We start from the raw sequence: 56,599 nt of genomic DNA, 5'->3' as shown, positions 1-56,599 counted from the left end.
CACTTCATGGCGTAGCTCTTCATTCAGTTGCATACGACGCCAGCGATTACGCAAGGCAATAGCCACGGCGCGTTTGGCGCCTTGTTGGCCGATAATATGGCGGTCCAGCTCGTGGACTATCTCTCTGGGGGTCATTTCCGACATGGATAAACCTTTTTCAATCTAAACATTCTTTACGCCGACAGGCGCGGAGGTATAAAGACCTTTGTTCACACAAGGCCGTTATGCCGGTAAATTAGTAGTCCAATTGCTCAATGGTGTGATTGTGGTTAGTAAATACACAAATATCACCGGCAATGGTCAGACTTTTCTCAGCGATGTCACGGGCACTCAGCTCGGTATTCTGTAGCAATGCCGTTGCCGCAGCTTGTGCAAAGGGGCCACCTGAGCCGATAGCAATCAAGTCCATCTCTGGTTGTAAGACATCACCATTACCCGTGATGATCAACGAAGCGGTTTCATCTGCGACGGCCAACAGGGCTTCAAGTTTGCGCAGCATACGGTCGGTACGCCAGTCTTTGGCCAGCTCCACGGCAGCACGCATCAGATGCCCCTGGTGAAGTTCCAGCTTGGACTCGAAACGTTCAAACAAGGTAAAAGCATCAGCCGTACCACCGGCAAAACCGGCCAGCACTTTATTGTGATAAAGACGACGCACCTTGCGCGCATTGCCCTTCATCACGGTATTACCCAGCGAAACCTGCCCGTCACCAGCGATAACCACCTGATTATTGCGTCTTACTGAAACTATCGTAGTCACTCGGACTCCTTAAGAATTTGTAGCCGCCCCTCGGACGATGCTATGAGATTAGTCCGTATTTGGGGGTGGTCAGGGAATTTTCAAGAGAAAGAAACTCGGCTGCACATATCCTTATGTCTATGGAACTCCTTGACCCTCTATGCCAGCTTGCTTATAAATAGCGTTCGGTTTCCAAACCAACAGAATCATGTCTGCAAAGCACCCTATTATTGCCATTACGGGTTCATCCGGCGCTGGCACCACCACCACCACTAATGCCATACGTCATATATTCCGAAACCTGGGATTGAACGCGGCGTTTGTGGAAGGTGACAGTTTTCACCGTTTTACCCGCCCGGAAATGGAAGTTGAGATTCGCAAAGCGCAAGAACAGGGGCGACATATCAGTTATTTCGGCCCCCGCGCCAACGATTTTGTACTGTTGGAAAGCCTGTTTAAAGAATATGGCGAAACGGGTGCCGGTAAGTACCGTCATTATCTGCACAGCTTTGACGATGCGGTACCTTTTAATCAGATGCCGGGGACTTTCACTCCCTGGCAGGACTTACCTAAGAGTACCGATTTGCTGTTCTATGAAGGACTGCATGGTGGGGTTGTCACCGATGAGGCCGATGCTGCCAAACATGTGGATTTATTGGTAGGCATGGTGCCCATAGTGAATCTGGAGTGGATTCAAAAAATAGTACGGGATACTACTGATCGAGGCCATTCCCGCGAAGCGGTTATGAGCAGCATTGTGCGTAGTATGGACGACTACTTTCAGTACATTACCCCACAGTTTTCACGTACCCACGTGAATTTTCAGCGCGTTCCCACAGTGGATACATCCAACCCATTCAGCGCCAGAGAAATTCCATCCCATGATGAAAGTTATGTCGTGGTGCGGTTCCGTCGCGAGATGAGAAACGTCAATTATCCCTACCTGCTGCAGATGATTGACGGCGCCTTTATGTCAAGAATCAATACTATCGTGGTGCCCGGCGGCAAGATGGGCCTGGCCATGGAATTGATCCTATCCCCGCTGATTGAAGAGCTAATGGATAAAAAACGCCGGGCCAGTTTCCAGATGGACTGGGTGGCAGAAAAGTAAATCAGACAGGCAGATGCGAGGTCTTTGCATCTGCCCGACTTCCTCAGAACTCTGCTTCTACCACTTCGAAGCTGTGACCCACTTCAACAGACTTACCCAGCATAATAGACACTGAGCAGTATTTTTCGGCGGACAAATTCACCGCACGCTCCACATGCTTCTCACTCACGCCCTGGCCGCTAACCACAAAATGCAGATGCAATTTGGTGAATACCGCAGGCACAGCGTCAGCACGCTCGCCGCTAAGCTTTACCTCTACACCACTGACTTTCTGCTTGGCCTTTTTAAGAATGCTAACCACGTCAACGGAGGCACAGCTACCCGCCGCCATCATTACCATTTCCATGGGGCTGGCGGCGCTTTGCTTGTCACCATCCATTACCACTGCGTGACCGCTGTCAGAGGTACCAACAAAACGATAGCCGTCCAGCCATTTAACCGATGCTTGCATGTTTTACTCCAAATCTGACCGCCGCCTTGGCGGCGATCTCTGTTGCTATGTCACTATTCTGCCTAAAGCCATCATCAGGCGCCAGCCTGATTGCGAGCACAAACTTTGTAACAACTGTCCCTGTTGTGCATGCAAGCTTTTAATTTATTTATGCTTTACCTTATAGTGACAGTTATTACGTCAGGTTGGCCCAGTTAGCTTTGTGCTATGTGCTGACCAGACCGACTTGCTTAGGTAAAGAGAAATGGGACAGGAAACACCGAAAGTTCTGGTAGTAGATGATGATATGCGATTGCGCAGCCTGCTGGAGCGCTATCTGGTAGAACAAGGTTACCAGGTCAGAACCGCAGCCAATGCTGAACAAATGGACCGCTTATTAGAGCGGGAAAACTTTCATCTGATGGTGTTGGACCTGATGCTACCTGGTGAAGACGGCTTATCGATTTGCCGACGCTTGCGCCAGAAAGAAAATGAAATTCCCATTATTATGCTGACCGCTAAAGGCGATGAAGTTGATCGTATTATCGGCTTGGAAATGGGAGCCGACGACTACCTGCCCAAACCTTTCAATCCCAGGGAACTGTTGGCGCGCATCAAAGCCGTGCTGCGACGCCGCACCACGGAAGCCCCAGGCGCACCATCTCAAGAAGAACAGATAGTCACATTTGGCAAATACAGCTTGAATTTGGCCACCCGGGAAATGAAATCTGGCGATCAGCCTATGACTCTCACCAGTGGTGAATTTGCCGTGCTGAAATCGCTGGTAAGTCATCCCAGAACGCCGCTGTCGCGGGATAAACTCATGAACCTCGCGCGTGGACGTGACTACAGTGCTCTTGAACGCAGCATTGATGTGCAAGTTTCACGACTGCGTCGTATGCTGGAAGAAGACCCGGCCAATCCCCGTTATATTCAAACAGTATGGGGGTTAGGTTATGTGTTCGTACCAGACGGTGAGAAGAAGAATAATTAATCTAGTACCTTAATCATGCGTCTGCTGCCCAAAAGCGCCTTCGGTCAGACTGTCCTACTGATTGGTATGCTGCTGCTTATAAACCAGGTGGTATCCTACCTGTCGGTCACTTATTACTTTATTCGTCCGACCTACCAGCAAATCAACCATTTGCTGGCCAATCAGGTGAATGTGATCTTTCTGGAGGGGCTGAATCACCAGGATCCTAACCTGCATGAAGAGTTTTTTGCCGCCACCGGCATTCAAATACTGAGCGAAGCCGAGGCACGCCAACAAGGCTTAGAACAAGCCAGGCATTATTTGTCTTTATCGCAGCAAATGTCGGAACGACTGGGAGGCAGTGCCGATGTACGTATTACTCCGGGGGCTCCCTACCTGTTTTGGATAAATCCCCCGCAGGATCGCAACTTATGGATAACTATTCCCATGCAGGGGCTGGGTGAAACGGATATCTCCCCGCTGACTATTTATCTGATGGTGATAGGCGTGTTGAGCGTGGCCGGTGGATGGCTTTTTGTGCGACGTTTGAATAAGCCACTGCAAGCATTGCAACAAGCGGCTATGGCCGTGGCCAGAGGTAATTTTCCGCCACCGCTGAAAGAAGAGGGTTCAAGCGAAATCATGGCGGTAACCCGGGCATTTAACCAGATGTCACGGGGTATCAAGCAACTGGAAGATGACCGTGCTTTACTTACTGCGGGTATATCCCACGATCTTCGTACCCCACTGACCCGCATCAGACTGGCCACTGAAATGTTACCCGACGACCAAGAGTGGATCCGTGACGGCATTAATCATGATATTGAGGACATGAACGATATCATTGACCAGTTTATTAACTACGTACGACAAGACCGGCAGGAAAAGCTGGAAAAAGTAAACCTTAACAGTTTGATTGATGATGTGGTGCGCGTTCGGAACATTGAAGAAAATCATCACATAACACTGAGCCTGGCAGAGTTACCGGACATGAAGCTGCGCAAAGTGGCAATAAAACGGGTGATGGATAACCTTATAGAAAACGCCTTTCGATATGGCAGCCCACACATAGAAATCACCTCCAGCTACGACAAAAAGCGTAAATTAGTGAGTTTCAGTGTTCGCGACCATGGCCCGGGTATCCCTGAGGATCAAATAGAGAACTTGTTCCAACCTTTCACCCAGGGCGATAAAGCCCGAGGCAGCCTGGGCTCAGGGTTAGGCCTGGCCATTATCAAACGTATTGTAGATATGCATCTGGGCAGCATTAGTCTGGTCAATCATGCTCAAGGTGGCTTGATTGCTACCGTCACCCTCCCCTGCAAGTTGGACAGTAATAAGCTTTGATTCTTAAAGAAAAAATTTTTTTACAATTTTTTCACTGCCCTCCCCCCTGTTAACTACCTCGCCAATTGCTAGGCCTTCTATGGCTGGTTATAGTGGGAGGGCACCAGCCACACCGGTGTGACAACAACAACTAAAGCAAGGGAAATAACATGTCATACAAAGTCGTCGCACTGGCTGCGGCATTGACGATGCTCGGCTGCAGCCCCAAGCCCGCCGATACGGGCACCGAGGCACTGGCTGATAAGCTGGCCAAACAGGCCCCGGAAGCATCAAGTCCAGTCAGTTTCAACGTGCCGGTCCACTACAGCAAATTGGATAATGGCCTTAAAGTGGTTATCTCACCCGATGATACTGCCCCCATTGCCACCGTCGGTGTTTACTACAACATCGGTTTTCGTATAGAACCCAAAGACAGAACCGGTTTTGCTCACCTGTTTGAACACATGATGTTTCAAGGCTCTGAAAACCTCGGCAAGATGGAGTTTATCAGTCTGGTGCAAAACAACGGTGGTGTGCTGAATGGCTCCACCCGTTTTGACTACACCAACTACTTTGAGATCGTGCCAGCCCATAAGCTGGAAACCATGCTTTGGGCGGAAGCCGATCGTATGAAAGGCCTGGCCATCACACAGGAGAACCTGACCAACCAGCAAGGGGTGGTCAAGAATGAGGTGAAAGTTAACGTGCTTAACCAGCCCTATGGTGGCTTCCCCTGGCTGGATATGCCCCAGTATGCCTTTAATAACTGGTATAACGCTCACAACTTCTACGGCGACCTGGCCGATCTTGACGCCGCCACCCTGGAAGACGTGCAGGCTTTCTTCGATATGTATTACGCCCCCAACAATGCCGTTGTAGTGGTAGTTGGCGACGTTAATGTGGAAGAAACACTGGCCATGATAACCAAGTACTTTGGTAATCTGCCGGCATCCGAATTAGCCGCCCAGCCAGACCTGACCGAGTTGCGTCAGGAACAGGAGAAACGCTTTAACAAGTTTGATCGCCTGGCACCTAAGCCGGCTTTCGCATTTGCCTACAAAATGCCGCCGCGCAATACCCCTGAGTATTACGCTATGGGCATCATAGATCAGTTGCTGGTACAAGGTGATGACAGCCTGTTGCATCAGGAGTTAGTCAAAGACAAGCAAATGACCGGCGATGTGGGCGGTGGCATCAATTACCTGCTCGGCAACATGTTTAATTACAACGGCCCCATGTTATGGATGAGTTCGTTTACTCACGATGAACAGCACAGCGAGAAAGAATTACTGGCCGCGGTGGATGCCGTTATCGCCAGGCTGGCCGAGCAGCCGATTGACGAGAAAGATGTGCAACGCGCGCTGGTCAAACTGCGTTCAGACTTGTTTGACAACATCGATGGTTTTTATGGTTTCGGCAAATTGGATTTGCTCGCCAGCTTTGCCTTGTTTGACGACAATCCGGCCCGCATCAACGACCTGGAAGCCAACTTCAAGGCTGTGACCCCAGAGCTGATTAAAGCCACAGTTAAGGAATATCTGCGTCCAGGCAACCGCACCATTCTTACCCTGACACCGGGTGAAGACCCGTCGCAGAAGCCACAAGGAGAATAACCATGAAACACATTGCTATCGCCCTGTGCGCTCTTCTGTTAAGTGGTCCGGCTGCCGCCAAGGAAGCCCCTCCAAGTGGCGGCCAAGCCAAAGATTTCAAACTGACTCAAACCCGCGACATTCAGTTGGATAACGGCCTGACCGTGACTTTTATTCACTACGGGAAAACCCCGAAGGTTACGCTACGTCTGGTCACCGATACGGGTAACGTTGATGATAATGGTAAGGATGCGGTCTCCGATATTAGCTATCAGTTGCTAACCGAAGGTACGCAAACCCTTAGCGGTAAGCAAATTGCCGAAGCCGCCGCAGAAATGGGCGGACAGGTTAACACCTCTGTCGGGCCTAACAGCAGTTTCCTGCAAATGGACGTGCTGAGTGAATTTGCTCCGGATGCGGCACGCTTACTGGCTGACTTGGCTATGCATCCCAAGTTTGCTCAAGGGGACCTGGAACGCGCCGTGACTAACTTTGTTCGTGACCTGAAGGTCAGCAAATCTCAGGCGCAGAGCCAGGCAACCGAAGCCTTCTACCAAGTGGTTTACGGACAGCACCCTTACGCTAAGGTTTTTGCTGATGAAGCCAAAGTACAAGCGCTGACACTTGAGGATGTTAACGCTTATATCGATACCAATCTGGTCGCCAAACGCAGCCACTTGTATGTATCCGGGCAATTTGACGAAGGGCAGGCTGAACAGGCTATCCGTCAGGCATTTGCTGCAATGCGTGCAGGACAAACCAGAACCCTGGACAAGCCAGTGATGCAAGCTGACCCCAGCCTGGTATTTATTGACCGCCCGCAAGCGCCACAGTCAACTATTCGCATCGGCTTACCTGTGGTCGACCCTTCACATCCTGACTACATAGGTCTGGCCGCTATGAATACTTTGCTTGGCGGTGCCTTTAGTAGCCGTATTACCAGCAATATTCGCGAGGATAAAGGCTATACTTACTCACCAGGCAGCAGTGTGTCACCCAGGGTTGGCGCTGCCATTTGGTATGAAGCCGCCGATGTGACGGCGGAATCCACCGGCCCGGCCATTGCTGAAATCATCAAGGAAATTAAACACCTACAAACCGAGGCGCCGCCCACAGCGGAGCTGGATGGTTTCAAGAACTACATGTCAGGCATCTATGTGCTGCAAAACTCCTCGCGTACTGCCATTATCAATCAGCTCTGGAACTTAAAGAGCCACGGTCTGCCGTTGTCACGCCTGGAAACCTATCTGCAAAGCGTTAATGCCCTGACTCCAGAGCAAATTTCCGCATTAGCGGCTAAGTATCTGCCGCTGGAGAAGATGACATTGGTGGTTGTGGGAGACCCTTCAGTACGCTCACAATTAGCTGAAGTTCCTGAACTAAAAGCAATTTATAAGCTCTAACCGCGGTTAGGTCGACGCTGCAAGGCGTCGACTTCCTTATACATACTAGTCGCCAGACACTGGCGGCAAGCCATCCAGCCTAACGTACAAGTGACAGGGATGATTGAAGTAAAAGCATTAAGTCGCCATTACGGCACAGGTGAAACCCGCGTTGTAGCGCTCAATGAGGTGTCATTGCAGATTGATGAAAACGAGTTTGTCGCCATTATGGGCACTTCGGGTTCAGGTAAATCGACACTGATGAATATTCTCGGTTGTCTGGACTCACCGTCTAATGGCAACTATCGCCTGGCTGGACAGGATATTGCCAGTATGGATGATGAATCGTTATCGCGTATCCGCAACCAACAAATCGGCTTTATATTCCAGACTTTTCATCTGCTTCCGCGACTGTCAGCCTTACAAAATGTGATGCTGCCTTTGCGTTATTCTGATGTGCCGTTACAGGAGGCGCAACAACGTGCGGCAGCTATGTTGGAAAAAGTAGGCTTGGGTCATCGCAGCCATCATAAACCCTTTGAAATGTCGGGAGGACAGCGCCAACGGGTGGCCATTGCCAGAGCCTTGATCAACAACCCGAAAGTCATTTTTGCCGATGAACCGACGGGCAACCTCGACACCCGTACCTCAGAGGAAATCATGGCGCTGTTGTGTGGACTGCATAAACAAGGACAGACCATTGTGATGGTCACCCACGAAGAGGATATCGCCGCTCATGCACAGCGTGTTATCCGTATGAAAGACGGCCTGGTTGTGGAGGACAGTAAATGCAATTGAAGTTCCTCGCACTGCTGCTCTTGACCGGACAAATTCATGCCTCCCCGTTGTTACTCAGTGGTCAGGTGCGTGCCGCAGAAAGTCAGGCTTTTTATGCGCCGCGAACTGACAACTGGCGGGTCCAGGTAGACTGGTTAATGAAAGAAGGCCAGGTAGCCCAGGTGGGCGAACCTGTGGTGGTGTTTGATGGTAGCGGTATTCAAAGCAGTATTGATCAGGAAGAAAACAGCCTGGTTACTGCTAAAGAAGAGTTGGTCAGACAACAGTCTGATGGTGAGTTAAAGGTGCTTGAAGCCCAATCAGGACTCGAACGCGCAGAGCTATTGGTACAAAAAGCACGGCTCGATGCATCAGTACCCAAAGGTACCCACAGTGCATTTGACTTTGAAAAATACCAACTGGAACTGGAAAAGGCCCTGGTTGCCAGAACCAAAGCGCAAGACAAGCTGGCTCAGGCCAAACTCAGCCATCAGACAGCGATCAACAAGCAACAACTGAAAATTGATAATCACGAGCAACAATTAACTTATCACCGCCATAAACTATCCCTGATGAGCCAGACGGCTGAGCGCAGTGGTCCGGTTATTTATGCCGACCATCCCTGGACGGGTGAAAAAATGTTTACCGGCATGACGGCCCAGCCGGGTTGGCGGATCGCCGAAATTCCTGCTATCTCCGGATTATATGTGGAAGCCTGGGTTCACGAGGCTGACCAGGCAAAATTAAAACCTGGGCAGAACGCTATGTTGCGCTTTGACGCTTATCCGGAATATCAAGTCAGTGCGACCTTGAAAGACATCTCTCAGCAACCTGAACAACGCCGCGAATGGGGTAACGATGCGTATTTTCGCTGCACTTTTGCATTCGACATTAAGGATGATCTGCAATTGCTGCCAGGTATGAGCGCGCAGTTAGAGCTTAAGGGAGATGAATAGAATGTACCGCATTTGGCTTGTAGTATTTTTTACTTTATTAAGTGCCTGCAGCACAGAAAACACCCATCAGACCAAACGTGAAAGCCTGACAACACTAGTTGAAGCCAGCGGAGAGTTGAAGCCGTTGCAAAGTGTTTTACTTGCACCTCCGGCAGTGGAGCGCATGTGGCAGTACCAGATTAAACACATGGCAGGCGAAAACACCCAGGTTAAACAGGGGGAACTGGTACTGGCCTTTGACGACAAACAAGTGCGGGACCGTATGCTGGATAAGCAGGCTGAGCTGGCCACCGCCAAGAAAGAGCTAGAAAACCAAACCCTGAAACAAGAAGCCAACGAAGAAGAACTGAAGCTGAGTTTGGCCGAGATGCAAATGAACTATGACAAGGCCAAACGCCGCGCCGAGATCGTTGACAACTCACGTTCGGAACTGGAAAGACAGAAAAGCGTACTGGATTTCAAGATTGCCCAGATTGATTTGCATCTGGCTAATGAAAAACTTACTCATCACCAGCAATCCAAACAGCGCAATATTAAACTTGCCAGTGCCAAAGTGGAGCGCCTGCAAGGGGAAGTACGGGAGCTCAAACAGTCTATCGACAAACTACAAGTGCATGCGCCTTTTGACGGTATAGCCCTATATAAAGCCGACTGGAACGGCGAGAAACCTGTGGTGGGCGAGTCGGTTAATTTTGGCCAGGCGGTGATGGAAATCGCTAAGCCCGATCAGTTGCAAATCATTGCACAGATACGTGAAGCAGACAGTGGTCAAGTTAAACCCGGCCAGAAAGTCGATATTTTATTGTCAGGTAGTCAGGACATAGCCTTAAGCGGTAAGGTTGAATCCCTTGGCCAGGTGTTTCGCAATATGTCCCGCCAGGACAAACGTCGCATCATTGATGCGGCCATAACACTGGATAACGTCGACCTGAATACCATGCGTCCGGGTATGACGGCCCGGGTGAAAATCCATGCACAGCAGTTTGATCAGGCCCTGACCCTGCCCCAACATCTGGTTAAAACCGATGGTCAACGTCACTGGGTCTTGTTAGCCGACGGTACCGAACGAGATGTACAGTTAAGCTCACTTACCCAGGGACGTGCTGTTATCAAGGCCGGGCTAGACGAAGGTGAGAGGGTATTGCCATGAGAACACTGATTTGCCTGACGAGTTTACTGCTGGTTGCCTGCAGCGAAGAAAGTAATCAGATCCCCTTGTATGAAGCGCAGCGCCAAACCTTATCGGTAATAGTGCCCGCCAGTGGCGAATTGTTTGCCGCTAAATCCGAAGCCATTACTGCACCTGCCTTCCGCAACGGCCCGCAGAGCCTAGCGTGGCTGGCACCGGAATTCAGCCAGGTAAAAAAAGGCGATGTGATCGCCCGATTTGATGGCGAAAGCCTGTCGGTCAGAGCCCAGCAATTTGAGCACAAAATTGCCCTGAGCAATCTGGATATCCACGAGAAAGATGCCGAACTCACGACCGAGGGCGAAGCCATAGGTAAGGACATTGAACTGGTCGGCGAAGAGAAACAGTTTGCCGAACAATTTGCCATCGATGATGTGCAAATTCGCTCCAAACTGGAAATTCTCGAATCTTTGCAGAACAAAGAATACCTCACCGCCAAGCAAGGTTACCTGCATTGGAAAGACGATAGCTTCAAGCAAAGTTCCGCCGGTGAATTGGGACTGCTATCCATGCAAAAATCGCAACACCAGCAGCGCTTGAGTTCCTTCACCAGCAGTCTTGAGCTGTTGGAAGTGCGCGCCCCCCATGACGGCACCTTGGTTTACTACGCCGACTGGTCCGGGCAAAAGCCCAGCGTCGGTCAGACTATGTGGCCGGGCTCGAAAATTGCCACCCTTCCTGACCTGAGCCTGGTAAAAGCCAAGCTGTTTGTGCTGGAGTCCGAAGCCTTGGATTTGGCACCAGGCCAATCGGTAAGTTTGTATCTGGTCGCCAGACCACAAACCGAATTGCTGGGCGAGGTAGAAGCCGTAGCCCCCATGCCGTCCAGTATTCGGCGCAATGATCCGCAAAAGTACTACGAAGTCACGGTGAACCTTATCAAGCAAGACCCCGAGCTACTGGTACCAGGACGTAAAGTAGAGGCAAGGATTAATGTATTGAACCAGCCCGACAGCCTGGTTGTACCGCTACAAAGTCTGTTCAATCAGCAAAATAGTTATCAGGTGTTTCGTAAAGAGGGTAGTGATTTTACTGCCGTACCTGTGCAAGTCGGCCGCACCAGTTTGTCCCATGCGCAAATCCTCAGTGGCCTGGAAGAGGGTGATGAAGTGGCACTAATCTATATCGAGGACAAATCATGAAGTATCTGTTGTTGTTACTCGATACCTTGGATGAATTGCGCCAGCACACCTTACGGACCTTTTTAACCTTGCTGGGTATGATCTTTGGCGTCGGCGCAGTGATTGCCATGCTGAATATTGGTACCGGGGCTGAACGCGAAGCACTGCGCATGATAGACAGCATGGGCCTGCGCAATCTGATTATTAATGCACAAGAGTTTGATCAGGAAACCCTGCAAGAACAGCGTAAGCATTCACGTGGTCTGAGCCTCCGCGACGGCGAAGTGGCCACCAGCAGTCTGCCTTTTGTCAGCGCTTTTGCAGCCATGAAAACCCTGGATACCTTTGAATTGTTCAGCCACGCAGGTCGCAGTGACGGCGAAGCCGTTGGTGTTAGTGCCAGCTATTTTACCTTGAGCAAACTGGCACTTGCCGAGGGACGGGTGCTGAATGAGGATGATGAACGCCATCTCAATCAGGTTACCTTGCTGGGTGCCAATACTGCCGCTCAGTTATTTCCTCTTGGGGATGCATTGGGGCAGAACATCAAGATTAACCATCTGTGGTTTAAAGTTGTGGGGGTGCTGCAAGCACCTTACTTGAGCAAGGAAGAATTTCAGGGCATCAAGCTGGGGGGCGAGCAAAACCAGGTATTTATCCCCCTGCAAACGGCATTGCGTAAATTCCCAGCCGAGCAGTTGGATAGCGAGTTAACCAGTCTTAAACTGGAGATCCGTGAGGATACCGACCCGCTGGTCGCCGCTAAAGCCATCAACCGTTTGCTGGAGCAGCGTCATAACCAGGTCGACGACTTCGATATGGTAGTACCGGCGGCACTACTGGCTCAGCAAAAGCAAACCCAGCAGATCTTCAATATCGTCATGTCTTGTGTTGCCGGTATCTCGTTGTTGGTCGGTGGCATAGGTATTATGAATATTATGCTGGCCACAGTATTGGAACGCACTACAGAGATAGGTCTGTTGCGAGCTATTGGTGCCACCTGTAAAGATATTCGTATCCAGTTTGTGGCGGAGAGCCTGACCATTTCCATAGTCGGTGGCCTACTGGGAATTCTGTTTGGTATTGGTCTGTCGGAAGTGATTGCGTTATTCAGCGGCTGGGCGGTTAGCTGGTCTATGACCGCCATTCTACTGTCCTTCAGCATCTGTACAGCCATTGGCCTGGGATTTGGTATTTACCCAGCGATCAAGGCCTCGCAGTTGGATCCCATCGAAGCCTTACAACATCATTAACGCTGCTGGCCAGAAATAAAAAGGGTTGCCATGGCAACCCTTTTTTGTGAGCTCGGCTTACGCCTGCGGACCGGCTTGACGGATTTCCTCAGACACTTCGTACTTAGCGAAATTCTGGCTGAATTCTTTAGCCAGGTTAGCGGCATACTCATCGTACTTAGCTGGATCAGCCCAGGTATTGCGTGGATTCAGCAGCTTGCTGTCAACGCCAGGTACAGCCACAGGTACATCCAGGTTCAACTGCGGCAGATGCTCAGTGGCCACACCCTCGAGCTTATTGTTCACGATGGCATCGACTACCGCACGGGTAGTAGGAATATCAAAACGGCTACCGACACCATAAGGACCACCGGTCCAGCCGGTATTCACCAAATAAACCTTGGCGCCAAACTCACGTACGCGCTTCATCAGCAGCTCAGCGTATACGCCGGCCGGACGAGGGAAGAATGGTGCGCCAAAGCAGGTTGAGAAGGTCGACTCGATAGCCGCTGTAGAGCCAATCTCGGTGGAGCCAACTTTCGCGGTATAGCCTGACAGGAAGTGATAAGCCGCCGCCTGCTCAGACAACACAGACACCGGAGGCAATACACCGCTTACGTCGCAGGTCAGGAAGACCACGGCACGCGGCTCACCGGCACGGTTTGCAACTTCGCGTTTTTCGACATGCTCCAGAGGATAAGCAGCACGGCTGTTCTGGGTCAGGCTGCTGTCTCTGTAGTCTGGTGCACGTTTGTTATCCAATACCACGTTTTCCAGCACAGTACCGAAACGAATGGCGTCCCAAATGACCGGCTCATTGGCCTGGGAAAGGTCAATACACTTGGCATAACAACCGCCTTCGATATTGAACACTGAACCCGGTGCCCAACCATGTTCGTCATCACCAATCAGAAAACGCGAAGGATCTGCTGACAAGGTGGTTTTACCTGTACCGGACAGGCCAAAGAAAAGTGTTACGTCGCCTTGTTCACCAACGTTAGCACTACAATGCATAGGCAGCACATCTTGTGCAGGTAGCAGGAAGTTTTGTACCGAGAACATGGATTTCTTCATTTCCCCGGCATAGCGCATACCCGCCAACAACACTTTGCGCTTAGCAAAGTTAATGATCACTACACCATCGGAATTGGTACCGTCACGCTCCGGTTCACAAACAAAACCTGGTGCATTGAGGATCTGCCATGCTTCTTTACCCGCCTGGTTCCAGTTTTTGGGGCGAATAAATAAGTTGCGGGCAAACAACTGATGCCAGGCAGTCTCTGTACGTACTTGTAGCGGCAGGTAATGTGCTGGATCCGCACCAACCTCCAAATGCGACATAAAGTGATTTTTACCCGCCAGATAAGCGTCTACTCTGTCCCACAGTGCGTCGAATTTCTCAGCATCAAAAGGACGGTTAACTGCGCCCCATTCGATCTCTTGCTCGGTAGACACTTCCTTGACGATAAAACGGTCTTTAGGTGAACGACCAGTGCGCACACCAGTTTCAACCACTAAGGCACCATTTGCTGCCAGATGGCCTTCACCACGAGACAAGGCTTGCTCAACTAACTCAGCAGAGGTCAAATCCACTAAAAGATTCGGGGGAACAGAGGTCATTTGCGGGTACTCCAGATGTAAAGCTTTCAGATGTTCTTTCAATATTATTTTTGGCGCGCATCATACAGGAAACCTGCAGTTCAGCGGTAGGGCAAACGGATATTTTTTCGCCTAATCTGAAAGACTTTCATAAATTTGATCCATAACTTTCAGTTATACCTACAGCTGAGTAAAGAAAAGCGATTTTCTGGAATTTTATAACGGTTGGCAGTTGGCAGTTGGCAGTTGGCAGTTGGCAGTTGGCAGTTGGCAGTTGGCAGTTGGCAGTTGGCAGTTGGCAGTTCAGTTTGACTGGCCTCAACCCCTGTCAAACTGAACTGCCTTCTTATCGCAAATTAATGCCAGCCTTAGCTTAGTGACGCAGGTTGATCGAACTGTCCGGCGTGGATGGCTTCGATATCGATGGCATCAAAGCGGTATTCCGCGTGGCAATATTGACAATTGATCGTCACTTCACCATCTTTGGCAGCTATCTCAAGTAAATCCTGTTTATCTACAGACGCCAGGGCCAGCGCGCTACGCTGGCGACTGCAACTGCATTTAAACATCACAGGTTGCGGGGTAAACAGTTCAATCTCTTCCTGATGATAGAGGCGATGTAAAATCTCCCGCACCGGTAACTCCATCAATTCTTGTATCGTGATGGTGTCGGTAATCTGGGTCAGATGTTCAAACTCTTCATGGGCCGATTCAGCCACCGGCAACACTTGCAGCAACATACCCGCGGCCAGGGGTGTTCCTCCTTCTAAGCGGGTTTTTAAGATCACCCGAGTGGCTAACTGTTCGGACTGACTGAAATAGCTTTCCAGACACGCCGCCAGGCTGTCTTTATCTAATGCCACCATACCCTGGTAACGTTCGCCGTCTTTAGGCGTGATGGTAATTGCCATGACGCCTTTGTGGAACATGGCCGCGAAGTCTTCTGGTACATCACCGTCCCAGCGCGCAACGCCCCTTAACTCCTGCTTGTGCGTACCATTGATGACCGCATATTTGATGGGACCTTCACTTTGCAGTTGTACGGCAATATCCCCTTCAAACTTCAAAGTGGCGGTCAAAAGTGAGGTGGCCGCCATTAATTCCCCCATCAGACGACGAATCGGCGCCGGATAGTCTTGCGCAGCCAACACTGCCGCATAACTGTTCTGCAAACGAACTAATTCGCCCCTGACATGCGCTTTTTCAAACAGGTAGCGGTATAGATGATCATTGTTGTCAGACATGCTTTGCTTCTCTATTTAATACCGTCAGATAACGGCAGTGGGCAACTATTGATGTTTAAACCTGATAATATCACGGCGTTGCTTCTTGTCAGGTTTATGTTCTGGGCGCGGACTATAAAGCGCACCAGCCTGACGTGCTTCGGCATTGGCAGTGCGGGCTGCGATGCTCTCAGAGGTTTCTTCATACATGGCCTGCGCCGCTGGTGCGGCTCTGCGCTTGTCATGAATCTCCCGTACCACCACTTCTTTAATGTCATGGCCTTGGGGAACTTTTAAGGTCGCACCGAGCTCCACTACTTTACTCGGTTTGCTCCGCTGCCCGTTATATTGTACTTTTCCGCCCTGAACCATCTCCCTGGCCAATGCGCGAGTTTTAAAAAAACGGGCCGCCCACAACCACTTGTCAAGGCGTACCGCGGTGTTTTCGTTAGTTTTTTGGGTAACTGTGTTCATATGTGTGGGAATGTAATTTTTTAGTAACTTTACAGGATTAAAGTTGTGACCCTTTTAGCGACTGGCTATGATGGGCTGGATAGTTTAGCACAGGTCAGGTTTCCCCTTCAGCATGCCGTTTCTCCGGCTACCGAGCCACCAAAACCAGACCGATAATATGGCAGCAAAGTGATAACGCTAAAATCTGACAATTTTCAACAAGCTTGGTCAAGTCTGACAAGACACCAGCACCGTATTGCGCAAGCACTGGTGATTCTGCTCAGCCTTTATCTGCTGGCCTTTGCTGCCGACCTTACCTGGCGCTTGCTGCCAAGCCCGGACCAGGATGCCTTACCTAATCAGCCTATGGCAAACAGCCAATCAGGTAATCAGCGCGCTCGCGTGAATATCAGTGATATACAACGTCTGGATTTATTTGGAAAACCACAAGCGCAGGTCAATCAGCCGGCTGTGGTGGAAGATGCGCCACAAACCAATTTGAACTTAACCCTGACAGGTGTTGTGGCAAGTAATAATGCTGAACAGGGTGCCGCCATTATTGAAAATCAGGGTAAACAAAACACCTACGGTATTGGCGAAAAGATTGATGGCACTAATGCTACCGTCAATGAGGTGTTTGCCGACCGGATTATTATTAAGAATGGGCCGCGCATGGAAACCCTGATGCTGGATGGCATTGAGTTTAATAAAGGCAAACAACTCACTAACCAACGTAGCTCCGGCCCATCTCCAGCGCCGGCCGCACAGCGTCGTTCACTCAGCCGCGAAGCGGCGCAGGCGACGCATGCACTACAGTCATCCCCGGCCAACTTTACCGATTACATAGCTATCAGCCAGCATATGGTTGACGGAGAATTGAAGGGCTATCGCGTCAGCCCGGGCAAAAAGCCAGCATTGTTCCAGGCCGCCGGTCTGCAAGCTAATGACGTCGTAACAGAAATCAATGGTCTGGATCTAACTGATATCCAGCAATCGATGGAAGCCATGTCCATGTTGCGCGAAACCGAATCACTGCAGCTGACAGTAAACAGGGACGGCGATTTGCTGACCTTGTATTTGGATCTTCCATCCGACGACAGCGAATTATAAGGATAATCACCATGGGGCTATTCAGCCGTCGCCTGCTCAGCCAATTTAGTATCGCCGCCAACGCGGCATTGTTGTGTGCGGCGTCATCTATTAGCGCAGCAGAGTATTCGCCGAATTTCAAAGGCACCGAGATTGATGAATTCATCAATATTGTTGGTAAGAATCTGAAGAAAACCATCATTGTCGACCCTAATGTAAGGGGTAAAATTACGGTACGTAGCTACGACTTGCTGACCGAACAGCAATACTACCAATTCTTCCTCAATGTTCTGCAGGTGTATGGTTTTGCTGTGGTAGAGATGCCCAGTGGGGTATTGAAGGTAGTGCGCGACAAAGATGCCAAATCCTCCAACATTCCGGTGATAGAGGGTACCTCCTTCGACGGCGATGAAATGATCACCCGCGTTGTGCCACTTTATAACGGCTCGGTGAGAGAATTAGCCCCCCTACTCCGCCAGCTCAATGACCAGGCAGGGGGCGGTAACGTGGTCGCCTACGATCAGTCCAACGTTATGCTGTTAACGGGCCGGGCTGCGGTGGTTAATCGTTTAGTTGAGATTATCGAACGGGTGGATAAAGCCGGCGATAAAGAAGTAGATATCATCAAACTTAGATATGCCTCAGCCTCGGAAATGGTGCGTATCGTCGACAGCATCAATAAAAACCAAGGCGCCAAGCAAGGCGGTGTGGATGTGCTTGAGCCTCGTGTGGTGGCCGACGATAGAACCAATAGCGTCATTATCAGTGGTGATATCAAGGCCAGACAGCGCCTGATCAACCTGATTGAACGACTGGATAAAGAACTGGAAAGCAGCGGTAATACCCGGGTTATCTACCTGAAATACGCCAAGGCCGACGATTTAGTGAAGGTACTGCAAGGCGTCAGCGCCAGCATTCAGTCTGAAGAACAAGGCGCCGCTCAGCCAAATGCCAGACGAACCAGCGGCAAACGCGATATCAGCATTGAGTCACATCCGGATTCCAACGCCTTGGTCATCACCGCCGAGCCGGACATGATGCGTTCGCTGGAAGAAGTGATTCGTCAGCTCGATATCCGCCGCGCTCAGGTACAAGTGGAAGCCATTATCGTCGAGGTCTTTGAGGGTGACGGCACCCAACTGGGGGTGCAGTGGATCAGCGAAAATGGCGGCGGGCAGCAGTTTACCAATGGTACCGTGCCTATAGGTGCACTGGGTGTAGCGCTGCGTCAGGCTGAAGACAGAGAAGTTAATCGTACCACTTACAGTGCAGACGGTACCCCTATCGTGACCACTGAAACTATTGAAGGTGACCTTACTGCCCTGGCCGGCCTGCTGGGCGGTCTCAACGGCGCCATGTATGGCGTAGTTAAAGACGGTTGGGGCGCTATAGTGCAGGCGGTCAGTACCGACACGAACTCCAATGTGCTGGCGACCCCGCATATCACTACCATGGATAACGAAGAAGCCTTCTTTATCGTGGGTCAGGAAGTGCCGATTATTACCGGCTCTTCCGCTAGTTCCAATAACAATAACCCCTTTACCACAGTGGATCGCAAGGAAGTGGGGATTAAGCTTAAGGTCACCCCACAGATCAATGAAGGCTCCGGCGTACAAATGACCATTGAACAGGAAGTATCCAGCGTCAGTGGTACTACAGGAGTAGATATTTCCATCAATAAACGCGAGCTGAAAACCACAGTGTTAGTGGAAGACGGCGGCACAGTAGTGCTGGGCGGTCTGATCGATGAAGACGTACAGGAAAGTGTCTCCAAGGTGCCGCTACTGGGTGATATCCCGATTCTGGGCAACCTGTTTAAATCCACCTCTACATCCAAACGTAAGCGTAACCTCATGGTGTTTTTACGTCCGACCATTATTAAGGACGGCGTGACCATGAATACTATCAGCCACCGCAAGTACAACTTTATCCGCGCCGAACAGCTCAAACGCCAGTCGGAAGGTGTACCTTTGATGCCGTACACCGATACCCCGGTATTACCCGAATGGAACGACGCCCTTAGCTTGCCCCCCACCTTCGATGAAGTGATGGAGCAAAAGCGTAAAGCCGAGCAAGGTAACGGGAAAGACTAATGGATAGGCTGCAAAGCACAGAGCAAATGCAGGCCGACGAGCAGGCGCCAAGCCATAAGCAATTAGCCTTTGGCTTTGCCAAACGCAATAAGGTGTTGCTGGATACCGGCCAGCAACCTGCTTTACTTTACCATACCGCTGAGACCTCTTTTGCGGTCTTTGCTGAGGTCAGGCGCTTTTTGGGGCGAGAATTTCAGCTACATGAAATTGCCCCGGAAAAATTTGAAAACCTGCTGACCAAGGCCTTTCAGCGCGACTCATCTGAAGCCAAGCAATTAATGGAAGATATTGGTAACGAAGGTGACCTGTTTGCACTGGCCGAAGAATTGCCGGAAACCGAGGACTTACTGGATTCCGAAGACGATGCGCCAATCATCAAACTGATCAACGCCATGCTGGGCGAAGCTATCAAAGAAGGGGCATCGGACATTCACATTGAGACCTTCGAGAAGCAGTTGGTGGTGCGTTTTCGGGTTGATGGTGTGTTAAGGGAAATCCTCCGCCCTAATCGCAAGATGGCCTCCATGTTAGTCTCACGTATCAAGGTGATGGCCAAGCTGGATATCGCTGAAAAACGCGTGCCTCAGGATGGCCGTATTACCTTGCGTATTGCTGGCCGAGCCGTGGATGTGCGGGTCAGTACCATGCCGTCCAGCCACGGTGAGCGGGTGGTATTACGTTTGCTGGACAAGAATACCGCCCATCTGGATTTGCAGGATTTGGGCATGACGGAGCATATTCGGGTTCACTTCTCTGAACTTATCCGCAAGCCTCACGGCATTATTCTGGTCACCGGCCCTACAGGTTCGGGTAAAAGTACCACTTTGTATGCTGGATTGTCCGAAATCAACACCAAGGACCGTAACATCCTGACGGTGGAAGACCCCATTGAATACGACTTAGAGGGTATCGGCCAGACCCAGGTAAATCCCCGTGTGGACATGACCTTTGCCCGCGGCTTGCGCGCCATTTTGCGTCAGGATCCGGATGTGGTGATGGTCGGGGAAATTCGTGACCTGGAAACCGCCCAGATTGGCGTGCAGGCCAGTTTAACCGGCCACTTGGTACTATCCACACTGCACACCAATACTGCCGCCGGTGCCATCACCCGCCTGGAAGATATGGGTATAGAGCCTTTCCTTCTCTCATCCAGTTTGCTGGCGGTGCTGTCTCAGCGTTTGGTAAGAACCTTGTGTCCGGATTGCAAAGTAGCGCATTCCCCATCTGAACGTGAATGTCAGATTCTCGGCATTGCTCCACAGCAAGTCAGCGAGTTTAAAATCTTTGCTCCTAAAGGCTGCGCCAGTTGTAACCAGACAGGGTATCGCGGTCGAACCGGCATTCATGAAATGCTAATTGTCGACGAGCAGATTCGCGAAATGATCCACAATGGTCATGGCGAGCAAGCCATCGAAAAATATGTACGCCAGTCCGTACCTAGTATTCGTGACGATGGCTGTAGTAAGGTGCTGCTCGGTATGACTTCATTGGAAGAAGTGTTGCGGGTTACCAGGGAAGATTAATATGATGACCGGATACCGTTTCACTTTCCATTTGAATAGCAGGCTGCGTTAATGGGCGCCTTTGCTTATAAGGCCCTGGATCAGGGTGGACGTAATAAATCCGGCGTGATGGAAGCAGATAATGCCCGCCAGGTGCGTGCCCAGCTTCGAGAACAGCACCTGATTCCCATTGAGGTTCAACAGGTATCAGAGCGTACTCAGGCAAAAGGTGGCAAAGTCACGCTGTTCCGCCAGGGTATATCAGCCGCCGATCTGGCTTTGCTGACCCGCCAGATTGCCACGCTGGTTGAGTCTGCGCTGCCCATTGAAGAAGCCTTGCAGGCCGTTGCCGAGCAATGCGAGAAACCACGCCATAAAAATATGATGATGGCAGTACGCAGCAAGGTAGTGGAAGGCCATAGCCTGGCAGATGCCATGGCAGAATACCCGCAGGTGTTCGACCAACTATATCGTGCCATGGTGGCAGCGGGAGAAAAATCCGGCCATCTGGATACCGTACTGAATCGTCTGGCAGACTACACAGAAAAACGCAATCAAACTCGCAGTCAGGTTGTTCAGGCACTGATCTACCCAAGCCTGATGCTGGTAATTGCCATGTTGGTGGTGATCGCGCTGTTAACCCAAGTGGTACCAAAAATTGTTGGTCAGTTTGACAGCATGGGCCAAGACCTGCCGACTATTACCAAGATCATGATAGGTATTAGTGACTGGCTGCGTGACTATGTGTTGATTGCCGGGGTGGTAATTCTACTGCTGGTGATACTCGCTCAGCGCCTGCTGCAGCAGCCGGCCCTCAAGCTGCGTTATCATCAACTGATATTGCGTTTACCGGTACTGGGTAAAGTATCCCGCGGGCTGAACACCGCCCGCTTTGCCCGCACCCTGAGCATTCTGACCTCCAGTGCCGTGCCCTTGCTTGAAAGTATGCGAATTGCCGGTGGCGTACTGGAAAATCTGCATATTCGCAACCAGATCGCCGATGCAGCAGAACGGGTTAAAGAAGGTTCCAGTCTGCGTGCAGCGCTGGAAAAAACCCGCATGTTCCCGCCAATGATGATGCACATGATTGCTTCGGGAGAACGCAGTGGCGAACTGCAACAGATGCTGGGCCGGGCGGCTGATAATCAGGACAGAGAATTTGAAGCCCAGGTTAGTGTTGCCCTAAAAGTCTTTGAGCCCCTGCTGATCGTCAGCATGGCCGCTATCGTAATGTTTATTGTCATGGCCATTTTGCAACCCATTTTGGCCCTAAATAATATGGTGAACTTGTAATGAAAACTCTCACTCGCAGACAGTCCGGCTTCAGCCTTATCGAAGTTATGGTGGTATTGCTGATCATTGGCATGATGGCGGCCTTGGTTGCCCCAGCCATTCTGGGTAACCAGGAAAGTGCGCAGCTTAAGAAAGCCGCCATCGATATTCAGCAGTTGGAAAGTGCCATTCAGATGTACAAAGTACGCACTAACCTGCTACCTACCACAGAGCAAGGGCTGGAAGCCCTGGTCAGCGCGCCGACTATCGAACCTATTCCCCGCAACTTCCCGGCTGAAGGTTTTATCAATCGCTTACCGCAGGATCCCTGGGGTAACGACTATTACCTGCTAAGCCCAGGTGAAATGGGCACCTTTGATGTATTCAGTGCCGGACCAGATATGCAGCCAGGTACTGATGATGATATTGGTAACTGGAACTTAAACGACTTCCTGAATTAATCGCGGTGGGTCAGCCCCACCGCCTATCGGACGCATTGATGCCAGGCCCGCACCCACATTCATCACGCTATATGCAGGGTTTTACCTTGCTAGAAGTTATGCTGGTGTTGCTGCTGATGGGCCTGATTGTCAGCACGGTAACCTTTACGGCACTGGGTAAAAGCGCGGAGCAACAACTCGAAGAGCAAGCCCGGCGTTTTGCTGTGGTGGTCAATATGGCCTCTGATTTCGCCGTGCTAAATCAACAAGAGCTGGGGCTGCGTATTGAGGAAGACCGCTACTATTTTGTGCGTCTTGATGATGAACAGCAGTGGCAACGCATTGAGCAGGACAAGGTATTCGAGCAACGCGAGCTGGACGAAACTGTCAGTCTGGCGCTGGAGCTGGATAACCTGCCTTGGCAGGATGATGAAAGTTTGTTTGACCAGCAGCTGTTCGACGAAACCTTATCGGTAAGTGAAGATGGGGTGGAAATCGGCGAGGAAGAAGAAAAGCTGCCGCCACCACAAGTTTTGCTGCTCTCCAGTGGTGAAATCACCCCTTTTAGTCTGACTTTCCAGTTTGAGCCAACCTTTGGCAATGAACAGCCCGTGGCCTTCAGAGTAGATGCCATGGATATGCCCCCACTGCGAGTTAGCGACGCGCTGGATAATCCATGACCAAGACCTGCGCACGCCCTTTTTATATGTCCGGCATGACGCTACTGGAAGTCATGGCGGCTTTACTGATCTTCGCGATGGCAGGCACGGCCATAATGAAAGCCGCTGGCGAACACCTGCACAACATCGGCATGATAGAGGAAGTCACGCTGGCTACTTGGGTTGCCAATAACCGTCTGACCCAAGTGCATCTGGAAGGTCGCTGGCCGCCTCAAAACAACCAACGCGGTCATGTGGAAATGGCCCACCGCACTTGGTATTGGAAGCAAATTGTTAAAGAAACCGCTGACAAGCAACTGCGTCAGATAGAAGTAGAAGTGCGACTCGATGAGCAGGCCCCTCAGGCCATTACCTCGGTCAGTACCTATTTCACCAAGCCCGAGAGGGCAAATTAATGGCATTCAGAGGCTTCACCTTACTGGAGATCCTTATCGCCATGGCCATTTTTACTATGATCGGCCTGGCGTCCTATTCGGTACTAACGACGACTACCGACTCCAACAGTATTTCCAAACAGCGTATTGCCAAACTGGAAGCCCTGCAGCGCGCCATGCTGTATATGGAGCGCGATATTTTACAGGCTGTTCCCAGAGCGGTGCGAATAGAGGGGGACAGTAGCGGCAAAGTGATCAGTGGTGGGCGCGACCAGATACAAAGTGAGGCCGACGGCCTGGCGTTCGTCCGTACCGGCTGGCAAAACCCGCTGTTGATGTTACCCAGGAGCACCTTACAGGCGGTAGGTTACCGATTGCAGGAAGGTCAGTTGCAGCGCTTGTACACGCTGCGTCCCGACAATGTTATAGGTGCAGAGCCCAAAGTGGTGGTGCTGCTCGAGGATGTACAGGACTTTCGTGTGCAGTTTCTGGTTAACAGTAACGATAACAATAGCCGCAATCTGGACTGGCAGGATGATTACATAGGTTCGGTGTTGCCCAGAGCCATAGCCGTAGAAATTGACAGCCTGGACTTTGGCCTGATTCGCAGAGAGTTCCTACTTGCATCAGAGGGGGCAAACCCAAATGCCCCAATTTAAACAGCAAGGTGTAGCCTTAGTGCTGGTGCTGATGATAGTGGCACTGGTTAGCGTGCTGGCCACACAAATGGGCTCACGCTTGCAGCTACAGGCCAAGCGAGCCGGCAATATCAAAGACAGCAATCAAGCTTATTGGAATGCCATTGGGGCAGAGCAATACGCCATCAAAGCCATTAGCGAGCAGATGCAAAATGCTAATGGCGTGATAAACCTCAACCAACCCTGGGCCGCAAGCGACATTCAGTTTCCACTGGAAGGCGGTAGCATTGAAGCCAAATTGTCCGACATGCAAAGCTGTTTCAACATTAATGCGCTACAAAGCAGCAACAACAAGCGTCCCTTAGCTGAGGCATTTAAACGCTTGCTGCAATCGGAAGAGTTTGAGATCCCCTCTTATGACGTGGATGTTTTCAGCGATTCTGTGCTGGATTGGCTGGATGAAGACGGTAATCTCAGCCCTTTTGGCGCCGAAGACAGTGATTATGAAGCCATGCAGCCTCCCTACTTACCGGCTAATGGCCTGATGAGTGATATTAGTGAATTACGCATGGTCAATGGCGCTAACCCCAAGTGGCTGAATAAAGTACTGCCCATGTTGTGCGTTATTCCTGGTTCAATGGAACTCAAAGTTAACGTTAACACCCTGGATGAATCAAAAGCCCCTTTGCTACATGCGCTATTAGGCAACAATATCAGTCTACAAGACGCCAAAGGCATTATCTCCTCACGCAAACCCACAGGCTTTGAACGTATTGAGGATTTTTTGAATTTGCCGGAGATCACCAATCTGAATATGGAAGATGAACAAAAGGCCTGGTTCAATGTCAGCACAGGGTATTTTCTTTTACACACCCGAAGCCGCTACAATAACGCCAGTTTCACCATGTCTTCTTTGCTTAAGATTGGTAACAGCAATGAGGCCAGCGTAATACGTCGGCAATTTGGAGGATTTCAATGACAGAACAGCTGATCGTCAGGCTGGGGGCAACGCCTCAGGAGCCCGTGCAATGGCTGGTTTGGTCTACTGCCGAGCAGGACATCATCGCCTCCGGCGAGTTAACCCATGCCGAACAGTTAATCAGCCTGAAAGACCGGGCAGGATCGCGGCCTGTCACTGTGTTGGTTCCAGCCAGCGATGTATTACTGCATTGGGTAACCATGCCCGCCAAGGCCAGTCGTAAAGCGCTGACCGCCATTCCCTATATGCTGGAAGATGAACTTTGCAGTGATATCGATAGCCAGTTTTTTGCCATGGGCCCGCGCCAGGGCAATCAACAAGCCGTCGCCGTGGTCAATCGAGACAGCCTGCAACAGTGGTTATCACACTTACAACAGGCCGGACTCACCTGCCATAAACTGCTGCCAGATGTGCTGGCCTTACCTGTGCAGGAAAATGGCTGGTCATTGCTGCAAATTGGCGAACAGTTACTGATTCGCCAAGATCAGTGGAAAGGCCTGCAAGGTGAAACCAGTTGGATGCTGGATGCGCTGCTGCATCACGCCAAGCAGTTAAGTGAGCCACTGTCCATTGCCAACTATTCGTCTCTGACGCTGCCGGACTCACCCAACCTGTTACAACAAGCTGAGCCGCTGGAAATGCCCATGAAAGTGCTGGCACAAGGGGCGCTGGCCAGTCAGATGAACCTGTTACAGGGTGAATTTAAACCCAAGCGCCAGCAACAGGGGCAATGGCAAAAGTGGCGTCTGGCCGCTATTTTGGCCGGCATTGCCCTGTCCACCAGCTTGATTGATAAAGGGATTCAGGCCAGCCAGCTGGCCAGTCAGAAAGAGCAGCTTGATGCGCAGATAGAGGCAGAATTCAAACGTGCCTTTCCCGAGGTAAAACGCATAGTCAACGTTCGTTCGCAAATGAATCAGAAGCTCAACGAGCTGCAGCAAGGCGGAGGAGGTGCCTCCATGCTGGTGATGCTGTCACAGCTAAGCACCGCATTCGCGCAAAGCAAAGTCTTGCCACAAACGCTTAAGTTTGACGGTAAACGAGCAGAATTGCGTATGCAGGCCATGGCCGACAATTTTGAAGCACTTGAGCAGTTCCGACGCCTGGCAGAAGGTCAGGGTTTTACCGTTGAACAAGGGGCTATCAACAATACGGACAGTAAAGTGGTCGGTTCACTGTCGGTGAGGAGCTAAGGTGAAGCAGTTGCTGGAAAAATTTAATGCCCTGTCGGAGCGCGAGCAGCGTCTGGTGTTAGTGGCCGCTCTGGTCACGGCCATTTTGCTGTTTTATTTATTGGTCTGGTCGCCGCTGAATCAGTCCATCGCGCGTAATCAAGCCGCAGTCGCCAGCCAGCAGGAGCTGCTTAACTGGGTGCAAAAGAACGCCAATCGTGTACAACAGCTTAAGGGCAGTGCCAGCCAGGGGGCTAAGTTTAACGGCTCCCTGCCCCAGGCGGTCAACCAAACGGCCAGCCGCTTGAGTATCAGCATCGCCCGTATGCAGCCGCAAGGTGATGAGCTACAGGTGTGGGTAGATGAAGCGCCATTCAACCAAGTGGTGGCCTGGCTGCAAAGCCTGGAACAAATGGGCATAGTTATTCAGGATGCTGATTTTGCCGAAACCGCCAAGCCGGGTCAGATCCGCATTCGCCGCTTGCAGTTAAGTAAAGGATAAGCATGAAGCCCGTTAAAATTATTGCACTGGCGCTTTGTGCATATCTGTTAATGCTGATTATTAGTCTGCCAGCCGCGCACGTTATTCCGCGTTTGCCATTACCCAAGCAAATGCAGATACAAGGCCTGCAAGGCAGCATTTGGAATGGCAAGGCCGCCCTAGTGATGTATCAGGGTATTCCTGTTCACAATGCTGCCTGGCAACTCAATCCCTGGGCTTTACTGAGCGGGAAACTCTCCCTGCAACTGGATGCCGGAAACAACCGCGATGCAGAACAGATTGCACTCAACGGGCATATTCGTTTGAGCAGCGACCAGATTGCCAGTGATGGATTGGACCTGTATCTGCCTACCGACCTGATCATTGCCCAGCTACCGCTGCCATTGCCGGTTAAGGCCAGTGGTCGCTTTAAGATCAGACTGGATGAGCTGGCGTACCAGCAAGCCGGTTGTCAGGCCATAAAAGGCCAGGGGCAGTGGCTGAATGCCCAGGTTTCAGGTACCAAAGGCTTTATTCCATTGGGCAACTTTGACGCTGAGTTGGGGTGCCAGCAGCAAATTCTGCTACTGGATATTAAAGAGCCCAACAGTTTTGGTTTAAGCGCGCAGGCAAAAATACCGGCAAATTTCAAAGTAAAAGTAGAAGGTCGCTTTAAACCGTCCGCTGACTTACCGGACGAAGTACACCAGGCTGCCCGGCTCTTCGGTAAACCGGACAATCAGGGCTTCTACCAAATTCGCTTCTAAATAAATGGGGGCGCTTAGCTAGCGCCCAATTCACACTGAGACAGGATTGGCCAGAATATCTTCAAGCAGATAACGGTAATCCTGTACGGCAGGAAACTCGTCAATATCCCGCACCGGTTTTTTAGAATCGGGATTGCTAACCGCCAATAAATGACCGATGCCAAACTGGCGGGCGGCTTCCAGGATAACCAGGCTGTCATCCACAAATAAAGTACGAGCGGGATCAAAGCCCAAGCGTGCCTGCAATTGCTGCCATAAGGATTGGGATTCTTTGGTCACACCAAATTCATGAGTAGATATCAACAGGTCAATGTGTTGATCAAGCTGGGTGCGTTCCACCTTTAGTGACAAACTGCCGGGGTGGGCGTTGGTCACCAACACCACCTGCCTGCCGCTTTGATGCAAGGCGTCTAAGAAAGGAATAGTGTCATCGCGCAAACTGATCAGGTGCTGCACTTCGCGCTTGGCACTGACAATATCCATCTGCAATCGCTCAGCCCAGTAGTCCAGGCAGTACCAGGCAATAGTGCCGGTTACTGCATCGTAATCCTTTTGCATACGGGCTTTGGCAGCCTCTAGGCTGACTCCGTCACGCTCGGCCAACTTGGCGGGAATCAACTCCAGCCAAAAGTGATTATCAAAATGCAGGTCCAGCAATGTGCCGTCCATATCCAGCAATACAGTATCAATTTGCTTCCAAGGCAACATAGCCAGTCACTCCGTTATCGCAACAAATTAGCGTTTACAAGGCAATCCGCTGTTTTATCCGCCATTTATTGGGTTATAGTTAGGGCGAGTTATTCTAACGCGACAGGTAGATGAGTAAAGTCACGTCGGACAAAGCCCTGCCTCAAATTCATGAGGTGCAGTTGGTGGCAAGCAGCCGCCTCTTCCATATCGAAAAGCTGGATCTGGAGTTTTCCAACGGTGCACGGCGCGAGTTCGAGCGCATGAAAGGTTCTGGACGCGGCGCTGTGATGCTGGTGCCCTTTCTCGATGCCGATACTTTGTTGTTGGTAAGAGAATATGCCGCTGGAACACATTCTTACCAGTTGGGCTTTCCCAAGGGTCTGGTCGACCCTGGAGAAGACAGCTTACAAGCTGGTAACCGCGAACTGATGGAAGAAATAGGTTACGGCGCCAGAACACTGCTCAAGTTACATAATGTCAGTATGGCACCGGCCTTTTTTAACGCCAGCATGGACATTCTGATTGCCCAAGACTTATATCCCAAAAGCCTGGAAGGCGACGAACCAGAACCTTTGGAAGTTGTTCCCTGGTCGATAAGAGAGCTTGATCGCTTACTGGATCGCGAAGATTTCACCGAAGCCCGCAGTATTGCCGCCTTGCTGTTAACAGAGAGGTGGCTAAGGAACAGGTAATGCCAAACGGGGACACTAGCCAATACCTGGCAATAGCCAAACAAGCGGCCCGAGAAGCTGGCCGTGAGATTTTAAAAATTTATGACAGCGGTAACTATCAGCACTACAGCAAGGCTGACGAGTCGCCGGTAACCAGCGCCGACTATCTGGCCAATGACATTATTCAGGCCGCACTGGCCCGGCACACCCCTGACATTCCTATCATGTCGGAAGAGCAAAACAACGGTGACTTGCAGTCTCGACAGCATTGGACAAAGTACTGGCTGATTGACCCCATAGACGGTACCCAGGAATTCGTCGCTCGTAGTGGTGATTTTGCCGTTAATATTGCCTTGGTAGAAAACAATCAACCCATAGTCGGGGTAATCTATTGGCCTGCCGGTGACTCGATGTACTACGCCAGCAAAGGCAATGGCGCGTTTAAAGAAACCCCCAAGGAAGACAAGCGCATTAGTGTGCGCAAGCTGGATGATCCTGCGCACGGTGTGGTAGTTCTTGCCATCAGCCGCAGGCAGTCCCGGGAAAAGGTGATGTCACGGCTAAGCAACAGCCGTACCTACCAAGCCCTACCGCTGGGTAGTTGTTCTCTTAAGGCCTGCTTTATCGCCGAAGGTAAGGCCGATGTGTTCTTGCGCATTGGTGTCACGGGTGAATGGGATACTGGCGCGTCACAGTGTATTGTTACTGAAGCCGGTGGGAAAATTTTGGCGGCTAACTTTGAGCCGCTCACATACAATAAACGCAACAGCCTGACTAACCCGGATTTTGTGGTGCTGGGAGACCCCAGTGTCGACTGGCAGGAAGTCGTAAAATATCAACAAGAGGAAAATCATGAAAAGTCTTAGCCTGGCAGCCCTGCTGCTCTGTTCACATGCCGCCCTGGCCGATTGGCAACTGGATCAAAGCGTGTCCAGCCTGAGTTTCCTGTCAACTAAGAATAATCTGGTTACCGAAACTCATCATTTCACGGCATTCACCGGCACGCTGGCCGAAGACGGTAGCCTGAATATCAACATTGAGCTGAACTCCGTTGAGACCAATATCCCCATTCGTAACGAGCGCATGCGCGAACATATGTTCAAGCTTTTTCCCAATGCGACCCTGACAGCGCAAGTGCCTAAAACGGTGATGGATTTGGATGTAGGCGAATCCATGGCTCTTGAGATCAAGGGTCAGTTGGAGCTCAACACCAAGTCGCAGATTCTGTCGATTCCTTTGCAAGTTACTCGCTTGGCAAACGAGCAGCTTTTGGCCACCACCACTCAGCCAATTTTGCTGAATACCGTTCAGTTTGGTTTGACGGATGGGGTGAAGAAATTACAGGAACTGGCCGGCCTGGCCAGTATTGATCAAACCGTTCCTGTCACCTTCAACGTCATTTTCAACGCCGCCAACTAGTCGGCACTGAACTGCGCAGCCGGGACGATATTGACCGAATCATGCAGTTCAGAATACACCAGCAGTGCATCACCTGACTTCAGTTGTTGATGCACTTGCTGGATTTTTTCCGCCAGCGATATTTCTTCACTGCCGTAATCCGTCCCCTCGCGCAACACAAACGCCTCGATAATATTATGCAAGGTCTGCGCTTCGAGCTGATCAATAGGAATGATCATGGCTGGCCCTCTAAGTAAGGGCGAACAAAGTTTACTACCCGTTCATGTGTCCAGATAACCGGTCGCCAAGGCGTACCTTGCATAAACCCAACGTGTCCACCTTGCTGGCTTAATTCTAATCGCACAAAAGGTGATAACTCATGGGCTTGAGGCACCACCTCAGGGTTCATAAAGGGATCGTCCACCGAATGTAACACTAATGTGGGCGTTGATATTTTATTCAAGAAAGAGATCGCGCTGCATTTCTGATAATAGTCATCGGCATTCGCAAACCCGTGCAATGGTGCAGTCACATGTTGATCGAAATCGCGAAAGCTTTGAAAGCCTCTGACTTTTTCCTCACTCAGTGACAGCGCGGAGAAATCCAGTCGGTTCATTTTCTCCAGCAATCGTTTACACATGCTGCCCAGCAGATACCGTTGATAGAGCCTGGAAAAGCCCTGATTGATGCTTTGTGCACAATTAGCCAGACGAAAAGGGGGCGAGATGGCAACCGCCGCATTCAACCAGGACTGATTGATCTTCTCTCCAAGCAATTTCAACAACATGTTTGCGCCAAGAGAAAAGCCTATACCGACCTTGGGCACATGTGGAAAACGACTGGCCAGATTGTCGAGAAAGAAGGTCGCGTCCTGGGTGTCACCAGAATGGTAGGCGCGGGTTGTGCGATTAGGATGATTACCGCAACCACGAAAATGCATCATCACACCACGCCAGCCTTGGCTGTGCATAACGGCCAGCATATCGTTGGCGTAATGAGAGCGAGCTGACCCTTCCAGGCCATGGAAACAAGCCACTATACCTTTAGGCCTATCGGGCTCCGGTGTCCACGCCAGCTCGACAAAGTCACCGTCGGGTAACTCCAACGATTCCCAGTGCAATTGGATAGCCCGGCGCTTCTGCAGCAATCTCGGCCAGATCGTCTGTACATGGGGACTTCTGGCCCACCATGGTGGCCTGAACGTGCTTTCTACAATATGGCCAAAGTCTGTGCCGCTCACTTTACTGCTCCATCTGTCAATCAACGGGATTTGACACTAGAGCCGCGACGAAGACAAGGCTTATCAGTGAGGCTTGCCGTCTACGCTGTTACGAATGAACAAATACACGTAGTAAAAACAGATAGCCAACACTACGCCCAGTCCGAGCAATGATCCCCAGGCAACGGGGTCGTTAAAAATGAGTTCCAGCATGATAGCCTCCTGGTGTTTTATTCGGCTACTAGCTTAGATCCTGAAACTTGTTGTCATTTTGACCCTGGTCAAACTTTGTCTCGGTTTGCAGTTTGCTCAGTATTGTCTTTAGTTGATGCGGCATAGCCGGGTTCAACGCCAGCGCATACAAGTAAAGATTATCACCCTCAGCTTGTACCAATGTTTGCGTATTCAGGCACGCAATCAAGTCGGCTTGCTGGCGCTTTTCCAGTGCCAGTTCACCACTAAGTAGATGCTGGTAAGCAACAAGGTCAAAGGCCTTAGTTTGTCTGCGCAGGGCTCTAAGCGACTGCAGCAAAGATTCTGTATCAGCCAGAGTGCTGACCAACGCCCGGATGTTCTTGTCTGACAAAGTAAAACTACGGTGTTGCAAAAACAGGCATAGCAGTACCAGATTGACATTCATGGCATAGCGGTTCTGCAATTGCAGACACAGGTGCTCTGCCTCTTTATAAACGGCCAGACTAAACTGCCAGAAGTCTTCAGTCTGCCACACTGGCTTCAAACTCTTGTTGCATGCCTTCCAATTGCTCCTGATTATCCAGCCAGCTAAGCTCCAGCTCTTCAAGCTCTTGTTTGACTGTTACCTGTTGCTCCAGCAAGGTTTTAAGTTTGGCTTTATGCTGATCTTCGTATAAGGACGTATCCAACATCTGGTTTTCGATGTCTGCCAGGCTGCTATTAAGCTTATCCATGCGTTTCTCCTGCGCATCAATGGCTTTGCGCAGCGGCTGTGTACGCTGACGAAACTCGGCTTCCAGGCGCTTTATCGCTTTACGGTCAACCTTAGGTTCCTGAGGTTTGGCTTGCTCGGTCCTGGTTGGATCGGTACTGCTCAGCCAGTTTTTGTAGTCATCTAAATCGCCGGAGAAAGGCTGCACTTGGCCACTGTCGACCAGATAAAACTCATCACATACCGAGGTCAGCAGGAAGCGGTCGTGGGAAACCAGTACCAGAGCCCCTTCAAAGGCCTGAATCGCCATATTCAAGGCATGGCGCATATCCAGATCAAGGTGGTTGGTCGGTTCATCCAGCAACAGCAGGTTGGGCTTCTGGTAAACCAGCAGCGCCAATACCAAGCGTGCCTTCTCGCCACCCGACATAGGTGCTACCGGGCTCAGAGCTTCGTCGCCGCGAAAGCCAAAGCCGCCCAGAAAATCTCGCAGGGACTGCTCGGTAGCCAGCCTGTCCAGCCGCTGCACGTGGGTAAGCGCCGATGCTTCAGGATCCAGATACTCCAACTGATGCTGGGCAAAGTAACCAATTTGCAAACCGGCGGAGGTAACATATTGCCCTTGTATCGGCTTATTCTCTTCGGCCAATAGTTTGATCAAGGTGGACTTACCGGCCCCGTTACGACCCAGTAAGCCAATCCGGCTACCAGGCACTAAATTGAGTTGCAGCTTTTGCAGAATAATCTTATCGCCATAGCCCACCTGCACCTGGTCCATACTGACTAGGGGATTGGGTAGCTTGGGTGGCGGCATAAATTCGAAAGAGAAGCCGCTTTGGTAATGAGCGGGGGCCAACTGTTCCATTTTTTCCAGTTGCTTTACCCGGCTTTGTGCTTGCTTGGCTTTGCTGGCCTTGGCTTTAAAACGGTCAATAAAAGATTGTAAGTGCGCGCGTTGCGCTTGTTGCTTTTGGAACTGCAAGTCTTGTTGGCGCAATTTCTCGGCTCTGAGCCCTTCAAAAGCACTGTAGTTACCTTTATAGGAATTCAGGGTTTGCTGTTCTACATGGATTATTTCTTCCACTACCGCATCCAAAAACGCCTTATCGTGGGATATCAGGATAAGGGTTCCAGGATAGCGTTGCAGAAATCGCTCAAGCCAGATTACCGCATCTAAATCCAGGTGGTTGGTGGGTTCATCCAGCAGCAGTAAGTCGGAATGACACAACAGCGCTTGCGCCAGATTGAGACGCATACGCCAGCCACCGGAAAAGGTTCTGACCGGCAGACTGATCTGCTGCTGAGAAAAGCCTAAACCGGCAAGAATAATGGCCGCCTTGGACTCCACCTGATAGCCACCCGCCTGCTCCAGTTGCAAATGCAGCGCCGCAATACGCTCACCATCATGGGCCTGTTCGGCCTCGGCCAATTGCGCCTGAATCGCGCGAAGCCGGTGATCGCCATCAATCACGTAATCCAGTGCACTGCGGTCGGTGGCAGGCGTTTCCTGAGCAACCGAGGCAATTTGCCATTGCCGGGGAAGGTCGCACTCCCCCTGGTCGGGCTGTAACTGGCCTTTGAACAGGGCAAATAAACTCGACTTGCCGCAGCCATTGGCACCGACTAACCCAACCTTATGGCCTGGATAAATAGTGGCGTTGGCGTCCTGCAGCAGTTCTTTGCTGCCACGCATCAGGCTAAGGTTGGTAATTTGAATCATGGGCTCGGCTACAACTGTGAAATAAACCGCGATATTATACCCGCCCCATTCAGGGAAATGGTATCCATCTCCAACAGTCCAGGGCTAATCCGATGTCAGAAAAAACCCGCAAACGCTTTATCGCCGGCGCGACTTGTCCACAGTGTAAGGCCGTGGATACCCTAATGCTGTATATGCAGAACAATCTGGAACACGTGGAATGCGTGCAGTGTGGGCATAAACAAAGCCAGCCGGATGACAAAGTTAGCGCAGCCACCCGCAGTAATGAGTCTGTTATCGGCGTATTTAAGCCCTAAACAATCAGGGCTGATTACTTCTTGGCTTTATTATCTGCCCGCTGCGAATGGCGGATATGGCCATAATTGAGCATAGCTACGAACACGCTACCTCCGACCAGATTACCCGCCAGAGCGGTCAAAATAACGGGTGGCAGTTGCCAGAAGCCAATGCTGTCAGACGAGAAATAGCCCACAAATAGCTCAATGGAGCCTGCAATTGAATGATGGAAACCGCCCAGCCCAATCAGAAAAGTCACAATGTAAATGCTGACAATCTGACTCAGGGTGGAATAGGTAGACAGTACAATCCAGGCCCCCAAGGCCATTAGCCAACCGGCCAATATGGCGCTGACAAATAAGGTCTGGACCGGATAGGCCAATAAATGACGAGCCAGCACTAAGTAGCCCTCACTGGCATGAATAACGGGTTCAGCAGCCATTAATAGGCCAGTGGAAAATAAACCTCCCAGCAAATTCCCCAAAATCACAATGCCCCATAAACGAAACAGGCGATTTATCTTAGCTTTGCCGTCTAACACAGGGTAAACCGCTGTCGCGGTATGTTCGGTAAAAAGCTGGGTGCGACTGAGGATACAAAGCACAAAACCGAGCGGATAACTGGCCGCCAGAATGACCCGACTGAAAGGATGTTCACCCTCTGTCATTAAGGTTGCCATGACAGCAACAGCCAGCACGGTAAAACACAAGATCATCCCTGCCGCGACCGCCGATAACAGTAAAGACAGTGTGGGCCTTGAGATCTGCTCTAACCCCTCTCCTATCGCCTTTTCCAGAATATCGTCCGGATGGCGGAAGGTCTCGTCGGTGCGCTTAACAATAACAGAAACAAACTCGCTGTTTTCCTGGCGCCGTTCCTTACTGCGCCCGGTGTCCTGATCACGCCCCAAGGGTTCTCCACGACTTGATACCAGCTGTTTGTTTTCCTGCATTGTGTGCTCCTGCGGTTACCTTCGCAATTTCCCTTACTTAGTAGTGAGGGGGCGGCGTTTCTTCCGACTCACTGGCAATGTTTGATACCTGTTGCTGCCTGAGCCTGTCTACCACATGTTTCATTTGAAACTGTAGTGCATCCAGCTGCTTCTGCTGATCCGCCAGGGCTTGGTTTAACTTCTCTATGGTGTCGTCCTGAAACGCCACCTTGGTTTGCAGGTCTTCTATAGACTGCAATATTTCATTTTGCATCTGGCTACCCTCAGCTCAATCAATAAGACCAGATTTCCGTCAGACCACTGCTACTGTGAGACATGATCTGACGCCCCGGCATAAAGGCCACATCATACACTACTGCGCTTTGTGGTTGGCTGCCCCGTCTGGGTGTAACCATCCAACTGCTCACTTCATCGCCACTTTTCACATCCCACAAACTCAGACCTCTGGAAGGCGACCCTGTTAGCAAGTGCTTACCATCTTCTGAGAATTTGGCAGCTGAAAAAATTTTCTGTCGCTGCAAATAATGCAATTTGCTGATCTGCTGTCCTGTGCGCAAATCCCAGATTCGCGCGTTGTTTTTACTGTCGGCCGTAAAGGCATAGCGTCCTTGGAAATCCAGTGCCACCTTAGTTACCCGGCTCGGGTGAGTGAAGCTGTATACCACTTGTCCACTGCGGGTATCCCAAAGATACGCCATAAAATCACTGCCCCCCGTAAGCGCATAAAAGCCATTGGGTGACAGATCGACACTATTGATTTTTTCCTGATGACCTAAGAACTCCAATCGTCGCCCGCTTTGCGGTTCAAAGAACATTACCTTGCCGTTGCCCCGCCCAACTAGGATGCCCCGCCCCTGATTGGACACAGCTATATCCCGAATTGATGACTCGTCTATGCGCCAGAATCCTTCTGGTTCACCGGTGCTCAGACTCCACAGGGCAAAAGCGTCGCGGTCAGAAGTCACCACATAGCTATTGTCGAAAGCAATCCTAGTGCTGGCCACCAGGTTGTTGCCCTCGCCCTGATGACGCCACTGATAACGCTGCTTTTGTGTCTGCATGTCCCATACGGCAATGCCGTTTTCCACTGAAGACACCACCGCCAGGCTGCTATCTACAGAGACAGCAGCAGCCAATGCTCCCCCTGGTGCATGTTCGTAAATGGCATCTGGGGTGCTACCGGGTATGCTGCACGCTGACGTTACTGTTATCAGTAGTAACAAAAACACTTTCTGAAGCATGACATCCTTAGGTTTCGCTTTTACCACTAAGGGTTTAGTATAAGCCCATTGTCCCGTTGACTGTCCATAGCAGCAGGGAGAGCGCAAAGATCCTGACTGCAAATTCCATGTCTTTTCGCCGGATAGGAAACTTTCCGGTTCCTTGCGCCTCAAAGTTCGGACATTCGCCACGGTGCTCCAAACATAAGCACCTGGGGTTGCTGATATCAGTAAACCTACCAGAGCGATATTAAATAACAAACTCACTGGAGAAGTTGATGAAAAAGACCGCTATTGCCGCACTCGTATTGTCGGCCTTAACCCTGACAGCCTGTCAGCAAGAGCAAACCCAGCCTACCGCACAAGAGGTTAAGCTCGAAAGCCAAGAGCAGCAGCAAGCATACGGACTGGGCGTATCCGTTGGTCAGTTCATCGGCCAAAAACTGGACATGCAGGAAGATGTCAGCATCATGCTGGACCGCGAGTTGGTTATTCAAGGCTTTAAAGATGCCTTAGGTGGTGACTCCAAGCTTGAGCAGCAGCAAATCCAAACGGTTCTGACTGCACTGGATGCGCTGGTTAATGAAAAACAACAAGCCAAGCAAGAAGAAATGGCTGCCAGCAATATTGAAGCAGGTAAAGCCTTCTTGGCCGAGAATGCTAAGCGTGAAGGGGTAACTGTGACTGAGTCAGGCCTTCAGTACGAAGTGCTGACTCAAGGCGAAGGCGCGTCACCCAAAGCAGAAGATACCGTTCGTGTGCACTATCAGGGCAATCTGTTAGACGGCACTGAGTTCGATTCTTCCTACAAACGTGGTGAACCCGCAGTATTCCCACTTAATCGCGTTATTTCTGGCTGGACCGAAGGTGTTCAATTGATGAAAGTGGGTTCAAAGTTCAAGTTCTTCATCCCATCCGAACTGGCTTACGGTAAGCGTTCCACCGGTGCGATTACGCCCAACTCAACCCTGGTATTTGAGGTAGAGTTATTGGGTATCGAAGGTGAAGGCGAAGCCCAATAAAGAAAAAGCCGGGTACATCGTACCCGGCATTTCTTGTCTTAATCAGCTATTTCCTTGCTGAACCTTGGGTCCCTCATCGCAATACCCGTTATACGGGTGACATGGGCCGGCTTGCACCGGTTACGTTCTTTCCGCGTTGTTTGCTACCCAGCTCAGTTTCAATGACAAGATTGTTAGGCATTTCACCCGGTAGCATAGGCTACATGCATGGCAGGTAACTCAAGCAGTATGGGCAGCTACAATCGCTATTCCCCTGCCGTTACCTAACTTTTAGTGTAGAAGAAATAGGCCAAATTGCGCCGACCTTTTGAAACGTTTTTGTCATAACAACACGCTGATGCAATGCACAATGTTATAGAACAATTCCTAGCATTCGAAGATATGGCTATATCGGGCATTCAACCATGCAGGTTCAATTACCTATGAAAACAGATCTTATAACCCGGGAAGGATTCGACAGCCTAAAGCAGGAGCTAGATCATCTGTGGCGCGAGAAACGCCCTGAGGTGACCAAGAAAGTGGCCTGGGCGGCCAGTCTGGGAGATCGCAGCGAGAACGCCGACTACCAGTACAACAAAAAGTTGTTAAGGGAAATTGACCGACGCGTCAGGTATCTGCGCAAGCGCCTGGAAATTATTAAGGTGGTGGATTATTCGCCACAACAAAAAGGCAAAGTGTTTTTTGGTGCCTGGGTTGAAGTAGAAAACGAACAAGGTGAGACCCTCAAGTTCCGTATTGTCGGTCCGGATGAAATCTACGCTCGTAAAGACTATATTTCCATCGACTCACCGATGGCCCGTGCGCTGCTAAAAAAGGAAGTGGACGACGAAGTTTGGGTACAAACCCCTACAGGCCGCAAGCAATGGTTTGTTGTGGAAATTCACTATCCAGGTCAGGACTGACAAGGTTTTTGTCAGTAATTACCGGCATCGGGCTGGAATTTTGCCAGCATAGCCCTTATAAAGGCCCTGTTTAACATTATCATCAGCCACCAAGGCACCCCATGATCATAGAAAAAATTGCCTCTGAACTCTCCGTCTCTCCTCAACAAGTCCAAGCCGCTGTTACCCTGCTTGACGACGGAGCCACTGTTCCCTTTATTGCCCGTTATCGTAAAGAAGCCACAAACGGGCTGGATGACGCGCAGTTGCGTACCCTAGAGCAACGTTTAGGTTACTTGCGAGACTTAGAAGACCGTCGCCAGGTGATTCTTAAATCTATTGGTGAACAGGACAAACTCACTCCAGAACTACAAGCTAAGATACTCGCAGCCGACAATAAAACCGAGCTGGAAGACCTGTATCTGCCTTATAAACCCAAGCGACGTACGAAAGGACAAATTGCCATCGAGGCAGGTCTGGAGCCCCTTGCTGACAGTTTGTTTGCGGATCCCAATCAGGATCCAGAAGCTCTTGCTACAGAGTATCTAAATGCCGACGTTGCAGATACCAAAGCCGCTTTGGAAGGTGCCCGTTATATTTTGATGGAGCGCTTTGCTGAAGATGCGGCGCTTTTGCAGAAAATTCGTTTACACCTGACCAGAGAAGCCCATATTCAAAGCAAAGTGGTAGCTGGCAAGGAAAAAGAAGCGGCTAAGTATGCGGATTACTTTGCACATAGCGAACAGCTCAGCAAGACCCCTTCACACCGGGCGTTGGCAATGTTCCGTGGCCGCAATGAAGGCTTGCTGCAAGTTTCCATGAATGCAGACCCGGCCAATGAAGAAGGCGACCGCAGCTCCCAGTGCGAATCCATCATCGCCCAGCATCTGGATATTCGCGATAATGGACGCGCGGCCGACAAGTGGCTGCAGTCTGTGGTGCAATGGACATGGCGGGTAAAAATCCTGCTACACATGGAAAATGAATTGTTTGGCAGCCTGCGTGAAAAAGCAGAACTGGAAGCCATCAGCGTATTCGCCAAGAATCTGCAGGACCTACTGATGGCAGCTCCAGCTGGTGCCAAAGTCACCATGGGTCTTGATCCGGGTTTGCGGACCGGCGTCAAAGTCGCAGTGGTAGATGCTACAGGTAAGGTGGTCGCCACTAACACTATCTTCCCACATGCCCCGCAAAATCAGTGGGATAAATCAGTTCGCACCCTGGCGCTGATGTGTCAGCAACACAAAGTGCAGCTTATCAGTATTGGTAACGGCACGGCTTCGCGTGAGACAGATAAGCTAGCCAGCGAAGTCGTCAAAGCCTTGCCTGACCTGAAGATCAATAAGATTGTGGTCAGCGAGGCTGGCGCATCTGTTTATTCAGCCTCAGAACTGGCTTCTAACGAACTACCGGACCTGGATGTTTCTCTTCGTGGGGCGGTTTCTATTGCCAGACGTTTACAGGATCCCCTGGCTGAGTTAGTCAAAATCGAGCCCAAAGCCATAGGGGTTGGACAATATCAGCATGATGTTTCCCAAAGTCAGTTGGGTAAGTCTCTGGATACCGTGGTAGAGGATTGCGTTAACGCCGTTGGCGTCGATCTCAATATGGCATCTCCTGCTTTACTTAGCTATGTATCGGGGTTAAACCGCACTTTGGCTCAAAATATTGTCAGTTACCGGGATCAACACGGTGCCTTTGCTGACCGTAAACAGCTGCTTAAGGTAGAAAGGCTCGGTCCCAAAGCATTTGAACAAGCTGCGGGCTTTTTGCGCGTGATGGGTGGAAGCAATCCATTAGACGCCTCTGCTGTGCACCCGGAGGCATACGAGTTGGTTAAACATATCAGCCAGAGTGCCGGAACCGACATCGGTTCTCTGATAGGTAATAAAGACCTGCTTAAATCGCTAAAGCCGCAAGATTTTGCCAATCAGACTTTTGGTATTCCGACCATCACCGATATCCTCGCTGAATTAGACAAGCCTGGCCGGGACCCGCGTCCTGAGTTTAAAACTGCCACTTTTAAGGACGGCATAGAGCAGGTTAGCGATCTGAAGCCAGGCATGATCCTGGAAGGTGTGGTCAGCAATGTGGCTAACTTTGGTGCCTTTGTGGATGTGGGTGTGCATCAGGATGGTCTGGTACATATCTCCGCCATGACAGATAAGTTTATCTCTGATCCGCGTGAAGTGGTAAAGGCCGGTGATATCGTCAAAGTTAAAGTGATGGAGGTCGATGTGGCACGTAATCGTATTTCCTTCAGCATGCGACTGAACGACGAACCTTCATCCAAGCAAGCACAAGCTAAGCCGGACAGAAGCACCAAGCCTCAAGTTCAGCGAGCTGCACAGGCTAAGCCACAGCGCCAGGCCCAACCTGCCAATAGTGCCATGGGTAATGCCTTGGCAGAAGCATTCGCCAAAGCGAAAAAGCCCTGATAGAAACAACAACGCCCCATTAAGGGGCGTTGTCTTATCCAAATTACTTATCTCAGGCACTTTGTTGCAGCGAATAGGCTTTGGGTTGCGAAACCTGCTGATAAAAACTTTCTATACGCAGACTGCGGGCGCTGATTTCCACATCCAAACTAGCCTGCGCATTCCTAAACTCTGTACTACTAGACTCCAGTCCTACCGCTTCAGCCACCGGATCATCCTGCTGTAATGTACGACGCGGAGGCGTCACGCCGCCGCCATCAACAATATCGCTAAGCTCAGGGACTGAACCTGCATTATTCTGCTGTTCGGATTTATCTGTCGCTACTGCCTGCAAGGCCTGTTCGGCGCTTTGTGCTGTCTCACGGGCAATATCCTGTCTGGCTTCAGAAGCGCGCTGCTGTGCTTCCGCCGCCACTCTTAAATCTTGGGGGGAAGGCTCCGCCGGGGCTAAGGCAGCGGCCCGCACCTGCTGCATTTTGCGTAGAGTCTCTTCGGGAGACTTACCTTCGGAAATATCAATACTGACTTCACCGCCTACCGCATAACGTCTGCCATCCGGTCCGGTTTCAAACTCATAACTTGGTGCGCCTGCATGTTGCCCGCCAACCGCAGCATGGGCCTGCTCATGGGCGCGAACTTCCTGATCACGTTGTTTGAGCTCTTCAACCTTCTTCTGCTCAGAAGCGTTTTGCTGCTCGCCTTTACTATCTTGCTTACCAGCACTGGGATCTTCAGAATTGTCTTTATCCTGGCGCCCCTCGCCTTGCAGCGGTGTTTGCTGACCGACTTGTGGTTTCTCGTAAGTAACTGGCTGAGGCGCTTGCCCCGGGGTCTTCACCCGATCAGATTCTGAACCTAAACCAGATTGTGCGGCGGAATTCTCGGTATTTGTGAGTTGAGGTACAGTTTCCCGGGCAACATTGTCACGGCGCGCCGCCTCTGTATTCAGATTAGCGGTATTCAAAGGAATGGCGGTGAGAGCCGGTGCGACAATATTCATAATAAATCAGGCCAACTCATCGATTAATCGGCCAATGGTATCTTTGGCCACGTCCAATACCTTGCCACTAGCCTGAGCGTTGCGCAGATTCAAGGTCAGCCCAACTAAATCATTAGTGAGGTTATCCCCCCCCGATGGTAGCAGCTTGCTGCTCAAGCCAATCTGCTGCACCGCAGCATCGGCCAAGACTTCTTTAGGATCGCGCAGCTGAGCTTGCTGTTGTGCCAAGCTGATAGAATGCTGGGTAATACCGTCAGATGCACGCTGCAAACCGAGCGTGCCCGACAATATGGCCGAATTGATATTGCTATCGAAATTCACCGACATAAACTACCCCTATTACCTCATGCCTAATTATTAACCAATTTAGGCAAAAATAGAAGTCTTGGGTTAATTTTGCTTTAAGCTATCAGGCACTTGCCCAAATATTCACTGACTGCATCTGCAAATTCATCCGCATGGGAGATAAAGGGGGCATGCGAAGCACCTGGAAATAGCATTGACGAAGCCGAGGGTTGCAACAATTCCACCTGCTCCAGTGTCGCCTTGGGCACTAAACTGTCGTTGCGACCGTAGATTCTCAACGTTGGGCAACGAATAGAACCAATCTGTTCACATAAATCAGCCTGTTCCAAGATGGCTAATCCCTTTGCCAGTGCAAGTTTGGAGGGCGTGGGCCGGTTTGCCAGCAGCATCTTTAGATTTTGTATGTCCGCCTTGGTTCTCTCGCTACCAAGCGCCTGAATAGCCAAAAAACGTTCTATCGTTTTTTGTGGATCCGAGCGCAACTGCGTTGCAAAAGCTCTTAGCACATCGGCTTTAATACCTGGCCACTGTTCGGTGGCAAGGAACTTCGGTGTGCTGGTTACACAGATCAGAGCGCGCACCAGCTTAGGGAACTGCAGCGCCAGTTGCTGGGCAACCAGTCCACCTAATGACCACCCCATTACAATCATTGGCTCTTTGAACTGTTCCGCAATCAGCGTTGTCAATGAATCCAGATCATAGCTATCAGGAACAAGTTGCTGGTTGTGGCCAAAGCCTGGTAAGTCCAGCAGTACAAACTGAAATCTATCCTGTAAACGCTCGACAAGCGGCTGCCACACTTCACTGTTCAGTCCCCAGCCATGTAACAGTAAGACTTTTGAACCAGTGCCTACGGAGTCGGAGATCAACACAAAAATCATCTACTCTTTGTGAAAAGGAGGCCAGTCTAATGGCAGGAATGCTAAAAACAATAGGATTCAAGATCCCGCAAAGTTGTCTGCTCTGTCAACAACCAGCAGACGCGTTAATTTGCCACTATTGTCAGACAGATCTGCCGGTGTTGGCCTTATCCCAATGCGACTATAACTTGCTTAACTGGCCTAAAATCAAAAGTGGGCTACAACAGGTAGCCTACGACAGCTTATTGGTCAGCACTGAATATTGCTGGCCATGGGATAAATTGCTTACCGCACTGAAATTCAATCAGCGCACCCTATGTGCCAAGGCGCTAGCGGAGCAGTTTTATCGAATTGCACTCACTCATAATGGCAAGCGTCCTGAGGTGATACTGCCGATGCCGCTGCATTATAAGCGCTATGCAAAACGCAAATACAATCAGACAATGGAAATTGCAAAGCACCTGTCGGCCCTTTCCGGCATTGCCTTAGACGACCAGCTCTGCCAACGGAGCAAAGCGACCCAAGCGCAAACTCAACTTAGCGGTGCACAACGACGCAAAAATCTGCGTGACGCCTTCAGGCTATCATCATCACCGGCCTATCAACATGTCGCCATATTTGATGACATCATCGCGACAGGAAGTACGGTTAACAGCCTTAGCAAAGCCCTTAAAAAAGCAAAGCCCAGCTTACATATTGAAGTCTGGGCTATTGCCATTAGCCTGTCGCCAGGCACGAGTAACTAGCGACTACTGGCTAGTTGCTCATCAACGGGGACAAGTAAATGGCATTGCTCAGGAAACGGCTGGTGCCATACCAATAACCACGGAACGTTAAGTTATCCGTTGTACCAATCACTATGCCCTTACCCATTTTATTCGCCACCAGATTGGTGCTACCCGATAATAATTTTTGCATTTCTTCGCTGGCGTAACCTGCCTGTAAGGCTTTGTTTTTGTACTTGGATACAGTAATAAACGGCTTGTCGGCTGCTTGCATCACCATATTGGTATTGCGCAAGAAGGCGACATCGGCGTCGGAGTAGCCAAATGCCAATGGATGGCTCAAATCAACCTGACCGGCAAATACCGCACCGGCTATCCGCTGCTTACCTTGCAAAGCCTCCTGGTCAGCAAAGCTTAATGTCTTGGTATCAAAAGCATCCTGAATTTCTTTGTCAGAGGCAAAACTGGCTTGCAGCCATTCCTGTTGTGCAGCCAGCTTGGCCGCGTTCTTTTGTGTGATAAAGACGCCGCCTTGCTTGATCCAAGCTGCCAACTTATCCACCAGCTTCTCATCGAGATTCCGATAATTGCCGTCAACCATAAGAATATGGCTGTAGTCAGCGAGAGTAAGGTTGTTCAAGCGATCCAGTTCAATGATAGAGGCTGGTAATCCAACATGCTGATCAAGATAATGCCAAACTTCACCCACTTCATATTGGGATGTGCCTTCCCCGCCCACTAACAACACTTTCGGGGCAGTAACCATGGCCATATGACGACTTCCTAAATCACTGCCTTGCGCTGTCAGCCCAGAGGTTACCGACCACACCTTAATACCGGCAGCACGACTTGCCTTATCTATAGTCGAGCGCCAGCCTTCTGGTTGGGCCAGGGCCCGGGGGATAATCACGCTGCCCGCCTCAAAAGCAATATCGCCATGATTAGTCGTTGCAGTAAAGGCGCCTCCGGCGACCTTCACTTTGATACCAGCAGCAAGTAAAGACTGCAGCAACTTGGGCGCATTGGAATCTTGCCAGGAGAAAGCATAAGCGTAAGCACCATCAGCCAGATCGGACGCCTCTGTGACCAAACTCGGCAAACTGTCACTCAGTGGTAGCTTACGCCAAGCGCCCTTCTCTACTTCTTTGAAATCAATGTCAAAAGCCAGAGGCAGGTTCCAGTTGGAAACATCGTAGAAGGTGTTGTCATTAAAACTGGTTCTGGTTGAGAAAATTGATTTAATCAAGCGGTATTGTGGTTGCTCCAAGGGAACGAACACGGTGTTGTCACTGGCATAACTGCGCCCCTCTAGTTCCATATCTTTGCTTAGCCCGTGCATGCGGATATGGTGCTGTTCCAAAATCGCCAAAAGCGCTTTAAAGCGACTTTTATCTTTTTCTTCCGTCAGTAAATAGCCTGAGAGCTTGTCTTTGGATGCAAGCTTTTCTGTCTGGGCCGCAAAACCTTGTTGAAAGCGCTTCAATTGCTGGGCGTTAGCCAAGGCACCTTCAAACGTCGACATTGAGGTGGTGACCTGATTTTGAATGGTGGCAGGAAAAGACAATGGCCCATGCACAGAGTCTTGCAAATGACCACGGCTACTGGCCTGTTCAAACAAAATACCTACGCTGCCCATCGAATCGGGATAGGTAGAGCCTTTACCGTAATAAAAATCATCAAAATCTTCCTGCGTATAGTACAGCTGGCCTGCTGCGTCTAACGCGGAGGCATGGAATTTACCTAAATCATGCGTCAACTCAACATTCTCATCGGGCGTCCAAGGATTCTTGCGGGTTGGAATGCCCGGCTGAAAGAAGAAAGTACTGTTAGTGCCCATTTCATGAAAATCGGTCAGAACATGAGGCCGCCATTCATGAAACTTACTGATCCTGGCACGGGACTCTGGATGGGTCAGCAGCAGCCAGTCACGATTCAAATCAAACCAATAGTGGTTGGTACGGCCACTGGGCCAACCTTCCCGATGCTCTCGGTGATTAGGATCTGAGACCAGATTCAGGCCTTTGTGCATATTCGCCCATTGGGCAAACCGGGACAGACCATCCGGATTCAAAGCAGGTTCAAGCAGAATCACTGTTTCGTTAAGCAGCTTTTCAATTTTGGGTCCTTGTGCCGCTGCCAGATAATAGGCCACCAGCAATCCGGCATTTGCCCCGGAGGGTTCATTGCCATGCACGCTATAGCCCATCCACAGCACCAGAGGCGATGCTGTTTGCTTAGTGCCATTTAAGGCTTCCAGATGTGATTGACGAAGCGAAGGCAGGTTTTTGTGATTTTGTTCTGAACTAAAAGTCAGTAATAAAATGGGTCTGTGTTCATGGGAACGGCCAATTTCTTCAATACTCACTCTGGGAGAGCTTTCTGCTAATTTATACAGATATTGAACGATCTGATCATGCCGCACATGCCAGGTACCCACAGGATAACCAAGTACAGATTCAGGCGTTGGCACATTGGCATCGTATTGAATGTCATTGGGTAGGTAATCCAGATCACTGGACACCTGCGCCAAACACAATGGCGCGGTTAACAGCCACACCATCCCCAGACCGATTCTTGTTATTTTATTCATACTTAGCCCCTTGATTTAACTAATCTTTTCAGACCAAACTAGCAGCTAAGACACTGGCTTGCCAGTTAAGCTACAGCAAATACAGCGTCACTGGTCGCAGGAGCAACGCGACAATCAGTCACACGCAAAGAATTTTATTACCCGAGTGTTTTACTCAAGTAATTTTGCTATCATAGGCCCATGTTGGCAGTTGAGACAACCAGATGATTCGCATTTCCGAACCCGCACAGGCACATTTTCGCAAGCTTTTGGATAAACAAGAGCCAGATACCAATATCAGAGTGTTTGTCGTCAATCCCGGTACGCCCACAGCGGAGTGTGGTGTGTCTTATTGTCCACCCGATGCCGTGGAAGCCTCAGATATCTGTCTGGAGTTTGATGGTTTTGATGCGGTTGTAGATAAAGACAGCGCACCTTTTCTGGAAGAAGCGGAAATTGACTTTGTCACCGACCAAATGGGTTCTCAGCTTACCCTCAAAGCACCCAATGCCAAAACGCGCCGGGTTGCTGATGATGCGCCGCTAATAGAGCGGGTAAACTATATGATTGATGCAGAAATCAATCCGCAATTGGCCAATCATGGCGGCAAAGTCGTGTTACTGGAAATCACTCCCGCAGGTAAAGCTGTGCTGCAATTTGGCGGCGGTTGTAATGGTTGTTCAATGGTCGATGTCACGCTTAAAGAGGGCATTGAAAAACAGATGCTTGCACAGTTTCCTGAGCTCACAGGCGTTATGGATGCCACCGAGCACCATGCTGGTGAACATTCTTACTACTAAGAATGTATATATACGCAAGCCCGTCAACTAGACGGGCTTTTTGATCATGCTAAGAGTAACCGCGCCTGCCACAAGCGCCAGTAAGCGACACCCAGTGTAATCCCCCTGCCCGCCAGGAATGCCAGAAAAGCCACCCATAACGCGTGATTACCTGCATAGGAAGTTAACCACCAGACCGGCAAGAACACTGCCAATGCACAAAACAGCATACTGTTGCGCATTTCAGTGCCGCGGGTTAAGCCGATAAACACCCCATCCAACAAAAAACACCAGTGTCCGATCAGGGGAAGCAGCCAAATATACAGGCGGTAATCATTTGCCAGCACAAGCAGCTCTGGCAGGTTGGTTAATAGGGCCAATATAGACTGATCAAACAGTAAGAAACCGGCACTATAAAGCAGTGCCAAAAGCGTTGACCATAACAGTCCACGGCATACCCGCAGGTTTAGCAAGTCTTGCTGCTTGCGGCCTTTCGCTTCACCGACTAGGGCTTCCACCGCATAGGCAATACCATCCAACCCCAGTGCGGAAATGACAAAAAACTGCATCAGCAAGGCATTGAGTGCGACACTTTGTGCATCCAGTCGCGCAGCCTGAAACACCATAAACGCCATGGTTAGCTGAAGAGCCAAGTTACGCAGAAGAATATCCAGATTCAGAGCCAATACGGGCTTATAACCCTGCAGGTTAAACCAGCTTAAGTAGGGCCCCACTCCACCAATGCGTTTTAGCACCACAAACAACGCACTGGCAAAAATACCGTATTCAACAATCACGGTCGCCAATGCCACGCCGAAAACGCCCATACCCCACTTCATGGCCAGGACATAACTGAGTAATGCGTTGAGCAGATTAGCCACAATCTGTATAGTCATTACTGTACGGGTAGCTTGCTGCCCTATCAGCCAGCCCATCAGTAACAAGTTTGTCAGCGCCGCGGGCGCCCCCCATATGCGGGCCTGCAGATAGTCATCAATAACCTTGGCGGTTTGTGAATCGGCATCGGCAAACTGCACAGCCAGCCATTGCAAGCCACTACCACACAGAATAAGTACCAGGCCAATAAGCAGTGCAGGGACTAATAGTTGATAGAAGGCTTTGGCGGCCTCTTCTCGCTTGGCTGCGCCGAGTGCCTGTGCACTTAGGCCGGTCGCCGACATACGCAAGAAACCACACAACCAATATATTTGAGTAACCACCATGCTTGCCACAGCGGTACCAGCCAGATAATGGGTTGCGCCCAGATGGCCGACAATGGCGGTATCCACCATGCCTAACAACGGATTTGTAATGTTGCTCAGGATCATGGGTAAGGACAAAAAGGCAATTCGCCGGTTTTCTTTACGATCCAGCAATTGCTGAAAAACTCCTGCAGACAAGTTAAGCTCGGCGGATAGAAAAAACAGAGCCTATGGTCTTATGCCTATCACCAAATTACCAGCCTTGCTATGTTTGCTGTTATGGAGCAGCACGGGAATTGCCGCCGATCTTACTCTGCAGCACCATGGCGTGATTCTTCAGTACCATCATGTCAGCACCGAAACACCGGCGTCCACCTCGGTCAGTCCCGAGCAGTTTGCTGAGCACATGCAGTACTTAGCGGAAAATCACAATGTTATCTCGCTACAGGACATGCTGTACAAGTTGAGCCGTCATCAGCCTCTCCCTGATAACGCGGTAGCCATCACTTTCGACGACGGCTACACCAACATTCTTCAAAACGCGCATCCGATTTTGCAGCGCCACGGGTTTAACTACACGGTATTCATCAACCCCGCGTTGATTGGTAACGAAAGCCAGCAACTGAGCTGGAAACAGGTAAAGCAGATGCAGAAAGACGGGGTGTGGTTTGCCAATCACACCAATCATCATCAGCATTTGCTTAGCCGTGGTGATATGAGTAAAGCGCAGTGGCTGGCTAACTTAAAAGAAGAAATACTCAGTGCTGAAAGCAAGTTGCAGGAGGAGTTAGGATACAGCCTACGTTATCTCGCTTATCCCTATGGGGAGTACAACAGCGACTTACAAGCTTTAGTCAAAGATCTGGGATTTATTGGTCTGGGCCAACAGTCTGGCGCTGTGGCACCTTTTAGCGATATGACCGCTCTGCCACGTTTCCCAGCCGCCGGTGTTTACGCCAATCTAAAAACCCTTAAAGTTAAACTCAGCAGCTTAGCCATGCCTAGTTTATACGCACCACTGGATCCGGAGCTGGCGCTGGATAATCTACAGCCGACCTGGACCACAAAAATTGACACCAATGACATCCGCCCTGCGCAGTTGGCTTGTTATTTTCAGGGTAAAAAATTGCAGCCGGTGTGGGAAATGCAGGATGTATTTAGTCTAACGATGCCAACCCCCCTGTCCGCGGGTCGCGCAAGAGTTAATTGCACCGCGCCAAGCAAGCAGGATCCTTCTCGCTACTACTGGCATTCACAGCCGTTCTTTGTCCCCACCAATGATGGACGTTGGCTTGATTAATACAGATAAACTAAGTAGATAAGGCTATCTGAGCCGCTCAGATAGCCTTATGTCCAATATCTATCCTTCTTCGAGGAAAGGTGCTCACTTAGTGACTAGCATTAACAATGAGTGGCATATCCTGCAAGATATGATCAGGGTTAACCACTGCCATGGCTCCCGGGGCCAACACAGGTTTGAATCGCCCGACAACCTGCGCTTTTGGATTAATCACCGTGACAGATGCACTGTGATCAACCAAATAGTCCGGGGTGTCCGTACTGCCTGCAATAGCGTACATCATGCCCAGACTGCGCACGAAGGGAAACAGCTCCGCATGTTCAGCACTAGCGGCAATAAATTCAGGCTCGAAGAAGTTTACATATTCGTTAAGACGCTCTGGGGTATCTCGATTAGGATCCACGGATAAAAACAATACCTGTATATCCGGTGAAATCGCCTTTAATTGCGGATAGATACGCTTTAATTCGGCTAATGTAGTTGGGCAGATATCTGGACAAAAGGTATAGCCGGTAAATGCCAGGGTCCAATGCCCCATTAGTCTTTCCTTGCCGAAACGCTGACCTTGCTGATCCAGCAGCGTAAAATCCGGTACCTCCCTGGCCTGAGGATACAAGCTGGCATGCTCTGGCATACCTGAAGGTTTTAGCGACAACGATAAATAGATACCGCTGACCAGGGCTACCAACAATCCAAGGGCTATAACAACTTTCTGTTTCATAGAACAAATTTAAAATAATGGTCCAACAACAGCAGCAAGAATAACAGCATCAAATGCACTATGGAGAACTTAAAAGTCTGCATGGCAGTATTTTCTGTGGGGGCGTACTTAAGTTTGAGTGCGTAGTACAGGAAAATGGCATTAAGTAAACTAGAGCCCGCCAAATAAATAACGCCCGTCATACCTACCAGGTAAGGCAGTAAACATACAATGCCAAGCAAAACTGTATAGAGAAGTACCGATAGCTTGGTGTATTCCACCCCATGCGTGACTGGCAGCATAGGGATCTGCGCCCGGGCATAATCTTTTTCCCGATGAATGGCCAGCGCCCAAAAATGCGGCGGCGTCCAGGTATAAATGATCAGCACCAGCAACAAGGCATGAGGATGAACTTCCCCTGTCATGGCAGTCCATCCCAGCAGAGGAGGCGCGGCTCCGGCTAATCCGCCAATAACAATGTTTTGCGGGGTCGCACGCTTTAGGTACAAAGTGTAAATGGCGGCATAGCCCACTAAGCTCGCCAAAGTTAGCAAGGCGGTTAGGCGATTCACCCAGACTTCCAATACCAAATAGCCGAGCAAAGCGAGCACAAAGGCAAAAATCAACGCTTGTTTGGGGCTGACTTTGCCTTTTGGCACCGGACGATTGAAGGTGCGTGCCATTTGCGCATCAATGTGCCTGTCCATTACATGATTTATCACGGCTGCCGAGGCGGAGAGTGCACCGATTCCAAACAGCCCGGCGAGTAACGGCTGCCACGCCAGCCAGCCAGGTTGTGACAGACACATGCCAACCAACGCAGTAAGCAGCAGCAACAGCACCACATTAGGTTTGGTCATTTCATAGTAATCCCGCCAACTTGCCTTGGTGTAAATGTCACGCTGGCTAGCACCGACAGTCTTATCCATTTTGACCTCCTAAGTTTTTCGCAGCAGGGTGTAGTTGATCATGACCATGGTCAACAGCAAACAGGCTCCCACCGCATTATGAGCAACCGCAATAGCTATGGGTAAGCTAAAGACCACGTTACCTACGCCTAATGCAACTTGCAGCCCCAGTACCAAAACTAAAACCACAGCGAGCTGACGAAACAGGCTGGACGAAGCAGCCTTATACAACCGACTGGCAAACCAGCACAAATAGACAAAGGTCAGCAAAGCGCCAAATCTGTGCATAATATGCATGGTCATACGCTCATCGTAATCATGAGTACCAAATTCATAGTTATCTGTGGCGACCACAGAATAGGCGCCAGGGAAATCCAAACGCTGTAGCCAGTTTGTTTCACAAATCGGCAGCTCCGTGCAAGCCAGAGCTGCGTAGTTGGCAGATACCCAGCCACCCAAAGCAATCTGGCCAATCACAATTAACAAGCCCAGCAAAGCAAACCCTGCCATCTGCCTTAGTCTCGGGTCACCGCCGGGAATACGATAGGGGGTTAAGCGCAACAGCAGCAAAAATAGACAACTCAGGACGGTAAAGCCTCCCAGCAGATGGCCCATCACCACCAAGGGCATCAGGTTCATGGTGACCGTCCACATGCCCAACATGGCCTGGAAACAGACCAGACCAACCAACAAAAATGGCAGCTTGAGGGGACGATGATGTGCTCGTTTGATTAAGCTGAACAGGAAGATGGCAAGAATGACTAAACCTAATGCACCGGCAAAATAGCGATGAATCATTTCATTCCAGGCTTTATGCGCCTCTACGGGACGCTCAGGGAAAGCGGCTTCAGCCTGTTCGACGTGTTCATCATGCATAGGTACATGCAAAAATCCGTAGCAACCAGGCCAGTCCGGGCAGCCTAATCCAGCATCGGTTAAACGGGTGTAAGCCCCCAATATGACGACGACAAAGGCCAGCAGTAAGGCTGCCAGCACTAACTTTCTCATTAGCGCATTCCCTTATCCGATTCTGGAAAGCTTTAGCAGTTTTCGCAGATCGGCCAATATATCCCGGCTATGCAGCACGGCTTGTTGTTGTTCTACTTGTGGCGGATAACGTAAAACCACATTATCCAAGGTATCTACCAGAAAAATACCATCAGTCGGCACATCTTTAAACACTTCATTAACATTCTGTTGACTAGCTTGCATGGTTCTGACACCAGGCATTTCCCCCAGATGCTGCCTTGGCTTGGTGTCACTATTGTCCATCACAATAACCAAAGGTTCGGCCCTGTCCTGTTCCCGGCCCAAAGCAACCCAAACTTGGTTGATAGCCACCAAGGCGTTTTCGCAAGCTGCATCGCACTGTTCTGGCAACACATAAAGCAATCGCCACTTATGCTGACTGTCCAGGCTGGACAGATTTGGAATAGGCTCCAGCAACACTCCTTTATTGGTAGAGGCTCGGTTAAACCAATCCATTTCCAAGGCTAGCTTTGCCAGCAAAACGGGTAAAATAAAAACCGCAGCAACCAGTAACATAGTTTTACGGTGAGACGGACTTGCCATACTTCTTCCTCTGTTTTGCTATAGCCACCAAGGTGATAATCAAACAAGCCAGTGCCAGTCCAAACCACTGAACTGCATAAGCCACATGCTTTTCTGCAGGCATCACTACCGGCCGCCAGTTATTCAGGTAACCGAACTGTTGCGTATCATCTACTTGCACCAGATAAGGTAACAACTCGGTCTGCAACAATGACTCAATATAATGTCTTTCAGGCTGCTGAATCCGTTTGGGCCAGCCACTCTCCGTCATCTCCCGACTGATGGGGTTGTGGCCAGGGACTACCACTTTGCCATCTAAGGTCAGCCTATGTTTGGGCAGCGTCAGCTCAGGTAATTGGTCCCTGCGCACGGGGGCTTTAAGCCAGCCTAGATTGACCAACACAGTTCCATAGTCTGTTGTCATTGGCACTAGTACTTCATAACCCACCTGGCCATTCACCACTCTGTTGTCCCACAGCAGAATGTGGTTAGTATCCAGTGTGCCGATAATTTGTACGGGGAAGTCTGCGACATCGCCTGACTGTCTGTTAATATCTTGTAAAGATAGAGGTTGCAATGCCAATCTTTGTTCAAGTTGTTGTGTGCGAAGTTGTTTTTGTTCAGCGCGAGCCAACTGCCAAAAACCTAGGCGCAACATGATCACAATAGCCAACAGCGCGAGTAACCCGGCAAAAAAGGGTAAAGCGCGTAACTTTAACAGCATGGGAGAAGCACGTTGTTTTTGAAGATTCTGATAATTTGCCTGCTGATCTTTATGGTTTTCAACCTCTTTCGTGCCATGAAAATCATGCTAAAAGGAGACAACGGCAGCGAATCCATGACCAAATTTATCGGTCGCAGGGTACTCACCTCTTTCATTATCATACTGCTACTAATCATTGCCGTAGCAATGGGATGGATTACTCCCAACCCACCTCCCTATTGATATAGCGGCAGCACTGGCTGCCGCTTAGAACAGGGTTAGAGAATGTAGACAAAGATAAATAGCAGTACCCAAACCACGTCAACAAAGTGCCAGTACCAACTGGCTGCTTGAAACGCAAACTGGTTGTCTTTACTGAAATGCCCTTTAAGCACCCGGAAGAACATAATGATCAACAGTATCGTTCCCAACGTAACATGCAGACCATGAAAACCTGTCAACATGAAGAAGGTGTTACCGTATACGCCAGAGGTCAGCATCAAGCCCATTTCACGATAGGCATGCACATATTCTTCCACTTGCAATACCAGGAAACCAAGCCCTAACAAGATAGTCACGCCGAGGAACAGCGTTAACTGCTTGCGCTTCCCTTCTTCCAGCGCGACATGAGCAAAATGAGCAGTGACTGACGATATCAATAAGACCACAGTGTTGGCTAACGGCAGGCCAAACCAGCCCATGGCTTCTGTGGTAGTGCCGCCCGGTGTTTTAACCAGCGGCCACATAGCTTCAAAACCCGGCCACAACACTTCATTGGTCATAGCGTTATTGGATGAACCACCCAACCAAGGCACAGCAATCATGCGGGCGTAAAACAAAGCACCGAAGAAGGCAGCAAAAAACATCACTTCAGAAAAGATAAACCAGCTCATGCCTTGACGATAAGAACGCCCTAACTGGTTGGAATGCATACCAGTCATGGACTCTTCAATCTGATCCCGGAACCAGCCCACCAGCATAATGACTAAGATCGCCAGCCCAGCCAGCAGAGTCCAGCCACCGTAACCATCCTTGCCTTTAGTGGTTTCAATAACAAAGTTACCGGCTCCCACCGCAATTAAAAACAATGCCACAGCACCAACAATGGGCCAGGGGCTCTGTGCTGGTACATAGTATTTTTCGTATTGTTGCTCTGACATCTCGCTCTCCATTTAGCCGCGGTTCATTGCCACAGTCGATGAGGTTTCTGTCACATCGTAAAAAGTGTAAGACAGGGTAAATATTTCAATATCAGCCGGTAGCTGAGGGTCAACATAGAACTGCATAGGCATAACCGCAGACTCACCGGCCAGCAAAGGTTGTTGATTGAAACAAAAACACTCGGTCTTGTTTAAATACAGGGCTGCCGTCCCCGGCGAAACTGAGGGTATAGCCTGCCCGATAATATTCTTGGCGGTAGGGTTATGCACTGTGAACTCCACCGTCTTTAATTCCCCGGGGTGCACCTGCACTTGACGGGTACGGGCTGCAAACTCCCAGGGCATGCCAGTATTAGTGCGGGTAATAAACTCCACCGTAATAGTGCGGCTGGTGTCTATTTCCTGAACTTCATAAGTAGCAGCGAAGGGGTTGGTTTTACCGTTAATACCTGTGATGTCACAAAAAACGTCATACAAAGGCACCAGTGCAAAACCAAAACCAAACATGCCCAATACAACAGCTACCAGCTTGATAACCAATCGACTGTTGTTTGGAGGAGTCTGCGCCATAAATTATTTCACCACTGGAGGAGTCTCAAAGGTGTGGTATGGCGCCGGTGAGGGTATCTCCCACTCCAGGCCTTCCGCACCTTCCCACACTCTGTCGGTAGCCGGCTCGCCTTGCTTACGACAAGCCTTGATCAACAGAGCCAGGAAAATCAGCTGTGACAGACCAAAGGCAAAGCCACCGATACTGATCCACTTGTTAAAGTCGGCAAACTGCAAGGCATAGTCGGGAATACGTCTAGGCATCCCGGCCAAACCTACAAAGTGCATGGGGAAAAACAGCACATTGACCGAAATCAGCGAGCACCAGAAATGCCACTTTGCCAGCCCCAGGTCGTACATTTTTCCGCACCATTTAGGCAGCCAGTAATACACGGCCGCCATAATGGAGAACACCGCCCCGGTTACCAGTACATAGTGGAAATGCGCTACCACAAAATAGGTATCGTGGTATTGGAAGTCGACCGGCGTAATCGCCAGCATCAACCCAGAGAAACCGCCTATGGTAAACAGCACAATGAAGGCCAAGGCAAACAGCATGGGGATCTCAAACGTTATCGCCCCTCGCCACATGGTGGCCACCCAGTTAAAGACTTTTACACCGGTCGGCACGGAGATCAGCATAGTGGCGAACATAAAGAACAGTTCAGCCGCGACCGGCATCCCGGTAGTGAACATGTGGTGCGCCCATACTATGAAAGACAGCAGCGCAATGGATGCAGTGGCATAAACCATGGATGCATAACCAAACAGCGGCTTACGTGAGAAAGTCGGTACAATCTGCGAGATGATTCCAAACGCTGGCAGAATCATGATGTATACCTCGGGGTGACCGAAGAACCAGAAAATATGCTGGAACAGCACTGGGTCACCACCACCAGCAGCATTAAAGAAGCTGGTACCGAAGAACTTATCCGTCAAGACCATGGTCACCGCACCGGCCAACACCGGCATAACCGCAATTAACAAGAAAGCCGTGATCAACCAGGTCCACACAAACAGCGGCATCTTCATCCAGGTCATACCCGGTGCACGCATGTTGAATATGGTCACAATAACGTTAATGGCGCCCATGATTGAAGAGGCACCCATAATATGCACAGAGAAAACAAACAACGCGGTGCTGTCATTACTGTAAGTCGTAGACAGGGGCGCGTAGAAGGTCCAGCCAAAGTTGGGACCACCGCCTTCAAGAAACAAGGAGGACAGCAGGATCAGGAATGCAAAAGGCAGGATCCAGAAGCTCCAGTTGTTCATCCGTGGCAGGGCCATATCCGGTGCGCCT

61 protein-coding genes (1 of these 61 cut by a window edge) are annotated in these 56,599 nt (G+C 50.3%); 33 read left to right on the top strand and 28 right to left on the bottom strand.

Features of this window, described 5'->3' with window-relative positions; genetic code table 11:
* Positions 1–144 carry the 5' end (the start) of an HslU--HslV peptidase ATPase subunit gene (gene hslU, locus J0A65_RS04890; RefSeq protein ID WP_206593009.1) on the bottom strand. The gene continues 1,185 nt to the left of window position 1, outside the view, so the window shows 144 of its 1,329 coding nt (coding positions 1–144); its start codon is at positions 142–144; the stop codon falls past the left edge of the window.
* A 91-nt stretch (positions 145–235) separates the two neighbouring features.
* A complete protein-coding gene (gene hslV, locus J0A65_RS04885; RefSeq protein ID WP_206593008.1) occupies positions 236–760 on the bottom strand; it encodes an ATP-dependent protease subunit HslV in 525 nt (174 codons plus the stop codon).
* A gap of 187 nt (positions 761–947) precedes the next feature.
* Here hslV and J0A65_RS04880 point away from each other — a divergent pair, with 187 nt between their 5' ends.
* Positions 948–1,850: a phosphoribulokinase gene (locus J0A65_RS04880; protein WP_206593007.1), complete on the top strand. Its 903-nt coding sequence runs from the start codon at positions 948–950 to the stop codon at positions 1,848–1,850.
* Positions 1,851–1,893: 43 nt separating this feature from the next.
* On the opposite strand, the gene J0A65_RS04875 is transcribed toward J0A65_RS04880, so the two are convergent.
* Positions 1,894–2,301, bottom strand: a complete 408-nt coding sequence (locus J0A65_RS04875) for an OsmC family protein (protein ID WP_206593006.1) — start codon at positions 2,299–2,301, stop codon at positions 1,894–1,896.
* Positions 2,302–2,545: 244 nt separating this feature from the next.
* Between J0A65_RS04875 and ompR the strand changes: the two genes are divergently transcribed.
* From ompR to J0A65_RS04830, 9 genes are all read left to right on the top strand, one after another.
* Positions 2,546–3,274, top strand: coding sequence for an osmolarity response regulator transcription factor OmpR (gene ompR, locus J0A65_RS04870; protein WP_206593005.1), 729 nt, complete (start codon positions 2,546–2,548; stop codon positions 3,272–3,274).
* A gap of 15 nt (positions 3,275–3,289) precedes the next feature.
* Positions 3,290–4,600 carry a two-component system sensor histidine kinase EnvZ gene (envZ, locus tag J0A65_RS04865; RefSeq protein WP_206593004.1) on the top strand — a complete coding sequence of 437 codons (1,311 nt, stop codon included), beginning with the start codon at positions 3,290–3,292 and terminating at the stop codon, positions 4,598–4,600.
* Positions 4,601–4,749: 149 nt separating this feature from the next.
* Positions 4,750–6,192 carry a M16 family metallopeptidase gene (locus tag J0A65_RS04860; protein WP_206593003.1) on the top strand — a complete coding sequence of 481 codons (1,443 nt, stop codon included), beginning with the start codon at positions 4,750–4,752 and terminating at the stop codon, positions 6,190–6,192.
* 2 nt (positions 6,193–6,194) lie between these two features.
* Positions 6,195–7,574 (top strand): M16 family metallopeptidase, encoded by a 1,380-nt coding sequence (locus J0A65_RS04855; RefSeq protein WP_206593002.1) that lies wholly within the window; start codon positions 6,195–6,197, stop codon positions 7,572–7,574.
* Positions 7,575–7,673: 99 nt separating this feature from the next.
* On the top strand, positions 7,674–8,351 hold the full coding sequence (locus J0A65_RS04850; RefSeq protein WP_206593001.1) for an ABC transporter ATP-binding protein: 678 nt from the start codon (positions 7,674–7,676) through the stop codon (positions 8,349–8,351).
* Positions 8,342–9,286 carry an HlyD family secretion protein gene (locus J0A65_RS04845; protein ID WP_206593000.1) on the top strand — a complete coding sequence of 315 codons (945 nt, stop codon included), beginning with the start codon at positions 8,342–8,344 and terminating at the stop codon, positions 9,284–9,286. Before J0A65_RS04850 ends, J0A65_RS04845 begins: the two co-directional genes overlap by 10 nt.
* 1 nt (position 9,287) lies before the next feature.
* Positions 9,288–10,436 (top strand): efflux RND transporter periplasmic adaptor subunit, encoded by a 1,149-nt coding sequence (locus J0A65_RS04840; RefSeq protein WP_206592999.1) that lies wholly within the window; start codon positions 9,288–9,290, stop codon positions 10,434–10,436.
* Complete coding sequence (locus tag J0A65_RS04835) at positions 10,433–11,617, top strand: efflux RND transporter periplasmic adaptor subunit (RefSeq protein ID WP_206592998.1); 1,185 nt, start codon at positions 10,433–10,435, stop codon at positions 11,615–11,617. Before J0A65_RS04840 ends, J0A65_RS04835 begins: the two co-directional genes overlap by 4 nt.
* Positions 11,614–12,849 carry an ABC transporter permease gene (locus J0A65_RS04830; RefSeq protein WP_206592997.1) on the top strand — a complete coding sequence of 412 codons (1,236 nt, stop codon included), beginning with the start codon at positions 11,614–11,616 and terminating at the stop codon, positions 12,847–12,849. The genes J0A65_RS04835 and J0A65_RS04830 overlap by 4 nt, the downstream gene beginning before the upstream one ends.
* 57 nt (positions 12,850–12,906) lie before the next feature.
* On the opposite strand, the gene J0A65_RS04825 is transcribed toward J0A65_RS04830, so the two are convergent.
* From J0A65_RS04825 to hslR, 3 genes are all read right to left on the bottom strand, one after another.
* Positions 12,907–14,448 carry a phosphoenolpyruvate carboxykinase gene (locus tag J0A65_RS04825; RefSeq protein WP_206592996.1) on the bottom strand — a complete coding sequence of 514 codons (1,542 nt, stop codon included), beginning with the start codon at positions 14,446–14,448 and terminating at the stop codon, positions 12,907–12,909.
* A 347-nt stretch (positions 14,449–14,795) separates the two neighbouring features.
* Positions 14,796–15,671: an Hsp33 family molecular chaperone HslO gene (hslO, locus tag J0A65_RS04820; RefSeq protein ID WP_206592995.1), complete on the bottom strand. Its 876-nt coding sequence runs from the start codon at positions 15,669–15,671 to the stop codon at positions 14,796–14,798.
* Positions 15,672–15,716: 45 nt separating this feature from the next.
* Complete coding sequence (gene hslR, locus J0A65_RS04815; protein WP_206592994.1) at positions 15,717–16,124, bottom strand: ribosome-associated heat shock protein Hsp15; 408 nt, start codon at positions 16,122–16,124, stop codon at positions 15,717–15,719.
* Between the two features lie 168 nt (positions 16,125–16,292).
* On the opposite strand from hslR, the gene gspC reads away from it, so the two are divergent.
* Genes gspC through J0A65_RS04755 form a run of 12 tightly spaced genes read left to right on the top strand, consistent with a single transcriptional unit; the run spans position 16,293 to position 27,590 of the window.
* A complete protein-coding gene (gene gspC / locus J0A65_RS04810; protein ID WP_332874298.1) occupies positions 16,293–17,213 on the top strand; it encodes a type II secretion system protein GspC in 921 nt (306 codons plus the stop codon).
* Positions 17,214–17,224: 11 nt separating this feature from the next.
* Positions 17,225–19,285, top strand: a complete 2,061-nt coding sequence (gene gspD / locus J0A65_RS04805; RefSeq protein WP_269814634.1) for a type II secretion system secretin GspD — start codon at positions 17,225–17,227, stop codon at positions 19,283–19,285.
* Positions 19,285–20,808: a type II secretion system ATPase GspE gene (gene gspE, locus J0A65_RS04800; protein ID WP_269813812.1), complete on the top strand. Its 1,524-nt coding sequence runs from the start codon at positions 19,285–19,287 to the stop codon at positions 20,806–20,808. The genes gspD and gspE overlap by 1 nt, the downstream gene beginning before the upstream one ends.
* Before the next feature lie 51 nt (positions 20,809–20,859).
* Positions 20,860–22,080 carry a type II secretion system inner membrane protein GspF gene (gspF, locus tag J0A65_RS04795; protein ID WP_206592993.1) on the top strand — a complete coding sequence of 407 codons (1,221 nt, stop codon included), beginning with the start codon at positions 20,860–20,862 and terminating at the stop codon, positions 22,078–22,080.
* Entirely contained in the window at positions 22,080–22,520 is a 441-nt protein-coding gene (gene gspG, locus J0A65_RS04790) for a type II secretion system major pseudopilin GspG (protein ID WP_206592992.1), read from the top strand. The genes gspF and gspG overlap by 1 nt, the downstream gene beginning before the upstream one ends.
* A gap of 38 nt (positions 22,521–22,558) precedes the next feature.
* A complete protein-coding gene (gene gspH, locus J0A65_RS04785) occupies positions 22,559–23,179 on the top strand; it encodes a type II secretion system minor pseudopilin GspH (RefSeq protein ID WP_206592991.1) in 621 nt (206 codons plus the stop codon).
* Positions 23,176–23,574, top strand: a complete 399-nt coding sequence (gspI, locus tag J0A65_RS04780; RefSeq protein ID WP_232849753.1) for a type II secretion system minor pseudopilin GspI — start codon at positions 23,176–23,178, stop codon at positions 23,572–23,574. Before gspH ends, gspI begins: the two co-directional genes overlap by 4 nt.
* The gene (gene gspJ / locus J0A65_RS04775; protein WP_206592990.1) at positions 23,574–24,212 is read left to right on the top strand and encodes a type II secretion system minor pseudopilin GspJ; all 639 of its coding nucleotides are present in this window, start codon (positions 23,574–23,576) and stop codon (positions 24,210–24,212) included. Before gspI ends, gspJ begins: the two co-directional genes overlap by 1 nt.
* On the top strand, positions 24,199–25,170 hold the full coding sequence (gspK, locus tag J0A65_RS04770) for a type II secretion system minor pseudopilin GspK (protein ID WP_206592989.1): 972 nt from the start codon (positions 24,199–24,201) through the stop codon (positions 25,168–25,170). Before gspJ ends, gspK begins: the two co-directional genes overlap by 14 nt.
* A complete protein-coding gene (gene gspL, locus J0A65_RS04765; RefSeq protein WP_206592988.1) occupies positions 25,167–26,363 on the top strand; it encodes a type II secretion system protein GspL in 1,197 nt (398 codons plus the stop codon). Before gspK ends, gspL begins: the two co-directional genes overlap by 4 nt.
* Position 26,364: 1 nt before the next feature.
* Entirely contained in the window at positions 26,365–26,844 is a 480-nt protein-coding gene (gene gspM, locus J0A65_RS04760; protein ID WP_206592987.1) for a type II secretion system protein GspM, read from the top strand.
* Positions 26,845–26,846: 2 nt separating this feature from the next.
* A complete protein-coding gene (locus tag J0A65_RS04755) occupies positions 26,847–27,590 on the top strand; it encodes a type II secretion system protein N (RefSeq protein WP_206592986.1) in 744 nt (247 codons plus the stop codon).
* A gap of 30 nt (positions 27,591–27,620) precedes the next feature.
* Here the strand turns inward: J0A65_RS04755 and yrfG are convergent, their stop codons facing one another.
* The gene (gene yrfG / locus J0A65_RS04750; protein ID WP_206593193.1) at positions 27,621–28,304 is read right to left on the bottom strand and encodes a GMP/IMP nucleotidase; all 684 of its coding nucleotides are present in this window, start codon (positions 28,302–28,304) and stop codon (positions 27,621–27,623) included.
* Between the two features lie 104 nt (positions 28,305–28,408).
* On the opposite strand from yrfG, the gene nudE reads away from it, so the two are divergent.
* The 3 genes from nudE to J0A65_RS04735 are packed head-to-tail and all read left to right on the top strand — an operon-like array spanning position 28,409 to position 30,370.
* Positions 28,409–28,972 carry an ADP compounds hydrolase NudE gene (gene nudE / locus J0A65_RS04745; RefSeq protein ID WP_206592985.1) on the top strand — a complete coding sequence of 188 codons (564 nt, stop codon included), beginning with the start codon at positions 28,409–28,411 and terminating at the stop codon, positions 28,970–28,972.
* Positions 28,972–29,817 (top strand): 3'(2'),5'-bisphosphate nucleotidase CysQ, encoded by an 846-nt coding sequence (cysQ, locus tag J0A65_RS04740; protein WP_206592984.1) that lies wholly within the window; start codon positions 28,972–28,974, stop codon positions 29,815–29,817. The genes nudE and cysQ overlap by 1 nt, the downstream gene beginning before the upstream one ends.
* On the top strand, positions 29,804–30,370 hold the full coding sequence (locus J0A65_RS04735) for a YceI family protein (protein ID WP_206592983.1): 567 nt from the start codon (positions 29,804–29,806) through the stop codon (positions 30,368–30,370). The genes cysQ and J0A65_RS04735 overlap by 14 nt, the downstream gene beginning before the upstream one ends.
* On the opposite strand, the gene J0A65_RS04730 is transcribed toward J0A65_RS04735, so the two are convergent.
* From J0A65_RS04730 to J0A65_RS04715, 5 genes are all read right to left on the bottom strand, one after another.
* A complete protein-coding gene (locus J0A65_RS04730) occupies positions 30,367–30,588 on the bottom strand; it encodes a YheU family protein (protein ID WP_206592982.1) in 222 nt (73 codons plus the stop codon). The two genes, J0A65_RS04735 and J0A65_RS04730, sit on opposite strands and share 4 nt — an antisense overlap.
* Positions 30,585–31,589, bottom strand: a complete 1,005-nt coding sequence (locus J0A65_RS04725; RefSeq protein ID WP_332874297.1) for a hydrolase — start codon at positions 31,587–31,589, stop codon at positions 30,585–30,587. Before J0A65_RS04725 ends, J0A65_RS04730 begins: the two co-directional genes overlap by 4 nt.
* Positions 31,590–31,652: 63 nt before the next feature.
* Entirely contained in the window at positions 31,653–31,781 is a 129-nt protein-coding gene (locus J0A65_RS27630) for a hypothetical protein (protein WP_269813811.1), read from the bottom strand.
* 28 nt (positions 31,782–31,809) lie between these two features.
* Positions 31,810–32,298 carry a TIGR02444 family protein gene (locus J0A65_RS04720; RefSeq protein ID WP_206592981.1) on the bottom strand — a complete coding sequence of 163 codons (489 nt, stop codon included), beginning with the start codon at positions 32,296–32,298 and terminating at the stop codon, positions 31,810–31,812.
* Positions 32,285–34,195, bottom strand: coding sequence for an ATP-binding cassette domain-containing protein (locus J0A65_RS04715; protein WP_206592980.1), 1,911 nt, complete (start codon positions 34,193–34,195; stop codon positions 32,285–32,287). The genes J0A65_RS04720 and J0A65_RS04715 overlap by 14 nt, the downstream gene beginning before the upstream one ends.
* Positions 34,196–34,287: 92 nt before the next feature.
* On the opposite strand from J0A65_RS04715, the gene J0A65_RS04710 reads away from it, so the two are divergent.
* A complete protein-coding gene (locus J0A65_RS04710) occupies positions 34,288–34,491 on the top strand; it encodes a YheV family putative zinc ribbon protein (protein WP_206592979.1) in 204 nt (67 codons plus the stop codon).
* A 14-nt stretch (positions 34,492–34,505) separates the two neighbouring features.
* On the opposite strand, the gene J0A65_RS04705 is transcribed toward J0A65_RS04710, so the two are convergent.
* The 3 genes from J0A65_RS04705 to J0A65_RS04695 are packed head-to-tail and all read right to left on the bottom strand — an operon-like array spanning position 34,506 to position 36,664.
* On the bottom strand, positions 34,506–35,423 hold the full coding sequence (locus J0A65_RS04705) for a formate/nitrite transporter family protein (protein WP_206592978.1): 918 nt from the start codon (positions 35,421–35,423) through the stop codon (positions 34,506–34,508).
* A gap of 37 nt (positions 35,424–35,460) precedes the next feature.
* Positions 35,461–35,676 (bottom strand): SlyX family protein, encoded by a 216-nt coding sequence (locus tag J0A65_RS04700; protein WP_206592977.1) that lies wholly within the window; start codon positions 35,674–35,676, stop codon positions 35,461–35,463.
* Positions 35,677–35,695: 19 nt separating this feature from the next.
* The gene (locus J0A65_RS04695) at positions 35,696–36,664 is read right to left on the bottom strand and encodes a WD40 repeat domain-containing protein (protein WP_206592976.1); all 969 of its coding nucleotides are present in this window, start codon (positions 36,662–36,664) and stop codon (positions 35,696–35,698) included.
* Between the two features lie 257 nt (positions 36,665–36,921).
* Here J0A65_RS04695 and fkpA point away from each other — a divergent pair, with 257 nt between their 5' ends.
* The 3 genes from fkpA to J0A65_RS04680 all read left to right on the top strand — a co-directional run bounded on the left by fkpA (position 36,922) and on the right by J0A65_RS04680 (position 40,984).
* On the top strand, positions 36,922–37,665 hold the full coding sequence (gene fkpA / locus J0A65_RS04690) for an FKBP-type peptidyl-prolyl cis-trans isomerase (RefSeq protein ID WP_206592975.1): 744 nt from the start codon (positions 36,922–36,924) through the stop codon (positions 37,663–37,665).
* 422 nt (positions 37,666–38,087) lie between these two features.
* The gene (gene greB, locus J0A65_RS04685) at positions 38,088–38,567 is read left to right on the top strand and encodes a transcription elongation factor GreB (protein ID WP_206592974.1); all 480 of its coding nucleotides are present in this window, start codon (positions 38,088–38,090) and stop codon (positions 38,565–38,567) included.
* A gap of 101 nt (positions 38,568–38,668) precedes the next feature.
* Positions 38,669–40,984: a Tex family protein gene (locus tag J0A65_RS04680; RefSeq protein WP_206592973.1), complete on the top strand. Its 2,316-nt coding sequence runs from the start codon at positions 38,669–38,671 to the stop codon at positions 40,982–40,984.
* A 52-nt stretch (positions 40,985–41,036) separates the two neighbouring features.
* On the opposite strand, the gene J0A65_RS04675 is transcribed toward J0A65_RS04680, so the two are convergent.
* The 3 genes from J0A65_RS04675 to bioH form a co-directional block, all read right to left on the bottom strand.
* On the bottom strand, positions 41,037–41,984 hold the full coding sequence (locus J0A65_RS04675; protein ID WP_206592972.1) for a putative metalloprotease CJM1_0395 family protein: 948 nt from the start codon (positions 41,982–41,984) through the stop codon (positions 41,037–41,039).
* Positions 41,985–41,990: 6 nt separating this feature from the next.
* The gene (locus J0A65_RS04670; protein ID WP_206592971.1) at positions 41,991–42,311 is read right to left on the bottom strand and encodes a hypothetical protein; all 321 of its coding nucleotides are present in this window, start codon (positions 42,309–42,311) and stop codon (positions 41,991–41,993) included.
* 74 nt (positions 42,312–42,385) lie between these two features.
* Entirely contained in the window at positions 42,386–43,171 is a 786-nt protein-coding gene (bioH, locus tag J0A65_RS04665) for a pimeloyl-ACP methyl ester esterase BioH (RefSeq protein ID WP_206592970.1), read from the bottom strand.
* A gap of 29 nt (positions 43,172–43,200) precedes the next feature.
* Between bioH and J0A65_RS04660 the strand changes: the two genes are divergently transcribed.
* Positions 43,201–43,896 carry a ComF family protein gene (locus J0A65_RS04660; protein WP_206592969.1) on the top strand — a complete coding sequence of 232 codons (696 nt, stop codon included), beginning with the start codon at positions 43,201–43,203 and terminating at the stop codon, positions 43,894–43,896.
* Positions 43,897–43,906: 10 nt separating this feature from the next.
* Here the strand turns inward: J0A65_RS04660 and J0A65_RS04655 are convergent, their stop codons facing one another.
* A complete protein-coding gene (locus tag J0A65_RS04655) occupies positions 43,907–46,465 on the bottom strand; it encodes a M14 metallopeptidase family protein (RefSeq protein ID WP_232849751.1) in 2,559 nt (852 codons plus the stop codon).
* A gap of 203 nt (positions 46,466–46,668) precedes the next feature.
* Between J0A65_RS04655 and nfuA the strand changes: the two genes are divergently transcribed.
* The gene (gene nfuA, locus J0A65_RS04650; RefSeq protein ID WP_206592968.1) at positions 46,669–47,244 is read left to right on the top strand and encodes a Fe-S biogenesis protein NfuA; all 576 of its coding nucleotides are present in this window, start codon (positions 46,669–46,671) and stop codon (positions 47,242–47,244) included.
* A gap of 44 nt (positions 47,245–47,288) precedes the next feature.
* Here nfuA and J0A65_RS04645 read toward each other — a convergent pair whose 3' ends face one another.
* Positions 47,289–48,623 carry an MATE family efflux transporter gene (locus J0A65_RS04645; RefSeq protein WP_332874296.1) on the bottom strand — a complete coding sequence of 445 codons (1,335 nt, stop codon included), beginning with the start codon at positions 48,621–48,623 and terminating at the stop codon, positions 47,289–47,291.
* Positions 48,624–48,663: 40 nt separating this feature from the next.
* Between J0A65_RS04645 and J0A65_RS04640 the strand changes: the two genes are divergently transcribed.
* Positions 48,664–49,725, top strand: a complete 1,062-nt coding sequence (locus J0A65_RS04640; protein ID WP_206592967.1) for a polysaccharide deacetylase family protein — start codon at positions 48,664–48,666, stop codon at positions 49,723–49,725.
* 88 nt (positions 49,726–49,813) lie between these two features.
* Here the strand turns inward: J0A65_RS04640 and J0A65_RS04635 are convergent, their stop codons facing one another.
* The 5 genes from J0A65_RS04635 to J0A65_RS04615 are packed head-to-tail and all read right to left on the bottom strand — an operon-like array spanning position 49,814 to position 53,608.
* Positions 49,814–50,446, bottom strand: a complete 633-nt coding sequence (locus J0A65_RS04635) for an SCO family protein (protein WP_206592966.1) — start codon at positions 50,444–50,446, stop codon at positions 49,814–49,816.
* The gene (gene cyoE / locus J0A65_RS04630; RefSeq protein ID WP_206592965.1) at positions 50,443–51,354 is read right to left on the bottom strand and encodes a heme o synthase; all 912 of its coding nucleotides are present in this window, start codon (positions 51,352–51,354) and stop codon (positions 50,443–50,445) included. Before cyoE ends, J0A65_RS04635 begins: the two co-directional genes overlap by 4 nt.
* A gap of 9 nt (positions 51,355–51,363) precedes the next feature.
* Complete coding sequence (locus tag J0A65_RS04625) at positions 51,364–52,341, bottom strand: COX15/CtaA family protein (protein WP_206592964.1); 978 nt, start codon at positions 52,339–52,341, stop codon at positions 51,364–51,366.
* 12 nt (positions 52,342–52,353) lie between these two features.
* Positions 52,354–52,905 carry a hypothetical protein gene (locus J0A65_RS04620; protein WP_206592963.1) on the bottom strand — a complete coding sequence of 184 codons (552 nt, stop codon included), beginning with the start codon at positions 52,903–52,905 and terminating at the stop codon, positions 52,354–52,356.
* A complete protein-coding gene (locus tag J0A65_RS04615) occupies positions 52,883–53,608 on the bottom strand; it encodes an SURF1 family protein (RefSeq protein ID WP_206592962.1) in 726 nt (241 codons plus the stop codon). Before J0A65_RS04615 ends, J0A65_RS04620 begins: the two co-directional genes overlap by 23 nt.
* A 12-nt stretch (positions 53,609–53,620) precedes the next feature.
* On the opposite strand from J0A65_RS04615, the gene J0A65_RS04610 reads away from it, so the two are divergent.
* Positions 53,621–53,830, top strand: a complete 210-nt coding sequence (locus tag J0A65_RS04610; RefSeq protein WP_206592961.1) for a DUF2909 domain-containing protein — start codon at positions 53,621–53,623, stop codon at positions 53,828–53,830.
* Positions 53,831–53,865: 35 nt separating this feature from the next.
* Here J0A65_RS04610 and J0A65_RS04605 read toward each other — a convergent pair whose 3' ends face one another.
* The 3 genes from J0A65_RS04605 to J0A65_RS04595 form a co-directional block, all read right to left on the bottom strand.
* A complete protein-coding gene (locus J0A65_RS04605; protein ID WP_206592960.1) occupies positions 53,866–54,747 on the bottom strand; it encodes a cytochrome c oxidase subunit 3 in 882 nt (293 codons plus the stop codon).
* A gap of 12 nt (positions 54,748–54,759) precedes the next feature.
* Positions 54,760–55,317: a cytochrome c oxidase assembly protein gene (locus tag J0A65_RS04600; RefSeq protein ID WP_206592959.1), complete on the bottom strand. Its 558-nt coding sequence runs from the start codon at positions 55,315–55,317 to the stop codon at positions 54,760–54,762.
* A gap of 3 nt (positions 55,318–55,320) precedes the next feature.
* Positions 55,321–56,599 (bottom strand): cbb3-type cytochrome c oxidase subunit I (locus tag J0A65_RS04595; protein WP_232849750.1); only part of this gene is annotated, 1,279 nt, incomplete at its 5' end.

This window comes from Bowmanella yangjiangensis (genome assembly GCF_017255015.1).
Classification (GTDB): domain Bacteria; phylum Pseudomonadota; class Gammaproteobacteria; order Enterobacterales; family Alteromonadaceae; genus Bowmanella; species Bowmanella yangjiangensis.
Note: the sequence above shows the minus strand (reverse complement) of the source record. Positions and strands in the feature narration are given on the sequence as shown.

Bases quoted from the DNA above. Each gene is read 5' to 3' on its own strand.
- J0A65_RS04880 (WP_206593007.1), top strand. From the start codon at position 948: ATGTCTGCAAAGCACCCTATTATTGCCATTACGGGTTCATCCGGCGCT.
- J0A65_RS04875 (WP_206593006.1), bottom strand. From the start codon at position 2,301: ATGCAAGCATCGGTTAAATGGCTGGACGGCTATCGTTTTGTTGGTACC.
- ompR (WP_206593005.1), top strand. From the start codon at position 2,546: ATGGGACAGGAAACACCGAAAGTTCTGGTAGTAGATGATGATATGCGA.
- envZ (WP_206593004.1), top strand. From the start codon at position 3,290: ATGCGTCTGCTGCCCAAAAGCGCCTTCGGTCAGACTGTCCTACTGATT.
- J0A65_RS04860 (WP_206593003.1), top strand. From the start codon at position 4,750: ATGTCATACAAAGTCGTCGCACTGGCTGCGGCATTGACGATGCTCGGC.
- J0A65_RS04855 (WP_206593002.1), top strand. From the start codon at position 6,195: ATGAAACACATTGCTATCGCCCTGTGCGCTCTTCTGTTAAGTGGTCCG.
- J0A65_RS04850 (WP_206593001.1), top strand. From the start codon at position 7,674: ATGATTGAAGTAAAAGCATTAAGTCGCCATTACGGCACAGGTGAAACC.
- J0A65_RS04845 (WP_206593000.1), top strand. From the start codon at position 8,342: ATGCAATTGAAGTTCCTCGCACTGCTGCTCTTGACCGGACAAATTCAT.
- J0A65_RS04840 (WP_206592999.1), top strand. From the start codon at position 9,288: ATGTACCGCATTTGGCTTGTAGTATTTTTTACTTTATTAAGTGCCTGC.
- J0A65_RS04835 (WP_206592998.1), top strand. From the start codon at position 10,433: ATGAGAACACTGATTTGCCTGACGAGTTTACTGCTGGTTGCCTGCAGC.
- J0A65_RS04830 (WP_206592997.1), top strand. From the start codon at position 11,614: ATGAAGTATCTGTTGTTGTTACTCGATACCTTGGATGAATTGCGCCAG.
- J0A65_RS04825 (WP_206592996.1), bottom strand. From the start codon at position 14,448: ATGACCTCTGTTCCCCCGAATCTTTTAGTGGATTTGACCTCTGCTGAG.
- hslO (WP_206592995.1), bottom strand. From the start codon at position 15,671: ATGTCTGACAACAATGATCATCTATACCGCTACCTGTTTGAAAAAGCG.
- hslR (WP_206592994.1), bottom strand. From the start codon at position 16,124: ATGAACACAGTTACCCAAAAAACTAACGAAAACACCGCGGTACGCCTT.
- gspD (WP_269814634.1), top strand. From the start codon at position 17,225: ATGGGGCTATTCAGCCGTCGCCTGCTCAGCCAATTTAGTATCGCCGCC.
- gspE (WP_269813812.1), top strand. From the start codon at position 19,285: ATGGATAGGCTGCAAAGCACAGAGCAAATGCAGGCCGACGAGCAGGCG.
- gspF (WP_206592993.1), top strand. From the start codon at position 20,860: ATGGGCGCCTTTGCTTATAAGGCCCTGGATCAGGGTGGACGTAATAAA.
- gspG (WP_206592992.1), top strand. From the start codon at position 22,080: ATGAAAACTCTCACTCGCAGACAGTCCGGCTTCAGCCTTATCGAAGTT.
- gspH (WP_206592991.1), top strand. From the start codon at position 22,559: ATGCCAGGCCCGCACCCACATTCATCACGCTATATGCAGGGTTTTACC.
- gspI (WP_232849753.1), top strand. From the start codon at position 23,176: ATGACCAAGACCTGCGCACGCCCTTTTTATATGTCCGGCATGACGCTA.
- gspJ (WP_206592990.1), top strand. From the start codon at position 23,574: ATGGCATTCAGAGGCTTCACCTTACTGGAGATCCTTATCGCCATGGCC.
- gspK (WP_206592989.1), top strand. From the start codon at position 24,199: ATGCCCCAATTTAAACAGCAAGGTGTAGCCTTAGTGCTGGTGCTGATG.
- gspL (WP_206592988.1), top strand. From the start codon at position 25,167: ATGACAGAACAGCTGATCGTCAGGCTGGGGGCAACGCCTCAGGAGCCC.
- J0A65_RS04755 (WP_206592986.1), top strand. From the start codon at position 26,847: ATGAAGCCCGTTAAAATTATTGCACTGGCGCTTTGTGCATATCTGTTA.
- nudE (WP_206592985.1), top strand. From the start codon at position 28,409: ATGAGTAAAGTCACGTCGGACAAAGCCCTGCCTCAAATTCATGAGGTG.
- cysQ (WP_206592984.1), top strand. From the start codon at position 28,972: ATGCCAAACGGGGACACTAGCCAATACCTGGCAATAGCCAAACAAGCG.
- J0A65_RS04735 (WP_206592983.1), top strand. From the start codon at position 29,804: ATGAAAAGTCTTAGCCTGGCAGCCCTGCTGCTCTGTTCACATGCCGCC.
- J0A65_RS04730 (WP_206592982.1), bottom strand. From the start codon at position 30,588: ATGATCATTCCTATTGATCAGCTCGAAGCGCAGACCTTGCATAATATT.
- J0A65_RS27630 (WP_269813811.1), bottom strand. From the start codon at position 31,781: ATGCTGGAACTCATTTTTAACGACCCCGTTGCCTGGGGATCATTGCTC.
- J0A65_RS04715 (WP_206592980.1), bottom strand. From the start codon at position 34,195: ATGATTCAAATTACCAACCTTAGCCTGATGCGTGGCAGCAAAGAACTG.
- J0A65_RS04710 (WP_206592979.1), top strand. From the start codon at position 34,288: ATGTCAGAAAAAACCCGCAAACGCTTTATCGCCGGCGCGACTTGTCCA.
- J0A65_RS04705 (WP_206592978.1), bottom strand. From the start codon at position 35,423: ATGCAGGAAAACAAACAGCTGGTATCAAGTCGTGGAGAACCCTTGGGG.
- J0A65_RS04700 (WP_206592977.1), bottom strand. From the start codon at position 35,676: ATGCAAAATGAAATATTGCAGTCTATAGAAGACCTGCAAACCAAGGTG.
- J0A65_RS04695 (WP_206592976.1), bottom strand. From the start codon at position 36,664: ATGCTTCAGAAAGTGTTTTTGTTACTACTGATAACAGTAACGTCAGCG.
- fkpA (WP_206592975.1), top strand. From the start codon at position 36,922: ATGAAAAAGACCGCTATTGCCGCACTCGTATTGTCGGCCTTAACCCTG.
- greB (WP_206592974.1), top strand. From the start codon at position 38,088: ATGAAAACAGATCTTATAACCCGGGAAGGATTCGACAGCCTAAAGCAG.
- J0A65_RS04680 (WP_206592973.1), top strand. From the start codon at position 38,669: ATGATCATAGAAAAAATTGCCTCTGAACTCTCCGTCTCTCCTCAACAA.
- J0A65_RS04675 (WP_206592972.1), bottom strand. From the start codon at position 41,984: ATGAATATTGTCGCACCGGCTCTCACCGCCATTCCTTTGAATACCGCT.
- J0A65_RS04670 (WP_206592971.1), bottom strand. From the start codon at position 42,311: ATGTCGGTGAATTTCGATAGCAATATCAATTCGGCCATATTGTCGGGC.
- bioH (WP_206592970.1), bottom strand. From the start codon at position 43,171: ATGATTTTTGTGTTGATCTCCGACTCCGTAGGCACTGGTTCAAAAGTC.
- J0A65_RS04660 (WP_206592969.1), top strand. From the start codon at position 43,201: ATGGCAGGAATGCTAAAAACAATAGGATTCAAGATCCCGCAAAGTTGT.
- J0A65_RS04655 (WP_232849751.1), bottom strand. From the start codon at position 46,465: ATGAATAAAATAACAAGAATCGGTCTGGGGATGGTGTGGCTGTTAACC.
- nfuA (WP_206592968.1), top strand. From the start codon at position 46,669: ATGATTCGCATTTCCGAACCCGCACAGGCACATTTTCGCAAGCTTTTG.
- J0A65_RS04640 (WP_206592967.1), top strand. From the start codon at position 48,664: ATGCCTATCACCAAATTACCAGCCTTGCTATGTTTGCTGTTATGGAGC.
- J0A65_RS04635 (WP_206592966.1), bottom strand. From the start codon at position 50,446: ATGAAACAGAAAGTTGTTATAGCCCTTGGATTGTTGGTAGCCCTGGTC.
- cyoE (WP_206592965.1), bottom strand. From the start codon at position 51,354: ATGGATAAGACTGTCGGTGCTAGCCAGCGTGACATTTACACCAAGGCA.
- J0A65_RS04625 (WP_206592964.1), bottom strand. From the start codon at position 52,341: ATGAGAAAGTTAGTGCTGGCAGCCTTACTGCTGGCCTTTGTCGTCGTC.
- J0A65_RS04620 (WP_206592963.1), bottom strand. From the start codon at position 52,905: ATGGCAAGTCCGTCTCACCGTAAAACTATGTTACTGGTTGCTGCGGTT.
- J0A65_RS04615 (WP_206592962.1), bottom strand. From the start codon at position 53,608: ATGCTGTTAAAGTTACGCGCTTTACCCTTTTTTGCCGGGTTACTCGCG.
- J0A65_RS04605 (WP_206592960.1), bottom strand. From the start codon at position 54,747: ATGTCAGAGCAACAATACGAAAAATACTATGTACCAGCACAGAGCCCC.
- J0A65_RS04600 (WP_206592959.1), bottom strand. From the start codon at position 55,317: ATGGCGCAGACTCCTCCAAACAACAGTCGATTGGTTATCAAGCTGGTA.